The organism is Saccharopolyspora mangrovi, from assembly GCF_035320975.1.
GTDB lineage: Bacteria > Actinomycetota > Actinomycetes > Mycobacteriales > Pseudonocardiaceae > Saccharopolyspora > Saccharopolyspora mangrovi.
In genome coordinates, this window is the sequence record NZ_JAWLNX010000014.1 from 57,189 (window position 1) to 113,773 (window position 56,585).

The window sequence follows — 56,585 nt, forward strand, 5'->3', positions numbered from 1 at the left end:
CCGGACACGCAGTACGAAGACCTGCTCCGCCACGTGCTGGACACGGGCGCTCGCAAAGCGGACCGCACCGGAACGGGCACGCGGTCGATCTTCGGGCACCAGCTGCGCTACCCGCTGTCCGAGGGATTCCCGCTGATCACGACCAAGAAGGTGCACTTCCGCTCGATCGCCTACGAGCTGCTGTGGTTCCTGCGCGGTGACTCGAACGTCACGTGGCTGCAGGAGAACGGCGTGACGATCTGGGACGAGTGGGCGGCACCGGACGGCGACCTCGGCCCGATCTACGGCGTGCAGTGGCGGTCGTGGCCGACCCCGGACGGCGGGCACGTCGACCAGCTCAGCGAGGTGCTGCGCACGCTGCGGGAGAACCCGGACTCGCGGCGGATCATCGTCTCCGCCTGGAACGTGGCCGACATCCCGCGGATGGCCCTGCCACCGTGCCACGCGTTCTTCCAGTTCCACGTCGCCGACGGCAAGCTCTCCTGCCAGCTCTACCAGCGCAGCGCGGACCTGTTCCTCGGCGTGCCGTTCAACATCGCCAGCTACGCGCTGCTGACGCACATGATCGCCGAGCAGGTGGGCCTCGGCGTCGGTGACTTCATCTGGACCGGCGGTGACTGCCACATCTACGACAACCACGAGGAGCAGGTCCGCACGCAGCTGGCCCGCGACGCCCGGCTGTTCCCGGCGCTGAACCTCAAGCCCGCGGAGAGCCTGTTCGACTACACCTACGAGCACTTCGAGATCGACGGTTACGACCCGCACCCCGGCATCAAGGCCCCGGTGGCGGTGTGATCGGGCTCGTCTGGGCCCAGTCGGCCAACGGTGTGATCGGCCGCGACGGCACCATGCCGTGGCACCTGCCGGAGGACCTGAAGCACTTCCGCTCCGTGACCGCGGGCGCGACGGTGCTGATGGGCCGGCGCACCTGGGAATCGCTGCCGCCCCGCTTCCGGCCTCTGCCGGGCAGGCGCAACGTCGTGCTGTCCCGGACGCCGCAGGAGGGCGCGGAGACCTTCCCCGACCTGCAGCAGGCGCTGGCGGCGGTGTCCGGGGACGTGTGGGTGATCGGTGGCGCGGCGGTGTACCGGGCGGCTCTGCCGCTGGCCGACCGGATCGTGGTCACCGAGATCCAGGAGTCCTTCGACGGCGACACCTACGCGCCGCAGGTGGAGCGCCCGCCGGACTCGGTCGGGCCGTGGCAGGAGTCGTCGACCGGGCTGCACTACCGGTTCATGACCTGGGGCTGAGATCGCGCCCGCCGTCGGCGACGTCGGCCCGGGTGATGTCGACCTCCTTGGTCTCCTTCGAGTACAGGAACGCCACCAGCGAGATCACCGCGGTGACGACCATGAACAGCGCGATCAGCCAGGGCTGGCCGCCGGAGGCCGCCAGCAGCGCTGCCGCGATGGTCGGTGAGAAGCCCGCGATCGCCGCGCCGATCTCGCGCGAGGCGGCGAAGCCGGTGTAGCGCACGCGCGCTCCGAACAGCTCCGAGTAGAACACCGGTTGGACGGCGATCATCGGTGCGAGCCCCAGAGCGGTGGCGACGATCAGCGCGAGCCAGATCAGCACCGGGACACCGGTGTTGAGCAGCGCGAAGAACGGGTAGGCGAACAGGGCCGTGAACACCACGCTGAAGAGGTTCAGCGGGCGACGGCCGATGCGGTCCGACAGGGCTCCGTAGACCGGCTGCAAGATGATCACGACCACGGCGAAGGCGATCACACCGGTCAGCGCGACCCATCTCGGGAGCTGCAGCTGCTGGGTCACGTAGGACACCGAGAACGTCGCGCAGAGGTAGACCAGCGCGGTGTCGCAGATGTGCGCTCCGATGCCGACGACGAAGTTGCGCGGGTAGTCCCGCAGGGCGTCGATGATCGGCATCTTCACGACCCGCTTGCCCCGGGTCATGCTCTCGAACACCGGGGACTCGGCGACCCGCAGCCGCACGTAGAGCGAGACCGCGATCAGCAGGAAGCTGACCAGGAACGGCACACGCCAGCCCCAGGTCTGCACCGCGTCGTCCGGCAGCAGCCCGACGAGCAGGAACACGACGGTGCCCATGACCAGCCCGATCTGGACTCCCATCTGCGCGAACGAGGTGAAGTAGCCGCGCCGCTCGGCAGGGGCGTGCTCGGCGAGCAGCGTCGAGGCGCCGCCGAACTCGGCACCGGCGCCCAGGCCCTGACAGATCCGCGCCAGCGTCAGCAGGATCGGCGCCGCGATGCCGATGCTGGAGTAGGTGGGCAGCAGGCCGATCGCGCCCGTCGACAGCCCCATGATCAGGGTGGTGATGACCAGGGTGGATCGGCGGCCGATGCGGTCTCCGAGGTGGCCGAACAGGAAGCCGCCCAGCGGCCGGAAGACGAACCCGACGCCGAAGGTCGCGAAGGCGATCAGGGTTCCGGCCGCGGCCTCCTGCTGCGGGAAGAAGAGCTTGTTGAAGACCAGCGCGGCAGCGGTGCCGTAGATGAAGAAGTCGTACCACTCCAGCGCGGTGCCGACGATGGACGCCCACACCACGCGCTTGAGCTCCGCACCGCTCGTCGGCGTGATGGCGGGGGATGTTTCAGACACCGCTGTCTCCTCGTCGAGTCAGGGGCGAGGGGAGACCGGAGGGGTCCACGACGTTGCCCACGCGCCATCCGTTCCGTCAGATGAAACGGTATTCCGCCTTTGATGCCAGACAGCGTGCCACGGCCCGGGCCGGATGTGAAGCCAGTCACGCGACAATTTCCGAGGCGCCCGCGAGAGCGCGCGGCTCGCCGAAGTCCGCGACGCCGGCGGCGGCGGTTAGATTGAGGAGCATGGACAGCAACTCCCGGCGCACGGCGGCCGACAAGACGCTCGACGTGCTGGAGGCGCTCGCCGAGCACTCCAGCGTCGCGGAGCTGGCGCAGGCGACCGGGTTGTCCAAGCCGACGGTCCACCGGATCCTGCAAACGCTGACCCAGCGCGGGTTCTCGCGCAACACCGGAAGTGGCTGCTACGTCAGCGGTCCCCGCATCCTGACGCTGGCCGGCCAGTTCTTGCAGCAGCTGGACCTGCCGGGCCAGGTGCGGCCCGCGCTGCAAGAGCTCCAGGAGCGCACCGGGTGGACCGTCCACTTCGCACTGCTGCACGGCGACGAAGCTGTCTACGCGGTCAAGGTCGAGGGCAGCAAGCCGTACCACTTGGCCTCGCGCGTGGGGATGAGCATGTGCCTGCACTCCACGTCGGCGGGCAAGTCGATGCTGGCCTGCATGACCGACGAAGCGGTGCGCGCGCTGCTCGGCCGCGCGGGCATGCCCGCCCGCACGCCGAAGACGCACACCGACGTGGAGTCGTTGCTGCGCGAACTCGACCACGTGCGCACCGCGGGCTACGCCGAGGACCACCAGGAGAACGAGGACGGCGTGATCGCCGTCGGTGCCCCGGTCTTCGACCACCTCGGCCAGGTGATCGGCGGCATCAGCGCCGCAGCGCTGGCGTACCCCGGCGGCGCGACCGGAGACTTCCCGGAGCACGGCGCGCTCGTCACCGACGCGGCCCGCCAGATCTCGCTCAGCTTCGGCGCACCGCCCCACCGCAGCGACCTCCGCAGCCGGAGTGCGCGGTCGTGAATCAGCCGAGCAGGTCCGGCCGGACCGCGGTCACCTGCTGGGTCAACCGCCGGACCACGTCGACGGGCAGCCGCAGCTGCACTTCCGGATCGGCCTTGGGCAGTTGATTCAGCAGCGCCTGATGGCGGGTGACGAAGCGGCGGTCCACGGGGGTGAACACCAGGGCCGACAGCACCGCCTTCGAGTTCGGGTCGCCCTGCACGGGTTGGCGTGGTTCTTGGCCGCGCACGGCCCGCAGCTCCTCCCACGCGATCAGGTCCGACTTGCGACCGGCTCGCCACCACAGCCCGCGTTCGTCCACGGAGAAGCGATGCGTGCGGGGGGCGGTGCCGAACATCAGCAGCAGCCCACCCAATGCCAGCGCGCTGAAGAGGAACACCGCGAAGGTCGGTGAGACGTTGGCTCGCGGCGACGACGAGGGGCTCCCGATGTCCGGGAAGAGCGCGGCGAACCCGAAGAAGACGAACATGGCGAGCCCGCCGAGGAACATCCAACGGCTCGACCGGTACTCGACCACCGCCGCCCCAGAACTGGGCGACCACGCTTGTTCCGACACGACGGGCAGCGTAGCCGAAGGATCCGCTGGCAGTGAGCCGACGGCTGGTCGCCGATCATCGAGTGTCGCTTCCGGCTCGGTGCGGGGTGATCGGCGGTGGCATCTCGGGAGTTGCTCTCGCGCGCAACGCGTTCGACCGGTCGGGTCTGCTTCCGAGTTCGGATCGCGGGTGTCCCTTGCCGTCTCAGCGATCCGTCCCTCGCCTTCGCTGTCCCGGATGCCGTGCGGCTGGAGGCTTCAGGCGCGGCGCCCGTTCTTTGGGGATGTCGGTCATCGCCAGGAATGCCGAGCGCACTCGGTCGGCGACCTCCTCGGGGGAGTCGGCCGGGAGCTTGCCGTCGAGGTGCAGGAAGGCGAGGCCGTGCGCCAGGCTCCAGCCCGCGCACGCCAGCGCGGTGGTGTCCGACTCGGGCACGACGTTCGCCAGTGCCTGCTCGAGGAGTTCGTGCAGCGCGTTGGCGGCCCTGACGCGCTCGTCGTCGGAGTTGTCGCAGGGGTTGCCGAACATCAGCCGGAACAGCGCCGGTCGGCGCATCGCGAAGTCGACGTAGGTGACGCCGAACTCCGCGAGGTCGGCGACCGAGGTGGGCAGGTCGCGGCCGTCGGTGAGGTCGTGCTCGAGGTCGCCGAAGCCCTGGACCGCGAGGGCGGACTCCAACGCGTTGCGGTCCGGGAAGTGGCGGTAGGGAGCGGTGGGGGAGACGCCGGCGTTGCGGGCGATGGCGCGCAGCGAGAAGGTCTCCCCGCTCTCGAGCATCCGCATGGCCGTGCTCAGCAGCGCCGCGCGCAGATCTCCGTGGTGGTAGCCGCCCTTCGCCGATGTTGACACTGCTCACTCCCCTCCCTACGGTACGCGTTAGCACTGTAAACATAGCGGACGCTGCCGGGCAGGGCGGTCATCGGCGAAGCCAGCCGGCCGGGCATCGACCCGATGCTCGCCCACCTCCGCGAAGCACCGCCCGGCGCGCTGCCCTGCGCCGCTACCGCACCGGACTCGCCTGACCCGCCGCCCGACCACCGGAGGAGACCATGCCCGACCGCCCGTACGACCTCGTCCTGTTCGGCGCCACCGGATTCGCCGGCGCCCTCACCGCGGACCACCTCGCCCGCCACCTCCCTCCCGAGGCGCGCTGGGCGCTGGCGGGCCGCAACCCGGCCAAGCTCCGAGCGGTCCGGGACCAGCTCGCCGAGGCCGGTGCGCACGTGGAACTGCTCGTGGCCGATGCGACCAACGCCGACTCGCTCCGCGAGGTCGCCGAGTCGGCCCGCGTCGTGATCACGACCGTCGGGCCCTACCTGGAACACGGCGAACCGCTCGTGGCCGCGTGCGCCGCCGCCGGCACCGACTACGTCGACCTCACCGGAGAACCCGAGTTCGTCGACCGGATGTACCTGGCCCACCACGCCACGGCCGCGCGCACCGGTGCCCGCATCGTGCACGCCTGCGGCTTCGACTCCGTCCCCCACGACCTGGGCGCCCTGTTCACCCGCAAGCACCTGCCCGAGGGCGCACCGGTGACCATCCACGGCGTCGTCCGCAGCAACGCCATGATCTCCGGCGGCACCTTCCACTCCGCGCTGGGGCAGTTCGCGCGGGCCGGGCAGATGCGTCAGGCGATGAAGCAGCGCCACAGCATCGAGCCCCGGCCCGAAGGCCGTCGCGCACGGGCGAAGTCGGGCAAGCCCCACCGCGACCAGAACCTCGGCCTCTGGCTGGTGCCCCTGCCGACCATCGACCCGTTCATCGTCCAGCGCTCCGCCGCGGCGCGCGACGACTACGGTCCGAACTTCACCTACACGCACTACGCGGGGGTCAAGAACCCGGTCACGATCGCCGGAGCGGTGCTGGGCATCGCGGCGCTGATGGCGGCCGCGCAGGTGCCGCCGCTGCGGCGGCTCATCGCCTCCCGCCTCCCGCGCGGGGAAGGCCCCTCGCCGCAGCGACGAGCCCGCTCGTGGTTCACCGTCGACTTCGTCGGACGCGCCGCCGGCCGCACGGTGCGCACGCGGATCAGCGGCGGCGACCCCGGCTACACCGAGACCGCGAAGATGCTCGCCGAGGCGGCCATGTGCCTGGCCTACGACGACAACCCGCGCACCGCGGGTCAGGTCACCACCGCGACCGCGATGGGCGAGAACCTCACCCGAAGGCTCATCGACGCCGGGATCTCGTTCTCCGTCCTCGATCCGGCCACCACCGAGGGCCAGCGGTAGTCCTCACCGAGCAGGCCCGGCGCTGATCACGGAGAAGTCGTCACCGCGCGCTCGAAGCGCTCGTGGTGCGCCTCCGCCCGGATCGGCGTCGGGCGCTGCGCGCCTCAGATCTGGGCGAAGCCTCCGTCCACGGCGAGTTCGGACCCGTTGACGTAGCTGGACGCGTCCGAGGCGAGGAAGACGGCTGCCGCGGCGATCTCCTCGGGCTCGGCCAACCGGCCGAGTGGAACCGACGCCCCAGCGGTGGCGACCGTTTCAGCCGAGAGCAGGTCGACCAAACCCTGCGTGCGGGTGCCGCCGGGGGAGAGCGCGTTGATCCGGTACTGACGTTCCCCGGCGTCGTGGGCGAACCCGCGAACCAGGTTGCGGATCGCGGCCTTGGTCGCCCCGTACGCGGCCAGGTGCGGCTCGGGCCGCGAGGCCGCCGTCGATCCGGTGAGGACGATCGACGCTCCCGGCGAGAGCAGCGGCAGCGCCTTCTGCACGGTGAACAGCGAGCCCTTGACGTTGGTGGTGAACATGGCGTCGAACTGCTCTTCAGTGATCTCGCCCAACGGCGCCACGATCCCGATCCCGGCGTTGGCGACGAGGACGTCGATCCGACCCGCTTGCTCGGCGACCGTCGCGAAGAGCGCGTCGAGGTCCTCGAGCCGGCCCACGTCGCAGCGGACCCCGGTCACCCCGGGGCCGAGTCCGGTCTCGACCTCGTCGAGCTGCGCCTGACGACGGCCCGCGACGAACACCCGGGCGCCCTCGTCGAGGTAAGCCCGCGCGATCGCCAGTCCGATACCCGCGTTGCCCCCGGTCACGACCGCGACCTTGCCCTCCAGAGCCTTCATGGCAGTCTCCCGACTCCTGTTCTTGACCGACCCGTCCATAACACAGGATGTGGACCGTCCGGTCAAGAACTTGGGCCGGAACGGTGGCTCGCACTGCTCCGGGAACGCTCAGGGCTTGGTCAGCAGACCGCTGATCAGGGTCTCGGCCATGACCAGCAAGGCGGCCGGGTCCTGACCGATCCGGCCGAGGACGATCAGTCCGAGCTGACCCGCCAGCACCGCGTGGGCGGTGCTGTCCGGGTCGACGTGGGGCGCGATGTCGCCCTCGCGCTGCGCTCTCTCTATCGCGTCGACCAGCACGGAAGTGGTCGCGGCGTAGCTGCGCCGGGCCTCGGCCGCCACCTCGGAGGCGTTCACGGAGAGCTCCATCGCGGTGTTGGCGAGCAGGCAACCCCGACGGGCCTGTTCGCCGCCGGGATCGCGCACGGGTCCGGTCACGAAGCCGCGGATCACGTCGACGGCGCGGTCGGCCTGCTCCAGCCACGTGCGCAGCGTCCGATCGTTGGCCTCGTCGTACTCGCGCAGCACGCGCAGGAACAAGCTCCGCTTGTCCCCGAACGCCCCGTACAGACTCCCCTTGCCCAGTCCGCTGGCCGCCAGGAGGTCTTCGAGCGATGTGCCCGCGTACCCGTTGTCCCAGAACACCGACTGCACGGCTGCCAGGACGCGCTCTTCATCGAACTGGCGTGGACGCGGCATGCGCCCAGGCTACCCGTACTGGACCGCCCGGTCCATCATCGCTCCGAGAGGTGGACCGCTGGTGATCGGTGGTCCCGGCGTCCAACAACGCGGGCAGCGCGCGAGCAGCGGATGCGGCACCGATCGCAGTGGTCCACTTCGGACTCGAGTCTTCGTCGTGAGATAGCGGAAACGGGTCCGCGGGCCAGGGTCACCTGCGCCGGTCAGGGGCTGTTCGAACGAGGCGACGTGTCGATTTCGGCGTCGAGACGATCAGGGCTCGTAGGGGGTCGGGACGTCCCATAGGCTTCGGTCTGGATCTTGCGTGTCTTCCCAGGGGCGCGGCCGGGACGAGTAGACTCGGGGGTGTACTGGCATGGTCGGATGCGTTGACCCAGACATCCGTTTCCGTACCCGGCTTCGAGCCGTGTTCAGACGGTTCAGGAGGGGCGGAAACCACAATGGTCATGGACCGAAGCCGTCTCGCAGACGGCCTCTTCGCCATCGTCGAGAGCACTCCCGACCTCGACGCGCTGCCGGAACGGTTGTGCGGTGCGTGTCTGGCCGCGCTGCCGGTGGATGGAGTTGGACTGTCGCTGATGGGTGGGAACTACCTCGCGGGGCGTGCCCTGCTGGGGGCGAGCGACTCGACCGGGGCTCGCCTCGAAGAGCTGCAGTTCGATCTCGGCGAGGGGCCGTGCGCGTCCGCGTTCGCAGACGGACAACCGGTGCTGGTCCCGGACCTCGGTGACCGTGACGCCAAGGCGCGGTGGCCGATGTTCGTCCACGAGGCGGAGACGACCCGGGCGCGAGCCCTGTTCGCTTTCCCGCTGCAGCTCGGCGCGATCAGCATCGGTGCGATGGACTGCTACCGGACGCAGCCCGGTCCGTTGCACGAGGTGACGGAGGCGCTCGTCGTTGCCGAGGCGGTGACGCTGGCGCTGCTGCACGCGCAGGCGCACGGGGACGGGCACGGGTTGGCCGACATGGCTGTCGGGCACCACGCGGCCGTGCACCAGGCCACCGGCATGGTCTCGGCGCAACTGGAGATCAGCATTGAGGAGGCGTTCGTGCGGCTGCGCGCGTACGCCTACCGGCACGGTCGGTCGCTGGACGAGGTCGGCGCGGATGTCGTCGCGCGCAGACTTCGTTTCTCCGACCTGCCGCAGTAAGAGCTCGTGCTCATCACGTTCGCATCGCATCAAGGAGAGTGGCCATGACTACCCGCCCCCCGCGGCGCGAGCAGGCGTTGACCGAGGCGCTCGTGGATATGGCAGACACGTTGGTGGATGACTACGACGTCGTCGACCTCACCCACCGGCTGGCTTCGCACTGCGTCGACCTGCTGCCCGTGTCGGCCGCAGGACTCATGCTCATCGATGAGCGCGGCGATCTGCGTCTGCTGGCTTCGTCCAACGAACAGGCCCGGATGCTGGAGCTGTTCCAACTCGAAACCGATCAACGGGGACCGTGTTTGGAAGCGTTCCACACGGGAAGTCCCGTTCTCGTCGATGATCTGGAGAGCAACGGCCGACGTTGGCCCGCGTTCGCCTTCGAGGCGCGGCGACAAGGAATCCGGGCCGTCCACGCGCTGCCGTTGCGGCTGAGGGACGAGACCGTCGGGGCGCTGAGCCTGTTCAGCATCGAAGCCACATCGCTGTCCGAGGACGACCAGAAGTTGGGGCAGGCCTTGGCTGATGTGGCCACGATCGGCATCCTGCAGCAGCGCGCGCTGGCGCGCAGCGAAACCGTGATCGAGCAGCTGCAAGGCGCCCTCAACAGCCGAGTGACGATCGAGCAGGCCAAGGGCGTGCTGGCGGAGCGAGGTGGCATCGACGTCGACGCCGCGTTCGTCCTGCTGCGTGACTACGCCCGGGATCACCGGGTCAGGCTCAGCGATCTCGCGCGCACCGTGGGGATCGACCGGAGCGTGGCGGGCGACGTCCTGCAACGCAAGTCTCGTTGAACGGGCAACCGTAAGCTGACGATCTCGGTGCCCGGCCGACACGGCCGGGCACCGAGCTCTGGATCCGCCGCATCCGCGTGAACTGGCGGTGTTCCGCAGCGGGAGCTCCACAGTGGAGGTTTCACGGGGCAGACCCGAGGCCTGGGCCCCCTCGACCCGGTCTTTTCGGGTCTGCCCCGCCCCCAGCGGCAGCGGTGCACGGTCCGGCCAGAGTGAACCGGTGTGGTCGTGCATACCGCATGCGAGTGCGCGTCAACGACGCGCGATCATGACGGCACCCCGGAAGTGAGTGCCGGTGCAGTGCGCCAAGGCCAGAGCAAGCACGAACCCCCGCCTTCGAGAACGAAGAGCGGGGGCTGGGCTCTGAGGTGCTGACGCTATGTCCAGGTGCAGCAGCGCGCAAGGTGTCAAAAGGGGTACGAGTGATGCGTGTGGTCTCTGAGAGAGCGTGTGTTCCGGGTGCTGCGGAGGGCGATCGCGGTTCACCCCGGGAAAAGCGAGTAGGTGCACATCCGGTGCGTTTGCTTGATTCCGAAAAGGTGTTGTCGCCCGTAGCGGTGATCGGGTGCGGGGCGTAGGGTTCGCGACGTGGCGGGGCGTGCCCCGGACCCTGGTATGTCGCTGATAGGCGCCGCGGACTCGTCGTGCTGCGTGGAAGGATGACATGCCATGTCTGTTCCTGGTTCGGGAACGGTTCGGGCGCCGGTGACCTTGTCCGACATGATCTTGTCGACGGATTCTTTGGAAGATTTCCTCGACGAGGTGATCTCGCGCGTCGCCGGCGTGGGGTCCGAAGCCTTGTCCTGCGGGCTGACCGTCCCCGGTGATGGGGGACAGGCACCGTTCACGTTCCGAGCCAGTGACGCCTTCGCCGCCGGCCTCGACGAGATGCAGCAGGTCATGGGTGACGGACCGGGTCCGCAGGCGTTGCGCACCGGCGAGATCGTCATGAGTGACAGCCTGGGGCGCGAGTCGCGCTGGCCGGAGTTCGTCCAACACGCCCTCGACGTCGGCGCTCGCTCGGTTCTGTCCGTGCCGCTGCTGGTTCGGGGCTCGGTGGTCGCATCGTTGAACGTGTACGACCGCAGTGAAGGCGGTATCAGTCCGGTTCTCCCACGGGTCGCCATGTTCGCCGAGGAAGCGGCGGGAGCGGTGGCCATCGCCGCGAAGCTCGATCAGCACCTGCGCACCAGCGCCGAGCTCCGCCTCGCTCGAACGCGCGAAGCCAGCGAGTGGCACCAGCAGGCCACGCACGACGAGTTGACCGGGTTGCCGAACCGCCGCGGTGTTCGGGAACTCCTCGACAGCTTGCTCGCCAACGGGATTCGCGCGAAGGTCGCGGTGCTGTACTGCGACCTGGACAACTTCAAGCGGGTCAACGGCGGGCTCGGTCACGAGGCGGGCGATGAACTGCTGCTGGCGTTGGCGCACCGGCTGAGCACCGGGCTGCCGGCCAGGTGCACACCTGCGCGCATCTCCGGGGACGAGTTCGTCATCGTCTGCTCCGATGTGGACGCAGTGGGGGGACTCGACGCGCTCACCGCCGAGGTCTCGGATCTCCTGCGCGCCGCGATCCCGGTCCGCGGCCACGTGGTGCTGGTTTCCGCCGCGGTCGGTGCGGCAGTGGACACCGGAACGGGCACCACCGGCGACGACCTGCTGCGCTTCGCCGACGCGGCGATGTTCGAGGCGAAGAACGCGGGGCCGGGGCAGGTGTCGCACGCCCACCCAGCCCTGATGACGACCGTCAACCGGCAGCTGCACCTCGAAACCGACCTCCGCGACGCGATCGCTCAGGGCGGCGTCGAACTGCACTACCAGCCCATCGTCGACAGCACCGGGACCGTCATCATGGCTGAGGCGTTGCTGCGCTGGAGCCATCCCGAACACGGCGTGCTGCCCCCGGACCTGGTCCTCGAAGTCGCGGAAGGTGGTGACCTCGTAGGCGACCTCGACCGCTACGTGCTGCGCCGTGCGCTGGCCGAAGCCGCGACCTGGCCGCCACCGCGCCCTGCCGGAGTCGCGATCAACCTCAGCGGTCTGCTCCCGGACACGGCGGGCTTCGCCGACGAGATCTCCGACGCGATCGACGAGAGCGGCCTGGACTGGCAACGCGTCGTCCTGGAGATCACGGAAACACCCCTCGCGGGCCTGACCGATCGTGCCTACGACTCGATGGGGCAGCTCGCCAAGAACGGGTTGCGGTTCGCCGTGGACGACTTCGGCACGGGCTACTCGTCGCTGAGCCGCCTGAAGGACGTACCGACCCAGCTCATCAAGATCGACCGCCACTTCGTCGCCGGCATGGCCACCAACCACACCGATCAGGTGCTCACCGAGGCGGTGATCGGCATGGCCAACGCCACGGGCCACACCTGCATCGCGGAAGGTGTCGAGACCGCGGCCCAGTTCCAGCACCTCGATCAGCTGGGCTGCCAGGCGTACCAAGGCTGGTACTTCTCCCGAGCTCTGCCCGCCGCCGAGTTCCGCGCCCTGCTGTCCCGGGGCGCCCTTGGCACCCTGCCGCAGTAGGAGCAGGACGCGGAAACCCAGGGAACGCAGTCGTTTCCGCACCGTCGGCCACGTCGTAGCCGGGCGAGGTGCGGTCAGGCCTTGGTGAGGTCTTCGGCGAACATGACGATGATGCCGCTGGGCCCGCGTACGTAGGTGAGCTTGTAGATGTCCTCGTAGTTCGCCACGCCGCGAAGCGGGTGGCAGCCGTGCCTCGCGGCGATCTCGAGGGCGTGGTCGATGTCGTCGACCGAGAAGGCGACGCGGTGCATGCCGATCTCGTTGGGACGAGTGGGTTCGGTTTCGATGGCGGCCGGGTGGAGGTACTCGAAGAGCTCGAGGTGACCGTGGCCGTCCGGCGTCTGGAGCATGGCGACGTGGGCGTGGTTGCCGTCGAGGCCGACGGCGGTGTCGGTCCACTCGCCGCTGACCGTGGTTCGACCGACGACCTCGAGCCCCAGGTCGGTGAAGAAGGCGATCGTCGCTTCGAGGTCGCGAACGGCGATCCCGACGTTCTCGATTCTGATGGCCATCTGCCGCAGTTTACCGAGCAGAGGTCCGATCGAGCCCGTTCCGAGCATCGGTGCGGCCGCTGGTGGAGAGGCTTTGCCCGTCCCGGGTGGCGGGCTCAGACTGGAGCGGTGAGCGGTAGGCCGTCGAGTCCGGCGTCGCATCGTGACGCCGGCGATCACCAGCCGAGACACCCAGCGGACGATCAACTTCCTGGGTGAGTGCTACCGCGTCCGGGTTTCGGGCCAGGACACCGCAGGCACGTTCGCGGTGTTGGACACCGAGGCCGAGCGGGGGCACGGCAGCCCGATGCACCTCCACCGCCACGACTGCGAGATCTTCCTGGTCCTCGAAGGCGCGCTGCGGGTCGTCGTGGACGGGCAGGAGCACGAGGCCGGTGCGGGCAGCGCCGCGGTGCTGCCCGCCGGGCTTGCGCACGGCTTCGTCGTCACCAGCGAGACCGCCCGCTACCTGACGATGCGTCAAGGGCCGACGTTCGAACAATTCGTGGCGGCCGCCGCCGACGAGGGCATCTCCGCCCCGGCGCAGCTGACCGAGATCGCCGCCGCGCACGGCATCGACATCGTCGGTCCACCGCTCGTGCCCTGAGAAAAGACCGACGAGCCGAACCCCGCGGTCCGCGTCGCGAACCCGGCGTGCACGCACTGCATCGACGTGGCGTCACTGCGTAGCACAACGCATCGCCGGAAACTTGCGGATTTCCACAACGAAGGCTCCTTCAAACGATACGGCTGCCCCATTAACGTTGCGCGCCAACACGAGGTGCGGCAGCTCACAAGGCCGCGCGCTCCCGGCGGGCGCGGCACCTCGCACTGGAGCCCTTTTCATCCACAACGGAGGAATTTCGTGGAGCATCCGCTGGGCGCGCAACTGCTGCGCCGCAAGCCGATCGCGGACATCGTCACCGACAGCGGCCAGGGCGAGGGCGGCGCGTTGCGTCGCACGCTGGGTCTCAGGCAGCTGACCATGCTCAGCGTCGGGGCCACCCTGGGCACCGGGATCTTCGTCGTGCTCGGCGAAGCCGTGCCGGTCGCCGGTCCCGCGGTGGTGCTGGCGTTCGTCCTCGCCGGTGTCACGGCGCTGCTGTCGGCCCTGTCCTACGCCGAGCTCGCGGGCATGATCCCGGTCGCCGGTTCGTCCTACTCCTACGCCTACGCCACGCTCGGTGAGCTCGTCGCGTGGGTGTGCGGGTGGTGCCTGCTGCTGGAGTACGGCGTGTCGGTCGCCGCGGTCGCCGTCGGCTGGGGCGAGTACGTCAACGAACTGCTGAACCTGACGCTCGGCGTCGCGCTGCCGGACGCGCTGAGCCAGCCGCCCGGGGACGGCGGACTGGTGAACCTGCCCGCCGCCGCGGTCGTGATCCTGGCGATGGTCGCGCTGCTCGGCGGCGCGAAGGAGAGCGCGCGGGCGAACACGATCATGGTCGTGATCAAGGTCGCGACGCTGGTGCTGTTCTGCGTGCTCGCGTTCGCGGCCGTGCAGGACCGCAACTTCAGCCCGTTCCTGCCGCTGGGCCTCGGCGGTGTGAGCGCAGCGGCGGCCAAGGTCTTCTTCTCCTACATCGGTTTCGACGCCGCGTCGACAGCGGGTGCTGAGGCCCGCGACCCGCAACGCGACCTGCCGCGCGCGATCATGCTGTCGCTGGGCATCGTCACGGTGCTGTACTGCCTCGTCGCCCTCGCCGCGGTCGGCGCGATGCACTGGTCGGCCTTCGAAGGCGCCGAGGCGGCGTTGAGCAAGGTGCTCGGCGGGACGGCGGGGTCCGTCCTGCTGTCGTTCGGCGCGGTCGTCGCGGTCGCCAGCGTCGTGCTGGCCGTCCTGTACGGGCAGACGCGGATCCTGTTCTCGATGTCCCGCGACGGCCTGGTGCCGAAGGTGTTCTCCCGGGTCAACCCGCGCACCGGGGTGCCGAGCGCGAACACCGTCCTGGTGTCGTCGTTCATCGCGGTGCTGGCGGCGGTCGTACCGCTGGGCGCGCTGGCGGACGCCACCAGCATCGGCACGCTGTTCGCCTTCGGGCTGGTCAACATCGCGGTGCTGGTCCTGCGGCGCACCCAGCCGGACCTGCCGCGCACCTTCCGGGCGCCGCTCGCACCGATCACTCCGATCCTCGGCGTCGTGACGTGCGGGTGGATGATGCTCAGCCTCGACTCGGCCACCTGGGTCGCCTTCGGGGCCTGGATGGCCGCCGGTCTCGTGGTGTACTTCGGGTACTCGCGCCGCCACTCGGCGCTTTCTTGCGCGGGACCCGCGTATCTGGACAACGATTCGTCGATTGGTCGCTGAAGTGTGCAACGAATGGACATCGGGAGCGCAATGCAACGGTGTTGTGTTGCGTTCCCGAGGTTCCTTAGTGTCGACGACGTGAGAAGCACAAGTCGTCCGCCGCTGACCGTCGCGCTGGACCAGGGTCCGCTCGTCTCGCGCGACGTCGACGCCACCCTGAACCAGCTCGCCACCACCGCCCGCGCCGCCGCCGATCGCGGCGCCGGGCTCCTGGTGTGCCCGGAGATGTCCACGACCGGGTACAACATCGCTGACGACATCCCGCGCCTGGCCGAACCGGCGAACGGGCGGATCGCCCGCGAAATCCGCGGCATCACAGCCGAATCCGGCATCGCGGTGCTCTACGGCTACCCCGAGCGGGACGGCGACCGGGTGCACAACACCGCGGCCCTGGTGTCGGCCGACGGCGAACCGCTCGCCGCCTACCGCAAGACCCACCTCTACGGCGACCTGGACCGCAAGTGGTTCGCCCCTGGACACCTCCCGGTCGTGCAGGCCGCGGTGGACGGTGTTCGGGTCGGCGTGCTCGTCTGCTACGACGTCGAATTCCCCGAGATGGTGCGGGCGCACGCGATCGCGGGCACCGAGCTGCTGCTGGTGCCGACCGCGCTGATGCGGCCCTACGACTTCGTCGCCGACACCCTCGTGCGCACCCGGGCCTACGAGAACCAGCTCCACGTCGCCTACGTCAACCGCTGCGGCCGCGAAGCGGACCTGGAGTACTGCGGCAAGAGCGTGCTGGTCGCCCCCGACGGCACCGAGCTAGTGCGGGCCTCCGACGGCGAGGAGCTGCTCTTCGGCACCGTCGACCCGGCCGCGGTGCTCGCCGAGCGGCTGGACAACACCCAGCTCGCCGACCGCCGCCCCGAGCTGTACCCCGGCCTGGCCCAAGCCCTGCGGGCCTGAACCCCACCCTCCCCGAAAAACCCTGAGACGTAGAGGAAATCGTGACCTCCGCACTGCCCACGCCTGCGCGGCACCGCGCCGCCACCGCCGGTGGTGACCTGCCGCCGGTCACCATGTTCGGCCCCGACTTCCCGTTCGCCTACGACGACTACCTCCAGCACCCCGCCGGGCTCGGCGCGGTCCCGCCGTCGCACCACGGCACCGAGGTCGCCGTGATCGGCGGCGGCCTGTCCGGAGTGATCACCTCCTACGAGCTCATGAAGATGGGGCTGCGGCCGGTCGTCTACGAGGCCGACCAGCTCGGCGGTCGCCTGCGCACCGTGCAGTTGGACGGCTGCGCCGACGACGTGGTCGCCGAGATGGGTGCGATGCGGTTCCCGCCGGCGTCCACCGCGCTGTTCCACTACATCGACGAGGTCGGCCTGGAGACCACGCCGTTCCCCAACCCGCTCGCCGAGTGCACGCCGAGCACCGTCGTCGACCTCAAGGGCGCGTCGCACTACGCGCGTGCGCTGGACGACCTCCCGCCGGTGTTCGCGGAGGTCTCGCGCGCCTGGGACCAGGCCCTGGAGCACGGCGCCCGGTTCGGCGACCTGCAGCAGGCGATCCGGGAGCGCGACACCGACCGGATCAAGGAGATCTGGAACGCGCTGGTGCCCGCGCTGGACGACCAGACCTTCTACGGGTTCCTCTGCGACGCGCCGTCCTTCGCGTCCTTCCGGCACCGCGAGATCTTCGGCCAGGTCGGCTTCGGCACCGGTGGCTGGGACACCGACTTCCCGAACTCCATCCTGGAGATCCTGCGCGTGGTGTGCACCGGCGCGGACGACGACCACGTCAGCATCGTCGGCGGCTGCCAGCAGCTGCCGCTGCGGTTGTGGCAGCGGGTTCCGGACAAGGTCGTGCACTGGTCCGGCGACACGAACCTCGACGCGCTGCACCCCGACGGCCCGCTTCCCGCGGTCACGGCGCTGCGCCGCACCGCGGACGGGGAGATCGCGGTCACCGACGCCTCCGGGGCGACCCGCGACTACCGCTCCGCGGTGTTCACCGCGCAGAGCTGGATGCTGCTCAGCAAGATCGACTGCGCCGAGGACCTGCTGCCGGCCGACCACTGGACATCGATCGAGCGCACCCACTACATGGAGTCGTCCAAGCTGTTCGTCCCGGTCGACCGGCCGTTCTGGCGCGACGTCGACCCGGTGACCGGCCGGGACCGGATGAGCATGACGCTGACCGACCGGATGACCCGCGGCACCTACCTGCTCGACCACGGCCCGGACCAGCCCGCCGCGATGTGCTTGTCCTACACCTGGTGCGACGACTCGCTGAAGTGGCTCCCGCTGTCGGCGCGGGAACGGCTCGACGTGATGCTGAAGTCGCTGCGCGCGATCTACCCGGACGTCGACGTGCGCAGCCACATCATCGGTGACCCGGTCACGGTGTCGTGGGAGGCCGAGCCGTACTTCATGGGCGCGTTCAAGGCGAACCTGCCCGGCCACTACCGCTACCAGCGGCGGCTGTTCACGCACTTCGCCCAGGACGACCTGGATCCCCGGCACACCGGGCTCTTCCTCGCCGGCGATGACATCTCGTGGACGGCCGGGTGGGCCGAGGGCGCGGTGCAGACGGCGCTGAACGCGGTCTGGGGCGTCATGACCCATTTCGGCGGCAGCACCGACCCGACCAACCCGGGCCCGGGCGACGTGTTCGACCGCATCGCACCGATCGACCTGCCGGACGCATGACCTGCTGAGCGCTTCGGGACGGAGCCGGGAGAGCAGTCCGGGGGCAACGCGCCCTCGGGCTCCACCGGCAATTCGAGGTGACGCCTACCGCTTCGTTCCCGTGCTGACCGGTGAGCCGGTCGAAAACCCACGAATTACGCTGAGTGTCTGGGTCAGGCTCACGAACTCACTCGAAAGGGTCAAAACTAGGTAGTGATTCAGGTAGAAACCGCGAGGCGTGGTCACGCTGGGTCGTGAAGTGTGGTCTCGTGATCCCCGAACATACGAACGAAATCGAGAACCCCGAACACGACGATCGATCCGTTGACAATGCACCGGCAGCGCGGCGCTTCCGGGAGAGGGTCGCGCCGTACCTGACCACGATCCGCGGAAGCCTCCCCGTACCGGCCACCCGCACTTCGCGGAAGCGTGCGGTGCGGGCCGGGGTGGCGGTCGCTGCGGTTGGCGCGATGGGGCTGCTCATCGGGTGCGGCAACTCCGGCGAATCGCAGTCCGACGTGCGCGACGCCGCGCTCGCAGCACCGATGCAAGCACCACCGGCCCCGCAGCAGCCGGCCGTCCCCGAGCCGCCGGCGACCACGTCGGGCGCGCCCGAGCAGCAACCGGCAAACGCTCCGGCGGAGACGCAGGCTGAGCCCGAAGCCCCGCCGGGCCCGCCGGTCGAGGGAATCGACGTGTCCAACCACAACGGCGACATCGACTGGAAGCAGGTCGCTGCCGCCGGCAAGAAGTTCACCTTCGTGCTGGCGACCGACGGCACCAGTTTCACCAACCCGCGCTACGCCGAGCAGTACAACGGGGCGAAGGATGCCGGTCTGATCGCCGGTGCGTACCACTTCGCCAGGCCCGGATCCTCCTCGGCCGCGGAGCAGGCCGAGCGCTTCTTGGACACGGCCGGGTACCAGGCTGACGGCAAGACCCTTCCGCCGGTGCTGGACTTGGAGGTCGATCCGAAGGTCGGCGGTTGTTACGGGCTGTCCGTCGAGGAGATGCACCAGTGGACCAAGACGTTCAACGAGAAGGTCGAGGAGCGCACCGGCAAGGAAGCGATCATCTACGCCAACCCGTCGTTCTGGCGGGAGTGCATGGGCAGCACCGACGCCTTCGGCGACCACGCGCTGTGGTTGGCCTCCTACGGGGTTGACAACCCGTCCGTGCCCAACGGTTTCGGCGACTGGGACTTCTGGCAGTACACCAGCAAGGGCAAGGTCGCCGGCATCAACACCAACACGGACCTCAACCTGTACAAGGAAGGGCTCGCTCGCCTGGAGCGCTTGGCGCGCTGAGACCCGAACACCTGAGAAGCGGAAGCGGGCCATCTGCGACCAGCAGGCGGCCCGCTCGTGAACTTCCGGCAGTTTTCCCGTGTTCGGTGCGGGTGGGTGCGATCGCTGAGGTGGAGCTCGTCCCTCGGCGGCCTCGGTCAGGCCGCCGAGGTGGCGGTCGGTTGGTCGATGAAGTCGAGGACTGCCGCGACTACGGTTTCGGGGCTGTCCTCGGGGAGGAGGTGGCTGGCCTCGGGCACGGTGTGGAAGGTCGCGTGCGGAATCCGGTCGGCGAGGTGGCGGCCCTTCTCGATGGGGATCCAGGCGTCGTGCTCGCCCCAGAGGATCGTCACGGGGCAGCGGATCTCGGCGTAGCGGTCTTGGATCTCGTCGGTGTGCCGGTCGTCCATCTGCGCGATTTGGCGGTAGAACGCGGACTGGCCCACCTCGCCGAGCCACGGCTGGACGTAGCGGTTCATCTCGTGCTCGGAGAGCGTGCGGTGCACAGCGCCCGCGATGTAGGCGCGCACGATCGCCTCGTGGATGTAGCCGGGCAGCTCGACGAACGCGTCGGAGTGCTGACGGGCGGTCTGCACCAGCGCGGAGCCGTGCGGGCTCAGCGCAACGGGGTCGATCAGCGTCAAGGTGCGGTAATCCCGGCCGTCGAGCAGGTGGGTGCGCAGAGCGGTGGTGCCGCCGAAGTCGTGGGCGACGACGTCGGGCCGGTCGAGTCCCCAGTGATCGAGCAGGGCGGTGAACAGCTGGTTCTGCACGCCCAGGGAGACGTCCTGGCCGTGCTGCTTGTGGGAGCGGCCGTAGCCGAGCAGATCGAAGTAGTGGACGCGGCGGCGAGTCGCCAGGAGCGGCGCGATGCGCCGCCACACGACCGAGGAGAACGGTGTGCCGTGCAGCAGGACCAACGGCTCGCCGGTGCCCATCGCGCCGTAGCGGACTTCCTGGTCCCGGAAGTCGAACGCCCCGGGCAGGTCCCAGCCGGTGGTGTCGGAAGCTTTCACCACAACTAACCCCTTTTTGTTTAAGTCTGGTTAGTTGATTAGGATTGGGGTCATGCGGCGCACTGTCAACCCGGTTGCCGATCCGAGGAGGGGACGATGACGGCGTGGCCCGACGCGTGCTTCGTCGGCGGCGATCCCGCGCTCGACTTCGTCAACACCGCTGGCGGTCGCACGAAAGCTCGCGACACCGAGCGCTTGAACCGGTTCGAGGACGCTCTGGAATGGGCGTACGCCAGCGGCGTGCTCGACCAGGCGGAGCGAGACGAGCTGGTGGCCCGAGCTGACCGGGACCCCGTCGAATCGGAGCGAGCGCTGGACGAGCTGCGCGAGCAGAGGGAGGCCCTGCACGCCTTCTTGCTCGCCGGTGTCGAGGGCTCGGAGTGCGACACCGCGGCCCGGCAGCGGGTCCACTCGGACATCGCCACGGCTTACCGCGAAGCCGCCCCGTCCGAGCACTTCCTCGCGCAACCGGCGTGGGCCGTCGACATCACCGCCGTCGGTGCGCGACTCCTCTCGCGACGGCTGGCCCTGTCCGCCGCGAGACTCCTGACCAGTGATCAGCGCGCACAGCTCAACGTCTGCGGCCGGTGCTCTTGGCTCTTCCTCGATCCGTCACCCACCCGCCGACGGCGCTGGTGCTCCATGGCGACCTGCGGCAACCGCGCCAAGGCTCAGCGCCACCAACAGCGCTGAGCGCCGGTGCGCGCAGGTCGCCCGGACCGACTGCCCTGCGGAAGCCGAACGCCCAGGCCGGTCGCAACTCCTGGCGGGATTGTTGGCGCCGAGCCCCTCCGCTGCGGGGCCGGCCTTGAACCCATGCGACGCGCGTTCCGGAATTTCGCCGGGAGTGGAACCTCTCTCACCTGCGGTGTAAGCGTGTAATTCTGTAAGTGGAGGTGGGAGAGATGTTCAACAGGTTCGAACGAGCGGCACGCGGTCGGGGCCGGGGCTGGGGCGGTGGTGGCCGCAGCGAGCCTCCCTCGGCGGAGGACGCGAAGGCGTGGTTCACGGGGCGACTGCCCGAGGGTTGGTTCGTTGCGGCACCGGAGGTCGCTGTCGACCGCGAGGAGATCATCGTGGTCGGCGAGATCCCCGCGGTCGAGGGCGAATTTGCCGACGATGCCGAGCGAGCCGCCGCCGAGAGCGGCCGGATCGACCGGTTTCGGGAGGAGACCCGCGAACAGCGGATCGAGATCGCACGCCAAGCCGAGCACCGGTACGGACGCAAGATCGCCTGGGGCGCGCGGCTCGGCAGTACCGAGGAACTGTTCACCACGCTGTCGGTCCCGGTCATGACCCGGCTGCGCCAGCCCGAACGGCGGGTGCTGGACACGCTCGTCGACGCCGGCGTCGCCCGGTCCCGTTCCGAAGCGCTGGCCTGGGCTGTGCGCCTGGTCGGTCAGCACACCGAGGACTGGCTCGGCGAGCTGCGAGAGGCCCTCGCCAAGGTCGACGAGCTCCGCAAGCAGGGCCCGGAAGAAGCCTGAAACCACACGACCTCAGCGGCGGACGGTGTCCGTCACCCGGCGGGTGAAGCGTCCGAGCCGGGCTGCGAAGGACGTTCGCGGGCTACTCGGCGTGCACGACCGCCTTCTCTTCCGGGGATTCGATGCGGTTGCGCATCGCCGCCCAGTAGAGGACGCCGGGCACCAGCAGACCCAGGAGCCAGGCGATGTCGGCGCCTCCGAGCATCGGCACCAGGAACCCGGTGAAGATGTCTTCGACGTGGGAGAACGGGATTTGCACGGCGATGCCGACGCCGTAGGCGACCAGCGCGGGCACGCACCAGCGCCCGTAGCGGCCGTCCGGGTCGTACATGTCCGCCAGGTCGTAGCGCTCCTTGCGCAGGAAGTAGAAGTCGACCAGGTTGATCGCGCTCCACGGCGTCAGGAAGTACAGCAGGAAGTGCAGGAAGAGCACGAAGTTCGACAGGAAGTCGCCGCGTCCCAGCACCGCGAGCACTCCGCCGATGATGCCGACGAGGGCGACGTAGGCGACGCGGGTGGCGGGCGAGAGCGCGATCGTGCGGGTGAAGGCGGTCATCGTGGTGGCCACCGTCATGTAGCCGCCGTAGATGTTGAGCACGTTGATCACGAACTTGCCGAGGGTGCGATGGCCAGCAGCAGCGGGATCAGCAGCGCCTCTCCACCGAGCCCCACCACGTACGGGACCTCGTTGCCCTTGAACGCGGATCCCGCCACCGAGTAGGCGAGCGCGCCGAACGACATCGCCCAGGTGGCGCCGAGGGTGGTCCCGCCGTAGGTCCACCAGAAGGTGGTGCGCACCCACGTGCTGGTCGGCAGGTAGCGGGAGGTGTCGGCGACGTACGGGCCGAACGTGAGCTGCCACGAGGCGGTCAGCGAGAGCGCGAGCAGGAAGGCCGGGCCGTCGAATTCGGGTGCGGCCAGCACCGCGCCCAGGTCGTGCGTGGTCACCAGCCGGAACGTCAGGTAGACGAACACCACCACCGACACCAGGGAAGCCAGTCAGCCGAACCGGTGGATCAGCCGGTAGCCCACGATCGCGATCGCGGCGGACAGCCCGGCGCAGAGCAGGATGCTGGCGTCCAGCGGAATCCCGGTGATCTTGGCGAGCGCCTGCCCGGCGAGCACGTTGCCGCTGGCGGAGTTGGTGGTGTCGGTTGAGGTCCTGCGCGAGGTCCTGCGCGAGGTCCTGATCAGGGCATTGGACAACCTGCGGGAGCAGGCGGGCGAGCGGGTGGAACTGAACGATGATCTCTTCTGGTCCGTGCCGCCCGAGCTCACCTACGACGTCTACGCGCAGCCGCAGCCTGACCAGTTGACCGTCGGACAGCTCTCTGATTGCTGGAGCAACCTCGTCCGGCTGAACCAGCCTGGCGGCGAGATCCCGCCGTATGCGTTGGTGTGGCTGGCCGACGTCCTCAGAGTTCTCGGCCGCCAGGCTCGTTAGTCGTGGCCGTTCCGCGTGAATGACAACGCCGCGAGCCGGTGCTCGATGCCGTGCTCGGCCGACATCGGATCTGTGGGCTCGGAGGGGCTCCGGGCGCGCGAGATTAACGTTGCTTAAGGCGAGAGGCCGTACTTAGCGTGCGTCACACGTCGCCGCTCGAAGTACCGGGCGGCCGACTCCGAACCGGTTGACGTTCGCCCGATGCCGAAGCTCGCCGGGACTCGAAGCGGGCACTGCGGCACGACCTACACGCCCACGCAACGAGGAAAGGGACAATGATGTCCTCCACTCCTGAGAGCTCGTCCGCGGTGCCCGCTGCCGAGGATCCGCGCCTGACGCGGTTGATCACCCGCAAGCTGATGCCGCTGCTGATGATCGCCTACGTCATCTCGTTCATCGACCGCACGAACATCGGGCTCGCGAAGACGCACCTCGAGGCCGATCTGGGCATCTCGGCGGCGGCCTTCGGACTGGGAGCGGGCCTGTTCTTCCTCGCGTACTCCTTGTGCGAGGTGCCCAGCAACTTCATGATGCACCGCTTCGGGGCGCGGTTCTGGATCACGCGGATCATGGTCACCTGGGGGCTGCTCTCGGCGGGCATGGCATTCGTGCAGGGGGAGACCTCGTTCTACGTGATGCGGGTGCTCCTGGGCATCGCGGAGGCCGGCTTCTTCCCGGGGGTCATGCTGTACCTGACCTACTGGTTCACCCGTCGCCAGCGTGCCGCTGCGATGGGCATGTTCCTCGCCGCGGTTCCGGTCGCCAACATCGTCGGCGCGCCGCTGGGCGGAGCGATCCTCGGACTCGACGGTGCCGCCGGTCTGCACGGCTGGCAGTGGATGTTCATCATCGAAGGGCTGCCCGCGGTGTTCCTCGCGGTGGTCGTGTGGAAGCTGCTGCCCGACGGTCCGCGCGATGCGAAGTGGCTCAGCGAGGAGCAGGCCGGTCGGCTCGAGGCGCACCTCAGGGCCGAGCAGGAGGCCGGGGCGGCGGAATCCGGCACGCACTCCTTCGCCGGGGTGTTCCGGGACAAGTTCATCGTGATGGCCATCGCGATCTACTTCTGCCACCAGATCGCGGTCTACAGCCTGACCTACTTCCTGCCCACGATCATCGATTCGTGGGGCGAGATGAGCAGCTTCACCATCGGCCTGATCACCGCTCTGCCGTGGGTGGCGTCGGCGGCCGGCGCACTACTGCTGCCGCGCTACGCGACCAACGCCGCGCGCTCCCGCAGCATCCTGGTTGGCGGCCTCACGGCGATGACGGTCGGCTTGCTGATCGCCGCGGTCGCTCCGGCCATCGTCGCGCTGCTGGGCTTCTGCTTGACCGCCGCGTGCTTCTTCGTCGTGCAGCCGATCATGTTCGCGGTGCCCTCCACCCGCTTGTCCGGTGCGACGCTGGCCGGTGGGATCGCGCTGATGAACACCCTCGGCATCCTCGGTGGGTTCGTCGGCCCCTACGTGATGGGCCTGCTGGAGGAAGCGACCGGCAGCGCGGTGTCCGGGCTGTGGTTCGTCGCCGCGCTCGTGGCGATCGGTGCTCTGCTCGGGCTCGGATTCCCCAAGCGCGACCCGCTCGTCCAGGACCACGCGGCGAAGGCGGGTCCGCAGACGGCGTACGGGGAATGATCCGCGCCGGAGGCCGCGTCCGCAGGGATTCGAGTTGAAATCGACTGTCCCTGCGGGCTTTCCGGGTCAGCGCCAGCGATGAGCGAGCGCGACCGTTCCAGGTTGCTTAACGTTGCTTAACCCCCTTCGCGGTTCCAGTCTTGACCGCACTGCTCGCGTTCCCTCGCCGGTCACCACACCGCGTCCGACCACTCCACCCGACATGAGAGGTAGCCATGCCCGCGGCCAGGAAAGTCATCATCACCAGCGCCGTCACCGGTGCGATCCACACGCCGTCGATGTCGAAGCACCTGCCGGTGTCGGCCGAGGAGATCGCCGAAGCCGCGATCGGCGCTGCTGAGGCCGGTGCTGCGGTCGTGCACATGCACGCCAGGCATCCGCAGGACGGCCGCCCGTCGCAGGACCCCGAGCACTTCGCGCCGATCCTGGACTCGCTCAAGCGCAACACCGACGCGGTCATCAACCTCACCACCGGCGGTTCCCCGCACATGACGGTCGCCGAGCGGATGCGGCCCGCGGTGGAGTTCAAACCCGAGCTGGCGTCGCTGAACATGGGCTCGATGAACTTCGGGCTGTACCCGATGCTCGACCGGTTCAAGGAGTTCGAGCACGACTGGGAGCGCGAGAACCTGGAGAACAGCCGCGATCTGGTCTTCAAGAACACCTTCGCCGACATCGAGACCATCCTCGAGCTCGGCCGCGCGAACGGCACGCGCTTCGAGTTCGAGTGCTACGACATCTCGCACCTGAACAACCTCGCGTACTTCCAGGGCCGCGGCCTCACCGACGGCCCGCTGTTCGTCCAGTCGGTCTTCGGCCTGCTGGGAGGAATCGGTGCGCACCCCGAGGACCTCATGCACATGCGCCGCACGGCCGACCGGCTCCTCGGTGCGGACTACCAGTGGTCGGTGCTGGGCGCCGGGCGCAACCAGATGCCGCTGGCCAGCATCGGCGCCGCGATGGGCTCGCACGTGCGCGTCGGCCTGGAGGACTCGCTGTGGATCGGGCCCGGGCAGCTCGCGGAGAGCAACGCCCAGCAGGTCACGCGCATCCGCACCATCCTCGAGGCGCTCAACCTCGAGGTCGCCACGCCCGATGAGGCCCGCGAGATGCTGCAGCTCATGGGCCGCTCGGCCGTGGGCTTCTGATGGCCGGGCAGATGGCGAACCAGGACGTGCGCGTCGCGGTGGTCGGCGCCGGGTACATGGGCGGCGGCATCGCCCAGTCCTTCGCGGCTCGCGGCATCGACTGCGTCGTCGTCGACGAGACGGCGCAGCGGTCGCGGGAGCGGGTGCGGCAGCTGCACGACGAGGCGGACGAGTTCGCCGCCGACGGGCTGATCCCGGCAGCGATGGCCGACGCCGTTCGGGCCCGCCTGCGCGCCGCCGAATCGCTCGAAGCGGCGCTGGTCGGCGTCGGCTACGTCGCCGAGGTCGTCCCGGAGCGGGTCGAGGTGAAAGGACCGGTCCTGGAACGGATCTCGTCGGTCGTCGGACCGGAGGTCGTGATCGGGACGAACACCTCGGCCATCCCGATCGGGGAGCTCGCGACGAGCGTCACCGCGCCCGAGCGGTTCCTCGGGGTGCACTGGATGAACCCCGCGCCCTTCGTGCCCAGCGTCGAGGTCATCCCGGCAGCCCGGACGAGCCCGTCGGTGGTCGAGGACGTCGTGGGCTTCCTGCGCGGCATCGGGAAGGTGCCGACCGTGGTCGGCGACTCCCCGGGGTTCGTCGCGAACCGGCTCCAGTACGCGCTGTTCCGGGAGGCCGCGCGCCTGGTGGAGGACGGCGTGGCCGCCCCGGAGCAGGTCGACGAGGTGGTCCGCAACTCCTTCGGCTTCCGGCTGCCGTTCTTCGGCCCGTTCGCCATCGCCGACATCGCCGGTCTCGACGTGTACCGCGACGGGTTCACGACGCTGGAAGCCGCCTACGGCGACCGCATCGGCACCCCGCGCATGCTCGTCGACCAGGTCGAACGGGGACGGCACGGGCTCAAGACCGGGCAGGGCTTCTACGAGTTCGCCGACGGCGTCGGCGCCGATGTGGCCCGCTACCGCGATCGCGCCTACGCCGGGCTCGACCGGCTGCGCGCAGAACTCGGGCAGGTCGCTCTCGTCGAGCCGCGCGACCAGCTGCGCTGACGGCCGTGAGAGCCCGGCCTGCGCTTCCCCCTGAGAAGGACCGAGAGGAGGCTACCGGCATGAAGTCGAGCAACCACGGGCGCAAAACGGGAGTCCGGGCCCTCCGGGTCTCCGCAGCGGACGTCGCCAGGGAAGCCGGGGTCACGCCGGCCACGGTCTCCTACGTCTTCAACGGCCGTGGCGGTGTGTCCGCCGAGATGCGCCAACGAGTGCTGCAGATCGCGCGGGAGATGGGCTACCCGCTCGAACGCCACCACGCCAAGCTCGAAGCCGACCGCACCCGCGTGCTCGGCCTGGTCCTGGCCCACATCGACAACCCCTTCTACGCCGACGTCGCGGCAGGCACCATCGACGCGGCGCGCGGCCAGGGCTACGAGGTCTTCCTCGCCCACACCCAGGAGAGCTCGGAGACGCTGGCGAGCGTCGTCGAGGCGATGATCGCCCGGCGCGTGGACGGCATCGTGCTCACGGTGCTGCACCCCGACGACGGCGGGATCGTCCGGCGGCTGCGCCGGGCCAGGATGCCGTTCGTGCAGTTGATCCGCCGGATCCCCGACCTGCACGCGGACTTCATCGGCATCGACGACGTCACGGCGGCCGAGGAGATCGTCCGCCACGTCGTCGAGCACGGGTACACCGACCTCGCGGTGGTCACCGGACCGCACAACTCGTCGTCGTCGGGCAGCAGGGCGGAGGCGTTCGTCGCCACGGCGAAGCAGCTCGGCGCCCCGGTGCCGCCGCACCGCAGGTTCACCACGAGCCTCACCGCCGAAGGCGGCAACCACGCGGCCCAGCACCTGATCGAAACCGGGGACTTGCCCCGCGCGATCGTCTGCGGATCGGACGCGATCGCCTCCGGCGTGATCGGAAGCCTGCGGGGAAACGGAATCAGGATTCCCGAGGACGTCGCCGTCACCGGCATCGACGGGGTCTTCCCGCCCGCCTCGATGCTGGCCGAGCTGACCACCATCTCCGTTCCCCGCCGGCACATGGCGGAGTTGGCCGTAGACCAGCTCATCCGCCGGATCGACGGCGCGGGAGGGCCCACCCGCGAATCCATCCGGCCCTACGAACTCCACATCGGCACCACCTGCGGTTGTCCGCCGCGTGCGGTTCCCCCGGCGGCCGGCGCGCTCGCCGGCACCACCTGAAACTCGAAGGAGCGAACATGGCAGAACGCATCATCGTCGTCGGAGGCGGCGCGATCGGCGGGGTCGCGGCCGCGCAGATGACCAACGCGGGCCACGACGTCACGGTGCTCGACGCCGACCACCGGCACGTCACCGCGCTTCGTGACCCGGGACTGCTGTTCGAGGAGGTCGACGGCCAGGTCTCGCGCCGCCGGCTGCAGGCCGTGTCGGACCCCGGCGAGCTGACCGGGCACTTCGATTTCGCGCTGCTGACCGTGAAGTCCCTCGCGCTGCGGCCGGCCGTCACACCGCTGGTCGAGGCGGGACTGGTGGACACCTACGTCGCGCTGGGCAACGGTCTGGTCCACGACCTCGTGCAGTCGCTGGTCGGCCGGGACCGCCTGATCGTCGGTCTGATCGAGTGGGGAGCGACCAACCTCGGTCCCGGGCACCTGCAGCAGACCACCGACGCCCCCACGGTCGTCGGTGAGCTCGACGGCAGCAGCACGCAACGGCTCGCCAGGCTGCAACGGGTCCTCGGGAGCATCGCCGAGGCGAAGACCACCGCGACCATCGCCAGCCAGGTGTGGACCAAGCTCCTGCTCAACAGCACCTTCTCCGGGCTCGGCGCCGCGGGCGGCTGCCTGTACCGGGACGTGGTGGCCGACCCGGTCGGGCGCGAGGTGGCCCTGCAGCTCTGGCGAGAGGGCTACGACACGGCCGGCGCCCTGGGCATGACGCTGGGGGAGGTGTTCGCGACCCCTGCCGATCAGCTGCTCACCCGCGACGCCACCGACCGCGCGGCCGCCGAGGACGCCCTCGATCGGCTCATGGTCCGGGCCGGGCCCACCAAGGCGTCGATGCTCCAGGACCTGCAGCGGTCCCGCCCGACCGAGGTCGACGTCATCAACGGCGGCGTCGTCGAAGCGGCCCGGAAGATCGGCCGCGAGGCACCGCTCAACGCGGAACTCACCCGGATCATCCACGAGATCGAATCAGGCGCCCACCGAGCGGGTCCTGAGGCCTTCCGCCGCCTGGCGAGGGTCAGCGGCGACGTCGGAGCCCGGTGACGACCCGAAAACGCCGCCCGTCAGCTCGTCCGCACTGGGCAGCTTACTGCGCAATGCCGCCGGGGTGGGGGGTGCGCGGCCTGCCGGGATCGAGGGCCACCTACGTAGGAAACTCAGTAGTTCTGCCCTGGTCGCGTGAGAGGCCGCGGGGGACTTTGGAGTGCGTCAGATCCGCCTCGCGTGAGAAAGCTCGACCATGTCCTCGCCTCGAACCACAAGTCATGCGCCGCACCAGACATCCCACGTGTACCGCAACCCGTGCACCGGCACCTGGATCTGCGACTCCGTGGGCACCCGCGCCCGGCCTGGGCCCGACAGCGCACGCACCGTCTGCCGGACCCACCTCGAGGCGGTCCGCGTGGCGGTGACCGCGGCTCCCGCGCGCCAGCTGCCCGCGGATGCTCGATTCCCCGTCCTCGACGACGTCCACCCCGCGGAGGGGTGACGATCAGCGGCTCACCGGGATTGAGCCGGACGAGAATCAGGGCTGAGGTCCGCGCGGACGTAGGCGGCGATCTGAGCCCGCGACGTGTAACCCAGCTTGCTCAGGATGTTCTCGACGTGCGATTCGGCGGTGCGCGGTGAGATGACCAGGTGCTCGGCGATCTCCCGGTTCGTCAGCCCCTCCGCCACGAGTCGTGCGACCTGCCCTTCCCTGCGGGTCAGCGGTGAGGAATCAGCCGTGCGGGTCTGTCGAGGTGTCCCGAGCGCGTAGGCGACGGTGGCGTCCGGTGAGAGGTGGGTGCCCGCGGTGTGCTCCGCTGCGAACTGCGCATCGCCCAGCGCTTCCCGCAGGGTGGCGGTGTAGCGCTCGTGGGCCTCCAGGTAGGTGACGAATCCGAACATGGGCTGGCCGATCGGCATCCAGAGCTCCTGGTTGGCGCCCATGAGCCGGGCTGCGCGCCGGTGCTGGCCGGATTCCGCCAGCATCCAGACCAGCACCTCCACGCAGCAGGGGATGCCGAGCCAGTCGCCGAGCTCCCGCTTGATCTCGATGGCCTCGCGCAGCGCCGCCGTGGCCAGGATCTCGTCGGAACGGGTCCAGCCGATGAGCCCCAGCACCCACAGCACCCAGGTCGCCGCCCAGCTTTCGCCGATGTTCCGGCTGAGCCGGCGGCACTCCTCGGCGATCCGTTCGGCCTCCCGGCTGTCGCCCTCGATCAGGCGCAGCCATCCGTGGGCGGCCAGCCCGATCAGCGACTCCGAGTCCACAACCCCGAGCGACCGATACATCGCCTGGGCACCGGACAGCAGCGCCTCCGCGTGGTCGAGGTGATCGCCGAGCAGCATGTTGACGCCGAGGAACTGCTCGGCTCGGGCGAGCGTCACCTGATCGCCCAGTCGCCGGGCGGCGTCGATGCACTCGGTCAAGATCGCCGTGGAACCGATCGGTTCCCCCTGGACCTGGCGGACCCATCCCGCCACCCAGAGCGCCTGGGCCCGCAGCGGCGTGTCGGCGTGGAGCGCGGCGAGAGCCTTGTCGATCCACTCCCGGCCCTCGCGGCTGGCGCCCATGACCCACAGGTGCCGCAGGTCCACCGCCGTCCGCACGGCCACGGACCGGTCCGCGTCGTTGTCGAAGCCGAAGCGGAGCGCTTCGCGGAAGTTGACCTGCTCGCGCCGCAACATCGACGACCACTCCCGCTGCCGCGGTCCCGACCAGTCGTGGCAGGCGCGAGCCGCCAAGTCGGCGAAGTGATGCATGTGCCGCCGGCCTACGTCGAGCTCGGCGTCGGTGCCGCGGAGGATCTCCCGGCCGAACTGCCTGATGGTCTCCAGCACGTGGTACCGGGCTCCGGTGCTGTGGGCCTGGCGGAGCACGACCGATTTGGTCACCAGGCCCGTCACCGCGTCGGTGGCCTCCTGCGCGGTCAGGGAGCCGTGCCCGATCACGGCGAGGGCTGCGTCGAGGTCGAACCCGCCCGGGAAGACCGACAGCCGCGCCCACGCGGTCTGCTCGGCGGGCGAGCACAGCGCGTAGCTCCACTCCACCGCGGCGCGCAGGGTCTGGTGGCGGGCCGGTGCGCCCCGGACCACGGTGGACAGCGCTTGGAACCGGTCTTCGAGGCGGTCCAGGATCTCGGTGACGCCCATCGCCTGCAGCCGCACCGCAGCGAGCTCGATGGCCAGCGGCATCCCCTCGAGCCGGGCGCACAACCTGGCCACGGCCTCGCGGTTCTCGGCATCGAGGGTGAACCCGGGCACCGCGGCGGCCGCCCGTTGGACGAACAGCTCGACCGCTTCGTGATCGAGGGGGTTCCCGTCCGCGCGACCTTCCTCGGAGCTGGTGAAGCTGAGCGGCGGGACGGAGACGACGTGCTCCCCAGGGACGTGCAGCGCTTCGCGGCTGGTCGCGATGATGCGCACCCCGGGAGCCGCGCGCAGCACGGCGGCGATCAGGTTCGCGCACGCGTCGAGCAGGTGCTCGCAGTTGTCGATGACCAAGAGCAGGGACTTGTCCTGCAGGTGCTCGATCAGCACCTCCTCGGAGGACTCCGCCGACCGGTCCGGGACGCCGAGGGCGTCGATGATGGCGTGATCGGTCAGGGCCGGATCGCGGAGCTCGGCGAGCTCGACGAGCCAGACGCCGTCCGGGAAGGCCCGGTGCGCGGCCTCGGCGACGCGAACGGCCAACCGGGTCTTGCCCATCCCACCGGGGCCGAGCAGCGTCACCAGCCGGGCGGACCCCAGCAGCGTGCGGATCTCGCCGACCATCGCCCGTCGGCCGACGAAGCTGGTGACGGTCTCCGAGCGGGGGAGATTGCCCAGACGCCGGGTCATGCCACCCACCAGCTCACGGTCAGCGAGGAGATCAGTGACGCACATCACTGCCGCCTCGAGTGTAGACCTCGACCGCAGCCGGCCGGCGCCGCTGCTCAGCAGGCCGAGGGCACGCGGTCGAGGAACTGAACGAGCACGGTCTCGTGCGGCGCGAGGGGTGCGGCCGGGGACTCGAGGTGCAGGGCTTCCGAGCCGTCCTCGGCGGAGCGGGTCACCCGGAGTTCGACCGCGTGCTGGGCGATCAGGCCCGCGTAGCGGCCAGGGGGCGGAAGCGCGGCGCCTGGCGCGATGATGATCTGGTGTCCAGGCGCGAGGACGCCTTCGACCTCGTGCGGGCGGCCGAGCGCCCGGGTGGCGGCCTGGAGATCGCCGCGTCGCAGGCAGTCGCGGATGTGGGTCGAGGAGCAGCGGGACTCGCCCGTGGGCAGCAGGTGCACGCAGTGCGCGGTGAAGCCGTGGCGCACGCCGAGGCACCGGAGGTCTTCGACGTCGCCGGTGCCGCGGTGGCCGAAGGTGAAGTTGGCGCCGACGACGACGGCCGCGGCGTGCAGGGCGTCGACCAGCACGCGCTCGACGAACTCCTCGGGGCTCATCCGGGCCAGGTGGTGGGTGAACGGCAGGACGCACACCCGATCGACGCCGAGTTCGCGGACGAGGTCCGCTCGCCGTGCGACGCTGCTCAGCGCCGAGGTGTCGCGCGGCAGCCCCAGCACCCGAGCCGGATGCGGGTCGAAGGTGACCAGGACCGTGGGCAGACCGGTTTCGCGGGCGGTGCGGAGGGTGCTCTCGATCAGCCAGGCGTGCCCGCGGTGCACGCCGTCGAAGACGCCGATGGTGACGGCGCAGGCGGGCCAGTCCGGCGGTACCTCGCTGATCCCGCGCCACACGGCACTGTGCTGGCGCAGTTCGCGGATCACGGTTGCCCCCAACGGATTCCGGGATGTTCGTGGGCGGAACCGGTCGTTTCCCGGCGCGGGCAACGCCTCTCGGTTCCGAGGCCAAAACTAGGTCGCAGCGGAGCCCGCCGCGATCCGGATCGCGCAGCACCTGTCCGCATGCCGCAACGACCCGTCAGGAGCACTTCGATCCCGGGGAGCGGCCGGTCAGGGATCGAGCGGCCGGAAGATCGAGGATCGAAACCCATCACGCTGAACAGGTGATCATTCGCTCCTGGTTCAGATACGGTGGCGTCATGAACGACGGGGCCAGGGAAGTCGAGTTGGCGGCAGAGGTTTCGCACGCGGACCTCACCAGGCCGAACATCGCGCGCATGTACGACTACCTCCTCGGCGGGTCCGCCAACTTCGAGGTGGACCGCGAGGCGGCAGAACAAGCTCTCGAACTCGTACCGACCGAACGGGACTACAGCTACACCAACCGCTCCTTCCTCGGCCGCGCGGTGCGCTACCTGGCGACCGAGGCCGGTATCGACCAGTTCCTCGACCTGGGATCCGGGGTTCCCACCGTCGGCAACGTGCACGAGATCGCCCGCGCGCACTGCCCGCAGGCGAAAGTGGCCTACGTCGATTGGGAAGCGATCGCCTGCCACCACGCTCGCCACCTCCTGGGCGAGGACCCGCAGGTCTCGGTCACCGAGCTCGACGTCTGCAACGCCGAAGAGGTGCTGCGATCTCCGGGCGTGGCCGGGCTGCTGGACTTCTCCAAACCGGTCGCGGTCCTGGCGTTCGGGATCCTCGACCTCGTGCCGAGCCCCGACGGGGCGGCGCTGGTCGAGCGTTACCGCGACGCGTGCGCTCCGGGCAGCGCGCTGGCCGTGTCCAACAACGCGCAGATGTCGCGCACCGACGACGAGGTCGCCGCGCTGCGTTCCCTGCTGGCAGGAACATCGACCCCGCACCTGCACATCCGCACCGCCGACGAGGTCGCAGCGCTGTTCCCGGGATACGCGCTGGTCGACCCGGGAGTGGTGCCCGCAGCCCACTGGCGCCCGGACACCCCGGTCAGCGACGAGGAAGCCGCCCGGGGCAACGTGCTCGGCGGCGTCGGCATCCTCCGCAGCTGACCACAGCGGAAACACCGGCACCGAACCCGGAGCGCGGCGAGCGACCGCACCACATCACGCACGCGAAGTACGCGGAGGTGGGGCCGAATTGTTCCACGCCAGCCGGGAAGTCGGAGAGGCGCTGCAGCCGCTCATCGAAGCAGCACTAGCGGTCCTGGCCGGGGTGGACGATGAGGACCGGGGACTCCGCGTGCTGGAGGAGGGCCTGGCTGGTCGAGCCGAGGAGCATGCCGAGGAAGCCTCCTCGGCCTCGGCTCCCGACCACGACGAGCTGGGCGCGGGTGCTCCAGTCCAGCAGCGCGTCCCGGGGGTGGTTGTTGATCGTGGTGCGCTCGACCTGGACGTCGGGGTGCTTCTCCTGCATGCCCGCGAGGCTCTCGGCCAGGACGCGCTCGGGCTCCTGCGGGTCCGGTGCTGGGCGACCGAGGCCGACCTCGCGGATCGAGAGCTCCGCATCTCGCGAGGCGTGCACGGCCACGAGCTTCACCCGCCGCCACGAGGCCTCGACGAAGGCGGCCGACAGCGCGTCGACGCTGGTCTCGCTGCCGTCGACACCAGCGACGACCGGGCCGTCCGGGGCGCTCGGCGCGCGCACCACGGCCACCGGGCAGGCCGCGTGCGCTGTGGCGGACGCGGCCGTCGAACCGAGCAGCATGCCGCTGAAGCCACCGCGCCCGGAGGCGCCGAGCGCGAGCAACCGGGCGCTCTGGGACAAGCGCAGCAACAGCGAGATCGGCTGCTCCTGCACGTACTCGGTGGTCGCGGTCAACGTCGGGGCTGCCGCGGTCGCGCGGCCGTTGGCTTCGCGCAGCCGCGTGCGGGCCAGTTCGTCGATCTCGCTGAACGCTTCCGGCGGCACCGGCATGCTCGCGCCGTAGAAGGCGCGGAAGTACGGTTCGGTCGACGAGACCAGGTGCAGTGACAGGCCGCGGGCCGCGGCCACCTTCGCGGCCCAGGTCACCGCGCTGAGCGCCGGGCCGGAACCGTCGATCCCGACGACGATCGCGTTGCTCAGGTCGGACATCCTCGTTCCCCCTGTTTCGGCGCCGACTGCATCACCCGGAACTGACCGCCACATCGACGATGCCGGAACAACTCTGCGCGCGCTCGCCGAGCCAGGACCCGGTCCTCGCGGACCGCACGGGCTGCGCGGCGGCGGACGCGCAGTGGGCGTGCTGGGACGTCCTGGTTGCTGCAACAACCACTACACGCGTCCGCGCGGAACAGCAGTGATGTGCGGTGCAGAAACGGGCCTTAGCACGTGTGGCGAGCGCCGATACCGCGCGACCGGGCGCCGGGTGGTTATGTCGGAGATTATTGACATGTCGGGTATCGCCGACACATACTCTCTCCATGTCCGAAGACGTCTTCCTCGCTCTGGCCAGCCCATACCGGCGCCGCCTGCTGGAGCTGCTGGCGGACGGACCTAGGACAGCCGGGGACCTGGCCGCTCAGTTCGATCTGAGTCGTCCCGCGGTCGCCGAACACTTGCAAGTTCTACGCCGTGCAGCGCTCGTCCGGGACGAGCCGGTCGGTCGCCAGCGTCTCTATCACCTGGAAGCCGCACCCCTGGAGCAGATCAACGAGTGGCTGCATCCGTTCGAGCAGTTCTGGCGTGACCGCCTGCGCAGCATGGCCGAGGTCTTGGAGAACGAGGAGGATCCACCATGACCTACGCCCGCACCGGGACGATCTCGGTCGACCAGTTCATCGATGCCCCTCCGGCGAAGGTCTGGCGCGCCCTGACCGAACCAGAGCTGCACGCGAAGTGGTGGGCGCCCGGCGATATCGCCGAGCACGTCGGCCACGAGTTCCACCTGGAGATGCCCGGGTTCGGGTCCATTCCGTGCAAGGTCGTGGAATCCGAGCCTCATGAACGTTTCGCGTACCGGTTCAACGGTGACTGGACGCTGACCTGGCGACTGGTCGCTGAGGGGCGCGGAACACGACTTCTGCTCGAGCACTCCGGGTTCGATCTCGACGACAAGCGCGCCCGCGACGCGTGCGAGCGGATGGGTCCTGGGTGGCGCGACACAGTTCTGCCCGGGCTCGCGAAACTCGCCCCAGAGATCAACTGACGCACGCCGCCAGCAGGGGCTCCCGCACGTGGTGGTGTTCGAGTAGTGTCCGGCATCCCAGCCGTTGCACGAGGTTGAAAACGCGTGGGAGGGAATCGAGTTGGTCGACGAGGGGTACGCGGAGATGGAGTACGGGGAGGTTTCCGTGCTCGTCGGGGCCAAGCGCGGTGCCTACCCGTTCGGCAATTCGCTTCTCGTGCGCGGCACCGAGGCAACGATGGTGGTCGATCCGTCGCTGTCGCTGGTCGAGGGAGCGCCGCCTGCGGATCTGGTCCTGGTCAGCCACGCGCACGAGGATCACATCGCGGGACTGGGCAGCTATGACGTTCCGGTCTACGTGCACGAAGCCGACAGCGCCGCGTTGCGCTCTCGAGAGGTCCTGGTCGCCGGATTCGGCCTGGCGCCCGACGCCGTTGCCAGCGCGGACCGCAACCTGCGGGATCACTTCCACGTGGCAGGGCGCCCGGATGCGATCGGGTTCGACGACGGTGCCGTGTTCGATCTCGGCGGGCGCACCGTCACCGCTGTGCACCTGCCCGGTCACACCGCGGGGCACAGCGGCTTCCTGATCGAGCCGGACGGTTTCCTGTTCATCGCGGACATCGACCTGACGTCGTTCGGGCCGTACTACGGCGATGTCGAGAGCAGCCTGGCGGACTTCGAGGCCTCCATGCAGCAGTGCCGGCAGATCGACGCGCGCTGGTACGGCACATCGCACCAGAAGGGCGTGATCGAGGGTGCTGCTGAGTTCCGCGAACGCCTCGACGCGTATGCCGACGTGGTGCGCAAGCGGGACGAAACGCTCCTGGGGCTGCTGGGCGAACCGCGGACCCTCGCGGAGATCGTCGAACACAGGCTGGTCTACCGACCCCATGTCGAAGGAGCGCACGTGGAGCCCGTCGAGCGCAGGACAGCGGAGCGGCACCTGGAGCGCTTGATGGCCGACGGCCTAGTCGCGGAGGTCGAGCCCGGGCGCTACCGCGCGACGTAACACGCGTGACCGGTCAGGAGCTGGGACAGGGGAGTCAAGATCCTCTGGTGCGCCACCCGTGGCCGGGGCTCTCCGCAGGCCGACGATGTCACGGTGACGAAATGGCGCGGGTTCTCCGCCGCTGGGGCTGACGTTGCGTCACTCCGGCCGGTCCTTCGGTGGGTTCTCCATGGGCACGCCGTCTTCGGAGAGCGGGGGAGTGGGCAGGTCCGCGCTCGAGGTGAGCGGTGCCGCTCCGGTCAGGGGTCTTCCAGCTGGTTCTTCGAGGAAGAGGGTGCTCGCCAGCCCGATCGCTCCTGCTCCGATGAGGTAGTAGCCGGGCCAGTCGAGGTTCCCCGTCGTGGTGACCGCGACTCCGATGACCGTGGGTGCCGTCCCGGCGAATGCTGACACGAAGACGTTGAAGATGATGGCGAGGCTGCCGTAGCGGATGAACGTCGGAAAGAGCGTGGGCAGGGTGGACGGGGTCACCGCGGCGAAGCAGAGCAGCGCGAAACCCATGATCATCAAGCCTGCGACCTGACCGGGGAGGCCTGTCCGCAGCAGCCACACCGAAGGAAGGCCGAGCAGGATCAGCGACGCGCTGCCGGTGAGCAGGATGGGTTTCCTGCCTATCCGGTCGCTGAGCTTGCCGACGAAGACGATGACGATCAGCATCGCGAGCATGACGGCAACCTGCAGCGTGGCCGACACGGCCCCGCTGGTCCCGCTCTCGCCGTGTCCGGGCAGGGTGGTCGTCAAGTAGGTCGGCACGTAGTTCGTCAGCACGTAGTTGGTGACGTTCCAGGCGACGATCAGTCCGCCTGCGATCAGAACCGCAGAGCGGTAGTGCTTGGCCAAGATCTGGAACACCCGCCGAAGTGCCATGGTGGCCATCGCCGGCGAGCGCTCCATCTGCTGCCGGAACGCCGGGGTCTCCTCGAGGTCCCTCCGGAGGTAGAGCCCGGTGACGCCCAGCGGGAGGGCGAGCATGAAGGGAAGCCGCCAGCCCCACGTGAGCAGATCGTCTTCCGGCAGTGCGGCCACCAGGATCGAGGTGATACCTGCGCCGAGCATGTACCCGATGAGCGTGCCGAATTCCAGCAGGCTCCCGAGGGAGCCGCGCCGCCGGTCCGGGGCGTACTCGGCGACGAGGGTGAGGGTTCCGATGTACTCGCCGCCCACCGAAAAGCCTTGCAGCATGCGGATGAACAGCACGAGCAGCGGCGCTGCGATGCCGATCGCGCCGTAGCTGGGAACGAGTCCGAGCAGCGCAGTCGCGAACGTCATGAGGAAGATCGTGGCGGACAGAACTCTGGTTCGGCCGAAGCGGTCCCCCAGCGGTCCCAGGATGACTCCGCCGAGGGGGCGGACCAGGAACGCGGCGGCGAAGGTGCCCAGGGTGAACACCGGTGCCCACACGCCTGCGTCGGGGAAGAAGACCCGATCGAGGGCGAGGGCGATGTAGGAGTAGGTGCCGAAGTCGTACCACGTGGCGACGTTGCTCAAGGCCGCTGCCGTTGTCGCGCGACGAATCGTCTGCGCGTCCTCGATGGCCGGCTTGCCGCCCGTCCCCGGTGGCACGGGCGTGTCGTTCACCCTGCCGGTCCGTTCAGCGGGACGTCCGCTCGGGACGTACGAGGTCGACGCATGATCACCTTCGGCGCGCACAGCTGATATATCTATGCACGATAATAGATGTGTCTCAGAGGGTCAAGGCTTTCGGGTGCAGCTACGGGCCTGCGAGCTGCTGCAAGCGTTCGAGGATCTCCTCGGCTGCCTCGCCGAGAACTCGCGCCACGGCGGGGAAATCGGACGCGTGGAGGTGCTCGCTGTCGGCGGTGACGCTCAGCGCTCCGGCCACGCGCCCGCCGGGGCCCCGCACGGGGACGGCGACGGAGTGGAGCTCGGCGTCGAACTCCCCGACCGCGGTCGCCCAACCGCGGTCGCGCACCCGGTTGAGGTCTGCGGCCAGGGCGCCGCGCGAGACGATGGTGCGCTCGGTGAAGCGGGGCAGCGGTTGCCGCAGGAATTCGTCGAGCTTCTCGAAACCGAAGTTCGCCAGCAGCACCTTCCCGCTCGCGGTCGCGTGCAGCGGTAGTCGGAGCCCGATCCAGTTCCGCTCCGTGCTCGGCTCCTGGGTGACGGTGGTGGTGCCTCCGCCGTCGAGGACGCTGATGCTCACGGTCCCGCGCAGCTCGGCGGCCAATCGCGTGCAGGTGGATCTTCCCTCCCCCGCGATGTCCAGCTGCGCCGCGGTGGCGCCGGCGAGCCGGACGATGCCGAAGCCGAGCTGGAACTTGCCGCGAGAGCCCACTTGTTCGACGAACCGGAACTTCTCCATGGTCGTCATCAAGCGGGACGCGGTCGACTTGTGCACGCCCAGCTCGCGTGCCAGCTCGGTGACGCCGGAGGGGCCGCGCTGACCGAGGAGGACGAGCATGGACAGAGCTCGCTCCACGGCCTGGGTGGCGGTCCGGGGCTCAGCGGCCCCTGCGGCCTTGCTCTTGTTGTGCATCCTGCAACTCCGAAATCGGCGCGGGTTGATTTGGGATCGGTTAATTGACGGGAAACGATAAGTGTCGGATGCTCTGTTGCGAATCACACGTCGTGTTCCGCAATCAGCAACAGGAGCAACGATGATCTTAGTTGGCGCGGCGGCCGACATCCCGGTCGGAGAGTCTGTACGTGTGCAGGGCAGCGTGGCAATCGCGGTCTTCAACGCGGACGGGACCTTCTACGCGATCGACGACACGTGCACCCACCAGGACGCGTCGCTTTCGGACGGTTGGCTCGAGGACTGCGCGGTCGAGTGCCCCTTGCACGCCGCCTGCTTCGACCTCCGCACCGGAAAGCCCAGCGGGCCGCCCGCGCGGAAACCCGTGCGAACGCATGAGGTGGTCGTCGACGACGGGCAGGTGTTCGTGAACGAGACGGTCGAAGTGGGCGCGGAGGTCGCCGGAGTGCTTGGCGAAGGGGTTCGTTGATGCAGACCATTGCCGTTGTCGGCGCGTCCCTCGCCGGGCTGACCGCAACCCGATCCCTGCGCGATCAGGGGTTCGAGGGGCGCATCGTCGTGGTCGGCGACGAGACCCACGCGCCGTACGATCGCCCGCCCCTGTCGAAGGAGTTCTTGGCGGGGGCGGTTTCGGAAGAGGACCTGAAGCTGGCGACGCCCGAGGACGACGAGCTGAGCGCGGAGTGGCGCCTCGGGAACCCGGCGACTGCTCTCGACACCGGTGATCGGGCGGTGGTGCTCGACGACGGCGAGCGGATCGTGGCCGACGGCGTGGTGCTGGCGACCGGCGCCCGGGCCAAGAACCTCCCCTGGAACCTGCCGAAGGGCGTCCACACCCTTCGCACGCTCGACGACGCACGGGCGCTGCGCGACGAGCTGGTCGTGGGAACCCGCCTGGTGGTGATCGGGGCGGGGTTCATCGGCTCCGAAATCGCCTCGACGGCAGTGGGCTTGGGCGTGGAAGTCGATGTCGTCGAAGCCGCGCCCGTGCCGCTGCTGAAGGCGCTCGGGACGGAGATGGGCGAGGTCTGCGCCGGGTTGCACGCCACGAAGGGCGTGCGGCTGCACACCGGTGCCACGCTCGCCGAACTGGTCGGTCGTGAGCAGGTGACGGCGGTCCGCTTGTCCGACGGTCGCGAACTGCCCGCCGACGTGGTGGTCGTCGGGATCGGCGCGGAACCGTGCGTGGAATGGCTGCACGGGTCTGGCGTCGACCTCGATGACGGTGTTGTGACCGACGCGCAGGGCCTGACGAACGTCCCCGGCGTCGTCGCGGTGGGGGACTGCGCCAACTCGCACCGCAACTTCCTCGGTGCGCCGCGCCGCATGGAGCACTGGACCAATGCCCTGCAGCAGCCCGCGGTCGCGGTGTCCGCCCTCCTCGGCGGGAGCTACGTACCGCCGGCGCACCACGAGGTGCCGTACTTCTGGTCGGACCAGTACGGTCACAAGATCCAGTTCGCCGGACGCCGCACTGAGAGCTCCACGGCCGAGGTAGTCGAGGGGAGCGTCGATTCACTCGACTTCCTCGTGCTCTACCGCGATCAAGAAGGGAACCCGGAAGGGGTTCTCGGGATCGACCGCGCCCGCTCGTTCGGGCGGTGGCGGCGCCAGCTGGCGGGACGCCTGCCGGCCGGGCGTTGATCGCAGTTCGCCCGTCCCGCAGGCGCTGTGGCTCCCGGGCGTGGAGCGGGCTCGCCTGCTCCACGAGCCCCTCGGGAATCGCGTCGGCTGCTCATGGCCGCGCTTGTGCGCCGAGGAAACCGGGTCCGTGGACGCGGGGCGGGGTGAGGAACGCGGGAGGCCGGGAGGCGCCGCAAAAAAGGTCGCACTGCGCTCTGGACTGATATACCAGTCGCATGTCACAGTGGGCGCCGGAATCGCGTTGTCGCCCTCAGTCGCGTCCTCGCAAACCGGAACACCGGTCTGGCGGCCGTCCATCGGCAGGTGCGCCCTGGCCGAGGAACCATCGTGGAGAAGGAGAAAGGCGTTATGCCACAAGAGGTCCGCGGAGTCGTCTCGCTCGCGCAGGGCAAACCCGTCACGGTCGAGACGATCGTGGTCCCCGACCCCGGTCCTGGTGAGGCCGTCGTGCGGGTGCAAGCGTGCGGGGTGTGCCACACGGACCTGCACTACCGGGAGGGCGGGATCAACGACGAGTTCCCGTTCCTGCTCGGGCACGAGGCCGCAGGCGTCGTGGAATCGGTCGGTGATGGTGTCGCCAACGTCGCCCCGGGCGATTACGTGATCCTGAACTGGCGCGCGGTCTGCGGGCAGTGCCGTGCCTGCAGCAAGGGCAAACCGCAGTACTGCTTCGACACGCACAACGCGACGCAGAAGATGACGCTGACGTCGGGGCAGGAGCTGAGCCCGGCACTGGGGATCGGAGCCTTCGCGGAGAAGACCCTCGTGGCCGCCGGGCAGTGCACCAAGGTCAACCCGCGGGTGGAGCCGCAAGTGGCGGGATTGCTCGGATGCGGCGTGATGGCCGGAATCGGCGCCGCGATCAACACCGGAGGCGTGGGCCGCGGTGATTCGGTCGCGGTCATCGGCTGCGGAGGTGTGGGCGATGCGGCCATCGCGGGTGCGGAGCTCGCCGGAGCCAGCACGATCGTGGCGGTGGACCGAGACCCGCGGAAGCTCGACCAAGCCAGGGAGTTCGGTGCCACGCATCTCGTGGACGCTCGAGTGGCCGACGTCGTCGAGGCCATCCGGAGTCACACCGGGGGGTTCGGCGCCGACGTGGTGGTGGACGCCGTGGGACGCCCGGAGACCTGGAAGCAGGCGTTCGAGGCGCGCGACCTGGCCGGCACGGTCGTGCTCGTCGGGGTGCCGACGCCGGACATGATGGCACCGGAACTCCCGTTGATCGAGTACTTCGGCCGCGGCGGTGCGCTCAAGTCCTCGTGGTACGGCGATTGCCTGCCCTCGCGTGATTTCCCCGCGCTGGTCGACTTGCACCTGCAGGGTCGGTTGCCGCTGGAGAAGTTCGTCACCGAGGAGATCTCCCTCGACGCGGTCGAGGACGCCTTCGAGAAGATGCACCGCGGTGACGTGCTGCGTTCGGTGGTGGTCTTGTGAGCCCGATCGAGCACCTGGTCACCTCGGGCACCTTCTCCCTGGACGGGGGTACCTGGGAGGTCGACAACAACGTCTGGTTCATCGGTGACGAGCGCGAGGTCCTCGTCATCGACCCCGCGCACGACGCCGATGCGGTCGCGGAGCGGATCGGCGATCGCAGGTTGACGGCGATCGTGTGCACCCACGCGCACGATGACCACGTCAACCAGGCACCGGTTCTGTCGGACCGCTTCGATGCGCCGATCCTGCTCGACCCGGCCGAAGCTCCGCTGTGGAAGCTGGCGCACCCGGACCGGCAACCGGACCGGGAGTTGTCGGACGGTCAGGTCATCGCGGTGGCCGGTATCGAGTTGCGCGTCCTGTCGACGCCGGGGCACTCACCCGGCTCCGCCTGCCTCCACGTGCCGGAGCTGAAGACGATCTTCACCGGGGACACGCTGTTCCAGGGCGGGCCGGGGGCCACCGGGCGGTCCTACTCCAGCTTCGACACGATCATCAGCTCGATCAGCCGCGACTTGCTGGCCCTGCCGGGGGAGACGACCGTCCACACCGGACACGGAGGCTCCACCACCATCGGGGACGAGGCTCCGCACCTGGAGGAGTGGAGAGCTCGGGGGTACTGACCGCCCCGGCCCTCGCGAGAAGTCGTCGCCCTCGGGCTGTTGACCGAGGGCGCAACGACGCCTACCTTGACATGTAACTGATATATCAACCATCAAACACAGATACACCAGGAGGTGGCCGCATTGTCCGCAACGGTTGATCGTCAAGGGGCGGCGAGCGCCGAGAACGCGCTCGGTCTTCCCTTGGCGGAGACGGACCCGGAGGTCCATGCGGCCGTCAACCGGGAGTTGGCTCGGCAGCGCGACACGTTGGAGATGATCGCGAGCGAGAACTTCGCCCCGCTGAGCGTGATGCAGGCCCAGGGATCGGTGCTGACCAACAAGTACGCCGAGGGGTATCCGGGGCGCCGCTACTACGGTGGTTGCGAGAACGTCGACGAGATCGAGCAGCTGGCCATCGACCGGGTCAAGGAGCTCTTCGGCGCCGACTACGCGAACGTGCAGCCGCACTCCGGAGCTCAGGCGAACTCCGCGGTCATGGCCGCCCTGCTGGAGCCGGGCGACACCTTCCTCGGTCTCGACCTCGCGCACGGCGGTCACCTGACGCACGGGATGCGCTTGACCTTCTCGGGGAAGTACTTCGACGCCGCGGCGTACCACGTGCGCGAGAACGACCACCTCGTGGACATGGACGAGGTGAAGCGGCTGGCGAAGGAACGGCAGCCCAAGCTGATCATCGCCGGTTGGTCGGCCTATCCGCGGCACCTGGACTTCGCGGAGTTCCGGCGGATCGCCGACGAGGTCGGCGCCTACCTGATGGTGGACATGGCCCACTTCGCCGGGCTGGTCGCCGCCGGTCTGCACCCGTCGCCCGTGCCGCACGCGCACGTGGTCACCTCGACCACCCACAAGACGCTGGGAGGACCGCGCGGCGGTGTGGTGCTCGCCGAGGCGAGCTTGGCGAAGAAGCTGAACTCCAGCGTCTTCCCGGGGCTGCAGGGCGGTCCGCTCGAGCACGTGATCGCGGGCAAGGCGGTGGCGTTCAAGCTCGCCGGGGAGGACGCCTTCCGCCAGCGGCAGGAGCGCACCCTGGCCGGGGCGAGAATCCTGGCCGACCGGCTGCTGCTGGAGGAGAACGTCGGCGTGGTCTCCGGTGGAACCGACGTGCACCTGGTGCTGGTCGATCTCCGCAATTCCGAGATGGACGGCAAGCAAGCCGAGGATCGGCTGCACCAGGTCGGCATCACGGTGAACCGGAACGCGGTCCCGTTCGACCCGCGACCGCCGATGGTCTCCTCCGGCGTCCGCATCGGAACTCCCGCGCTGGCCGCGCGCGGCTTCGACGACGAGGACTTCCGCGAGGTCGCGGACATCATCGCGCTGGCGCTGCGTCCCGAGACGCCGCGAGCCGGCCTCGACGCCCTCGCCGAGCGCGTCGCGAAACTCGCCCAGAGCCGTCCTCTGTACCCGGAGCTGCAGGCATGAACGCGAACTCCACGCCGCCCGGCGCGGATCTGCCCGAACACCCTGACTTCCTCTGGCGCAACCCGGAGCCGAAGAAGTCCTACGACGTGGTCATCATCGGTGGCGGCGGGCACGGTCTGGCGACCGCGCACTACCTGGCGAAGAACCACGGCATCACCGACGTCGCCGTGCTGGAGAAGGGGTGGCTCGCGGGCGGGAACATGGCCCGCAACACCACGCTGATCCGGTCCAACTACCTGTGGGACGAATCGGCCGCGATCTACGAGCACGCCTTGAAGCTGTGGGAAGGGCTCGAGGACGAACTCGGTTACCCGATCCTGTTCTCCCAGCGCGGCGTGCTCAACCTCGCCCACACCGAGCAGGACGTTCGGGATTCGGTCCGGCGGGTGGAGGCCAACAAGCTCAACGGCATCGATGCGGAGTGGCTGAGCCCCGACGAGGTCAAGCAGGTCTGCCCGATCGTCAACGTCTCCGACGACATCCGCTACCCGGTGCAGGGTGCGACCTACCAGCCCCGGGCCGGGATCGCCAAGCACGATTACGTCGCTTGGGGTTTCGCTCGGAGCGCGGATGAGGCCGGGATCGACCTGATCCAGGACTGCGAGGTCACCGGGTTCACCGTGGACGGTGATCGGGTGACCGGCGTGCGCACCAGCCGCGGTGACATCGCCTGCGGGACCGTCGCGCTGTGCTCCTCCGGGCACACCTCCGTCCTGCTGGACGAGCTCGGCGTCCGCGCTCCCCTGCAATCGCACCCGTTGCAGGCGCTGGTCTCGGAGCTGCTGGAGCCGGTGCACCCGACCATCGTGATGTCCAACGCCGTGCACGTGTACGTCTCCCAGGCGCACAAGGGCGAGCTGGTGATGGGCGCGGGCGTGGACTCCTACAACGGTTACGGGCAGCGCGGCGCGTTCCACATCATCGAGCGGCAGATGGCCGCTGCCGTGGAGCTGTTCCCGGTCTTCGCCCGCGCGCACCTGCTGCGCAGCTGGGCGGGGATCGTCGACGTCACCCCGGACGCGAGCCCGATCGTCGGGCGCACACCGTTCGAGAACGTCTACGTCAACTCCGGCTGGGGGACCGGGGGGTTCAAGGTCACGCCGGGGCTCGGCTGGTGCTACGCGCACACCATCGCCCACGGCGAACCGCATCCGCACGTCGCACCGTTCAGCCTCGACCGCTTCACGACCGGAGCGCTCGTCGACGAGCACGGTGCCGCCGCCGTCGCCCACTGAAACCGAGGACTGCCAGCCATGCAATTGATCCACTGCCCTTGGTGCGGCCCCCGCGAGGAGGTCGAGTTCCACTACGGCGGCCAGGCCGACGTCGCCTACCCGGAGAGCCCCGCTGCTCTGTCGGACCAGGAATGGGCTGAGTTCGTGTTCTACCGCGACAACAACAAGGGGCCGTTCCCCGAGCGGTGGTGCCACAGCACGGGCTGCCGGCGCTGGTTCAACGCCGTCCGGGACACCCGCACCTACGAGTTCCTGGCCATCTACCGAGTCGGTGAACCGGTTCCCGGCGTTCCGGGCGTGGGATCGACGAAGCCGGAGGTGCGGGCATGAGCCGGGTCGACGGGTACGGCCGCATCGATCGCGGTCGCGCGCTCACCTTCACCTTCGACGGACGCACCTACACCGGCCACCCGGGCGACACCTTGGCTTCCGCCCTGCTGGCCAACGACGTTCACCTCATCGGCTCCAGCGTGAAGCTGGGGCGGCCGCGCGGGATCGGCGCAGCGTGGACCGAGGACGCCACGGGCCTGGTGCAGATCGAGCAGCCGTTCCCGGAACCGATGCTGCAGGCGGCCGCGGTCGAGCTGACCGACGGACTCGTGGCGCGAGGCGTCAACGGTCAGGGACGTCTCGCCGAGCACCCCGATCCGGCGCGCTACGACCGCAAGCACACGCACGTCGACACCGTCGTGATCGGGGCGGGCCCGGCTGGGCTGCTCGCCGCGCGCAGCGCCGCCCGCGCCGGGGAGAGCGTCGTCCTCCTCGACGACCGTGCCACCGCAGGTGGCAGCCTGACCGGCGCTGAGCGGATCGGTGGACGGCCGGCGCTGGAGTTCGTGGCGGAGGTCGTCGCCGAGCTGGCCGCGAACCCGGAAGTCCTGCACCTGCAGCGCACCACCGCGTTCGGCCAGTACGACGACGGGTTCGTGCTCGCCCTGGAGCGCCGCAGCGGCCACCCCGGTGCCGCGGTTTCGGCGAACCGCAGTCGTCAACGCGTGCACCGCATCCGCGCTCTGAAGGTCGTCGTCGCGGCCGGTGCCCACGAGCGTCCGATCGCGTTCGAGAACAACGACCTCCCCGGGATCATGCTCGCATCGGCGGCGCGGGACTTCCTGCACCGCTACGGCGTCCTCGCAGGGCAGCAGGTCGTCGTGTTCACCAGCGACGACGCCGCCTACTCCGCGGCGATCGACCTCTCCACCGCCGGTGCGGACGTGACGGTCCTCGACGCCAGGGACGATCTGCCGCCGGACTGGGCGGAGCGTGCGGCGGCGAGAGGCGTCGAGGTGTCCGCGTCCGCAGCGGTCATCCGCGCTGAAGGCGAGGAGCACGTCGGCGCGGTGATCGCGCGCAACCCAGGCGGAGAGGTGCGAATCCCCGCTGACCTGCTGCTCGTCTCGGGCGGCTGGAACCCGGCGGTGCACCTGTTCAGCCACGTCAAGGGTGCGCTGACCTACGACGCCTCGCTCGGTTCGTTCCGGCCGTCCGGGAGCCTGCCCGGCATCACGGTGATCGGCTCGGCCAACGGCACCCTCGACCTGGCCGGTGTCGTGCGGGACGGGGCCGGCGCGGAGGCGCCGGCGGTCGATGCGGAGCCCTCCCGCACACCGACGAAGGTGGTCTGGCGCACCGACGGGGACCCGTCCGAGCAGTTCGTCGACATCCAGCGCGACGCCACGGTGGCCGACATCCGCCGCGCGGTCGGCGCCGGGTTGCACTCGGTGGAGCACGTCAAGCGCTACACCACCATCGGCACCGCTCACGACCAGGGAAAGACCTCGGGCGTGATCGCTTCCGGCATCACCGCCGAGCTGCTGGGCCGCCCGATCGAGGACCTGGGCACCACGACCTTCCGGCCGCCGTACACACCGGTCGCCTTCGCAGCTCTGGCCGGGCGTGAACGCGGCAGCCTGTTCGACCCCGAGCGGATCACCGCGGTGCATCCCTGGCACGTCGACGCCGGTGCGGTGTTCGAGGACGTGGGCCAGTGGAAGCGAGCCCGCTACTACCCGGAGCCGGGCGAGGACATGGACACCGCTGTGCTGCGCGAGTGCGCGGCGACCCGGTCCGGTGTCGGCATCCTCGACGGCTCCACGTTGGGCAAGATCGATGTCCAAGGCCCGGACGCCGGTGTTCTTCTCGACCGGATCTACACGAACATGATGAGCACCCTCAAGGTCGGCCGGGTGCGTTACGGCGTCATGTGCGGCAACGACGGCATGATCATCGACGACGGCACGGTGCTGCGCATCGAGGAGAACCGCTTCCTGGTCACCACGACCACCGGCGGGGCGGCCACGGTCCTGGACTGGATGGAGGAGTGGCTCCAGACGGAATGGCCCGAGCTGCAGGTGCACCTCGCGTCGGTGACCGAGCAGTGGGCGGTCTTCCCGGTCGTCGGGCCGCGTTCGCGCGAGGTGGTCGGCGAGGTGTTCCGCGAGCTGGACGTGTCGAACGAGGCGTTCCCTTTCATGTCGTGGAAGGACACGCATCTCGACGGCGTTCCGGTCCGAGTCGCCCGGATCTCGTTCTCCGGCGAGCTGGCTTACGAGGTCAACATCAATTCCTGGTACGGGCTTTCGCTGTGGCAGCGGTTGCTGGAGGCCGGGAAGCGCTTCGGCATCACGCCGTACGGCACCGAGACGATGCACGTGCTGCGCGCCGAGAAGGGCTACCCGATCATCGGGCAGGACACCGATGGCACGGTCGCCCCGCACGACCTGGGCATGAACTGGGTGGTGTCGAAGAAGAAGGAAGACTTCATCGGCAAGCGCTCGTTCTCCCGCGCCGAGAACCTGAACCCGCTGCGGAAGCAACTCGTCTCGCTGCTCCCGACGGATCGGCGCACCAAGTTGCGCGAGGGGTCGCAGATCGTGGAATTCCGGGCGGACGGGGCTCTTCCCGAGCCACCGGTCCCGATGCTCGGGCACGTCACGTCCAGCTATCACAGCGCTGAGCTCGGCCGGCCGTTCGCGCTGGCGCTGGTGAAGAACGGCCGCGCCCGCGTCGGCGACCTGGTGCACGTCCCGGTGGACGGCGCGCTCGTCGAGGCGGAGATCGGCGAAACCGTGCTGGTCGACCCGGAAGGAGCACGCCGAGATGGCTAGAACGCTGCGCGCTGCGCACCCCCTGGAAGCCTGGAAGCACGCCCTGGCCGCGTTGACCTGGTCGATCGACGGCCTGGTGGTCAAGCCCGAGGAACTCGTGCCCGCCGCGGATCTGCGCATCGATCGCGCCGGTCCGGGTGCCGCGGCCGTGGAGCGCGCGTTGGGTTCGGCGCTCCCCGTCAAACCCAACACCTGGACCTCCACGCCGGAAGGCCAGATCGTCTGGCTGGGGCCGGATGAATGGCTCGTGACGAGCAAGGTCGCCCGCCCGCACGAGCTGGAGGGCTCGCTCGTCGAGGTCGTGTCCGCGCATGGTGGCGCGGCCGTGGACGTGTCGGCGCAGCGCACCGCGATCCGGGTGAGCGGCGGGCTGGCGCGCGAGCTGCTGTCGTTCGGGTGCTCGCTCGACCTGCGACCCGCTGCGTTCCCGAAGGGATCGAGCGCGCAGACCAGCATCGGGCAGGCCGGGGTGCTGATCCTCGCCCTGGGCGACGGTGACGACTTCCGGCTCTTCGTCCGGCCGTCGTTCGCGGGTTACCTCGCGGACTGGCTCCTCGACACGGCCGAGGAACTGCGCACCACCACCTAGCAGCAGGTCGGCCGTGACCGTGGGCACGGCCGACCTCCCACGAAGCATCCTCCGCGCGGTCACCCCAGACCGTTCAGTTAAGGAGCGCCCCCGCCATGAGCACCACCCCTCGTGTCGTCATCATCGGCGCCGGGATCGTCGGCGCCAATCTGGCCGACGAGCTCACCGAGCGCGGCTGGACCGAGGTCACCGTCCTCGACCAGGGACCGCTGCCCCTCACCGGTGGGTCGACCTCGCACGCACCCGGCGTCGTCTTCCAGACCAGCCCCTCCAAGACCATGACCGAGTTCGCGACCTACACGGTCGAGAAGTTCAGCAGCATCGAGGTGGACGGCGACCGGTGCTTCAACCAGGTCGGCGGGCTCGAAATCGCCACCACCCCGGAACGGCTCGCTGACCTGCACCGCAAGCACGGCTGGGCCACGTCCTGGGGTGTCCCCAGCGAGGTCGTCGGGCCGGAGCGGTGCGCGGAGCTGCACCCGCTGCTCGACCGCGAGCGCGTGCTCGGCGGTCTGCACACGCCCACCGACGGACTGGCCAAGTCGCCCCGAGCCGTCGCTGCCCTCATCCGCCGGGCTGAGGCGCGCGGAGCGGTGTTCCGCGGTTCGACCCGCGTGACGGAGGTCCTGCAGCACAACGGCCGCGTCGCCGGAGTGCGCGCGGACGGCGGTGAGGAGATCGCTGCGGACGTCGTGGTCTCCTGCGCCGGCTTCTGGGGCAAGGCCGTCGGCGAGCTGGTCGGCATGAAGGTGCCGCTGCTCCCGCTGGCCCACCAGTTCGTGCGCACCGGGCAGGTAGCGGAGCTGGTCGGGCGCAACGACGAGCAGACCGAGGCGAGCCTGCCGGCACTCCGCCACCAGGACCGCGATCTCTACTTCCGGGAGTACCACGACTGCCTCGGCATCGGCAGCTACGCCCACCGCCCGATGCCGGCGCAGCTGTCGGAGCTGCCCGAGGTCGACGGCGAGGACGTCAGCGAGGCGGCGATGCCCTCGATGCTGCCGTTCACCGAGGAGGACTTCGCCGCCTCGTGGGAGCACAGCAAGGAGCTCCTCCCGTCGTTGCGGAACGCGAAGATCGACTCCGGGTTCAACGGCGTCTTCTCCTTCACGCCCGACGGCGGTCCGCTGGTCGGCGAGTCGCCGGACGTCGCCGGGTTCTGGGTCGCCGAAGCCGTGTGGGTGACCCACTCCGCCGGTGTCGCTCGCGCCGTCGCCCAGCTGCTCGTGAACGGCCGCAGCGAGACCGAGCTCCACGGGTGCGACGTCAACCGGTTCGACGCGATTCAAACGACCGACGCCTACGTCGAGGAGACCTCGCAGCAGAACTTCGTGGAGATCTACGACGTCCGGCACCCGCTGCAGCCGAGGTTCTCACCCCGGGACCTGCGGGTGAGCCCGTTCCACGCGCGGCAGAAGCAACTCGGCGCGTTCTTCCTGGAATCGCACGCCTGGGAGCGGCCGCACTGGTACGAGGCCAACGCGCGCCTGGTGCAGGAGCTGCCGACCGAGTGGCAGCCGCCATCGCGCGACGCGTGGTCGGCGATGTTCCACTCGCCGATCGCGGCGGCCGAGGCGTGGAAGACCCGCACCGCGGTCGCCATGTACGACATGACCTCGCTCAAGCGCATCGAGGTCAGCGGGCCCGGGGCGGTGGCGTTCCTGCAGCGGCTGACCACCGGCAAGATGGACAAGTCGGTCGGCTCGGTGACCTATGCCCTGATGCTCGACGAGGCCGGCGGCGTTCGCTCCGACGTCACCGTGGCCAGGCTCGATGAGCAGCTGTTCCAGGTCGGGGCCAACAGCAATCTCGACGTGGACCACTTCCTGCGCGAGGCCCCGGACGACGGCAGCGTCCAGATCCGCGACATCACCGGCGGTACGTGCTGCATCGGCGTGTGGGGGCCGCTCGCCCGGGACCTGGTGCAGCCCTTGAGCGGTGACGACTTCTCCCACGAGGCGCTGAAGTACTTCCGCCTGAAGCGCGCGCACATCGCTGGTATCCCGGTCACCGCGATGCGGCTGTCCTACGTGGGTGAGCTCGGCTGGGAGATCTACACCAGCGCCGAGTTCGGGCAGCGGCTCTGGGACGCGCTGTGGGAAGCCGGACAGCCGCTGGGCGTCATCGCCGCAGGGCGTGCCGCGTTCAACAGCCTCCGCCTGGAGAAGGGCTACCGGTCGTGGGGCAGCGACATGACGACCGAGCACAACCCCTACGAGGCCGGCCTCGGGTTCGCCTTGAGCAAGAAGAAGACCGACTACGTGGGCTACGACGCGGTCGCCGACCTCAGCGCTGACACCGTCACCCGCCGCCTGGCGTGCCTGACCATCGACGACGGCCGCAGCGTCGTGCTGGGCAGCGAACCCGTCTTCGTCGACGGCGAGCCGGCCGGCTACGTGACGTCGGCGGCCTTCGGCCACACCATCGGCAAGCCGATCGCCTACGCGTGGCTCCCCGCACCGGCCACGCCGGGGACTTCGGTGGAGATCCAGTACTTCGACCGGAAGGTGCGCGCCACCGTCGCCGTCGAGCCGTTGGTCGACCCGGAGATGACCCGCATTCGCCGGTGACCCCCGAGCCGGGGTGCGCGGTCTGAAAAGGGGTCGGTGGCCGCGCACCCCACCCAAACCCTCGTCGGCCCCGGAGGCGTTGCGGGACCGACGCACGAGTCCTGCCATCACATTCCCAGCCCGCAGAGAAGAAGGACCGATGCCATGCGCATGGAAACCCTCGAACGTTTTCTGGGCTCGCTCTCAGACCGGGTAGCAGCCCCGGGAGGTGGGGCGAGCGCCGGGTTGCACGCCGCTCAAGCCGCCGCGCTGGTCGGGATGGTCGCCCGCTACAGCGACGGCGAGAAGTACTCCGAACACGCCGCGACGATCACGGCGGTGCGCAACGACACCGATCAGCTCCGCGAGCTCGCACTGACGTTGGCCGAAGACGATGCTTCCGCCTTCGGCGCGGTCGGGGCGGCCTACGCGCTCCCGCGCTCCACCGACGAGCAGAAGGAGGTCCGATCGCGTGCGATCGCGGCCGCCCTGATCGAGGCGGGCCGGGTGCCCGCGAGGGTGGTCGCCGTTGCCGAGCAGGTCGTCGGCTTGGCCGAACAGCTGCTCCCGATCGGGAATCGCAACGTCATCAGCGACATCGCCGCTGCTGCGGAAGCCGCCCGCGCCGCGGCGACCACCGCGCGCGTGAACGTGGAGGTCAACCTCAACGGGATCAGCGGTGCCGAGGAGCGGACCGAGCTGCTCGGCTCCATCGCCGAAGTCGACGACATCACCGCGCGTGCCGACAAGGTCACCGCCGCGGTGCGGGAGGTGGTCGGACGATGACAGGACAGCTCGTTTCCGACGAGCCGACCACGGCGGTGCTCAGCGGAGGGGCCCTCGCCAAGGAGATCCGGGCCGGGGTGACAGCGGCGGCGGAGACGCTCGCGGGAGCCGGCACACCGCCGCGCTTGGCGGTCGTCGTGGCCACGGACGACGAATCCACCGCCTGGTACGTCCGCTCGATCGCGAACGCCGCGTCCAAGACGGGAATCCGGTGCGACATCGTCGATCTCGGCCCTGAAGCGACGCCCGACCAGATCCGCGGCCGGCTCACCGAGCTGAGCGGGGACACGTCCGTGCACGGGATCATGCTGCAGACCCCGCTGCCCAGCGGGGCGTCCGTCGAAGACCTGGCGGCTTCGATCGCCCCGGAGAAGGACGTCGACGGTGCCAACCCGGAGTCGCTGGGGCGGCTCAGCGCCGGGATGCCCGCGTTCGTTCCGGCCACCGCAGCAGCGGTGCTGGAACTGCTGGACCACTACGAGGTTCCGCTCGCAGGTCGTCGGGCCGTTGTCGTCGGACGCTCCAACGTGGTCGGCAAACCAGCAGCCCAGCTGCTGCTGCAGCGCGATGCGACCGTGACCGTGTGCCACCGCCACACCCGTGATCTCGCCGCCCACACCCGCCCCGCTGAGGTCCTGGTGGTGGCCGTCGGCCGGGTCGGCTTGATCGGCGCTGAGCACGTCAACCCCGGTTGTGTCGTGATCGACGTGGGAACCAATCCGACGGCGGACGGCGGTTTGACCGGCGACGTCGACGAGGCGGAAGTGGCTGGTTCGGTGGCCGGTTTGACCCCGGTTCCCGGCGGCGTGGGGCCGGTGACGACGGCGCTGCTGCTCCGGCACACGATCGAGTCGGCTTCCCGGAGCCGAGCATGACAGGCCCGCTGCCCGCTGCCGTGGCACCGAGGGCTCCCGCAGCTGCTGTTGGCACACTGCTGGGACTGCTCCGCGGTCCGCGCAAGCTGGTGTGCGGAATCCTCAACGTCACACCGGATTCGTTCTCCGACGGCGGAGCCTACTGGCACAGCGGCGCTGCCGTGCGGCGTGGCCTCCGCTTGGTCGAGGAGGGCGCTGACATCCTCGACATCGGCGGTGAGTCCACTCGGCCGGGTTCGTGCCCGCCCAGCGTCGCTGAGGAGCTCGACCGCGTGGTGGGGGTCGTCGAGCAGCTGGCAGCGCAGACGGACGTCCCGCTGTCGATCGACACCTCGCGACCGGAGGTGATGCGGGAAGCCGTGGCCGCGGGCGCAACGTTGATCAACGACGTGCGCGCGCTGCGCCATCCCGGTGCGGTCGAGGTGGCGGCGGAGTTGGGCGTGCCCGTGTGCCTGTCGCACATGCTCAGGCCGCCGAGCCTCATGCAGCACGACCCGAGCTACGACGACGTGCTCGTCGAAGTGGCCGCGTTCCTCCGGGAGCGGATCGACGTGTGCCTGAGCGCGGGGATCCCGCGGGAGCACATCGTGATCGACCCGGGGTTCGGGTTCGGCAAGACCCTCGAGCACAACCTGACCTTGCTGCGATCGCTGAGCTCGTTCACCGAGCTCGGCGCACCTGTGATGGCTGGTCTGTCCCGCAAGACGATGCTCGGCCAGATCACCGGACGGCCGGTCGGTGACCGGGAGGCGGCTTCGGTCGCCGCCGCCGTGCTGGCGGCGCAGCGCGGGGCGAAGGTGCTCCGGGTGCACGACGTGGCGGCCACGGTCGACGTGCTCAGGGTGCTCGACGCCGTCGAGGGTTGAGGTGGCCGGGCGGTCACATGATCGCCCGGATCGCCTTCTCGAACCCGGCGACGTGCTCTCCGGCGATCTCCTCGGCTTTCCGGCTCTCGCCGTCTGCGACTGCTCGCAGCAGGCCGACGTGCTCGTCGACGTGCCGGTCGAAATGGGTGATCCGGTCCAAGAACACGCAGAAGATCCGAGTGGCGAGGTTGTTGTAGCGCACCAGGGTGTCTTCCAAGTGGGGATTGCCGGCGGCGCGGTAGATCGAGCGGTGCACCCGCAGATCCCACTGCATCAGCTCGTGGCGCGACTTGAGCATGACGTCGTCGTCCTGGATGGCGTCGGCCAGCTCGGTCAGCTCGGTGCGCATGATCTCCGGCGCGTTCTCGGAGGCGCGGCGGGCGGCCAGCGGCTCGAGGTGCACGCGGATGTCGGAGATGTAGGCGAGGTCGGTGATGTCGACGCCGGAGGCGAAGGTGCCGCGGCGCGGGTAGGAGACCACCAGCCGATCTACTTCGAGGCGCTTGAGCGCCTCGCGGACGGGCGTGCGGCCGATGCCGAGGGCTTCGCTCAGCGCCAGGTCGTCGATGGGTGACATCGGCGGGATGTCGAGCATGATCAGCTGGTCCTGGATGGCGGCGTACGCGCGTTCGGCCATCGAGGTGGGCGCTGGTTCGAGCTCGTGCGGGCCAGTGGTCACGGAGGTCATGTTAGGGGCTGAGATCGGCACGGACGTACACCACCACTTCATAGATGTATCTATTACGCAAGACTGATATATTAGCGGATCCCGCCGCGTACGAGGAGTCGCCGCTGACCATCTCCGCGTTCGACCTGGTCAAGGCCGGGATCGGGCCCTCGAGCTCGCACGCGGTCGGCCCGATGCGGGGCTTTCAAGATCCTGGGATGCTGAGGAGATCCGCATGAATCGCACCTTGAGCTGCCCGAACCGCACGGGCGTCGTCCGCGCCGTCAGCGGCTACCTGGATACGATCTCGAGGGTCTGGTCGTCGTGAGTGCTGCGTTCCGAGCGCTGGCGGCCCACGGCCGGGAAATCGGTGGCGCATGACTTCCGGAGCGGCTGGGACGGCGCGCGGAGGCGCTGCTCGTTTCGACGACCTCCGCGCGGGAACCGCGCTCCGGTTCCCGGCACCGTCCGGCGTGCTGATCGCGCACCAGCCGGAGGAGGTGGCACCGGTTCTCGATCAGGTGCACCGGGCCACGTCGAACGGTCGGTGGGCCTTCGGGTTCCTGGTGTACGAGGCCGCGGCAGGACTCGATCCCGAGTTCGCCGTCCACCCTCCGCAGGAAGGGTTGCCGCTGGCCTGGTTCGGAATCACGGACCCGCCCACGCAGGTCCCCGTCGTGAGCAGCCACCTCGAGACGGGTGACTTCGACGTCGGGTGGAAGCCGGATTGGTCGCCGCAGGAGCATCGGGCCCTGGTGGACCGAGTTCGGGAGAGGATCGCGGCGGGGGAGACGTACCAGACGAACCTCACCGTGCGGATGCGCGGGAGTTTCTCCGGTGACCCGGCTGGGCTGTACCGCGACCTGGCGACCGCCCAATGCGGAGCGCACAACGCCTACCTCGACCTCGGGCGGTTCGCGATCGCCAGTGCGAGTCCGGAGTTGTTCTTCGAGCTGCGGGGCGACGAGGTGTTGTTGCGGCCCATGAAAGGAACCGCGCCCCGTGGCCGCGATCAGCAGGAAGACCTGGACCTGGAACGCGCGCTGCGCGGGTGCGCGAAAGAACGGGCTGAGAACGTGATGATCGTTGACTTGATGCGCAACGACGTCGCGCGGGTCGCGGTGCCGGGCAGCGTGAGGGTCCCGTCGTTGTTGTCGGTGGAGCGGTATCCCACCGCACTTCAGCTGACCTCGGACGTGGTCGCGCGGCTGCGTCCCGGTACTGGTCTGCGCGAGCTCTTCCGGGCCCTCTTCCCCTGCGGTTCGGTCACCGGTGCGCCGAAGATCAGCACGATGCACCTGATCCGCGAACTCGAGGCCGACCCGCGTGGGGTGTACTGCGGCGCCGTCGGCTGGGTCGCACCGCCGTCGGCCTCGGTCAGAGCACGGT

55 protein-coding genes and 1 pseudogene (2 of these 56 cut by a window edge) are annotated in these 56,585 nt (G+C 69.5%); 40 read left to right on the top strand and 16 right to left on the bottom strand.

Features of this window, described 5'->3' with window-relative positions; genetic code table 11:
- Both R4I43_RS19980 and R4I43_RS19985 read left to right on the top strand, forming a co-directional pair.
- On the top strand, positions 1-795 hold the 3' portion of the coding sequence (locus tag R4I43_RS19980; protein WP_324267177.1) for a thymidylate synthase. The gene continues 3 nt to the left of window position 1, outside the view; 795 of the gene's 798 nt are visible here — the last part of the coding sequence; its start codon lies off the left edge, out of view; it ends in the stop codon at positions 793-795.
- Positions 792-1,250 (top strand): dihydrofolate reductase, encoded by a 459-nt coding sequence (locus tag R4I43_RS19985; protein ID WP_324267178.1) that lies wholly within the window; start codon positions 792-794, stop codon positions 1,248-1,250. The genes R4I43_RS19980 and R4I43_RS19985 overlap by 4 nt, the downstream gene beginning before the upstream one ends.
- Here R4I43_RS19985 and R4I43_RS19990 read toward each other — a convergent pair.
- Positions 1,234-2,580, bottom strand: a complete 1,347-nt coding sequence (locus tag R4I43_RS19990) for an MFS transporter (RefSeq protein WP_324267179.1) — start codon at positions 2,578-2,580, stop codon at positions 1,234-1,236. The two genes, R4I43_RS19985 and R4I43_RS19990, sit on opposite strands and share 17 nt — an antisense overlap.
- A gap of 230 nt (positions 2,581-2,810) precedes the next feature.
- Here R4I43_RS19990 and R4I43_RS19995 point away from each other — a divergent pair, with 230 nt between their 5' ends.
- Entirely contained in the window at positions 2,811-3,605 is a 795-nt protein-coding gene (locus R4I43_RS19995) for an IclR family transcriptional regulator (RefSeq protein ID WP_324267180.1), read from the top strand.
- Between the two features lies 1 nt (position 3,606).
- Here R4I43_RS19995 and R4I43_RS20000 read toward each other — a convergent pair whose 3' ends face one another.
- The gene (locus R4I43_RS20000; protein ID WP_324267181.1) at positions 3,607-4,161 is read right to left on the bottom strand and encodes a hypothetical protein; all 555 of its coding nucleotides are present in this window, start codon (positions 4,159-4,161) and stop codon (positions 3,607-3,609) included.
- A 184-nt stretch (positions 4,162-4,345) separates the two neighbouring features.
- The gene (locus R4I43_RS20005; protein ID WP_324267182.1) at positions 4,346-4,990 is read right to left on the bottom strand and encodes a TetR/AcrR family transcriptional regulator; all 645 of its coding nucleotides are present in this window, start codon (positions 4,988-4,990) and stop codon (positions 4,346-4,348) included.
- Positions 4,991-5,190: 200 nt separating this feature from the next.
- Between R4I43_RS20005 and R4I43_RS20010 the strand changes: the two genes are divergently transcribed.
- Complete coding sequence (locus tag R4I43_RS20010) at positions 5,191-6,375, top strand: saccharopine dehydrogenase family protein (RefSeq protein WP_324267183.1); 1,185 nt, start codon at positions 5,191-5,193, stop codon at positions 6,373-6,375.
- A 104-nt stretch (positions 6,376-6,479) separates the two neighbouring features.
- On the opposite strand, the gene R4I43_RS20015 is transcribed toward R4I43_RS20010, so the two are convergent.
- Together R4I43_RS20015 and R4I43_RS20020 are read right to left on the bottom strand one after the other, a co-directional pair.
- Positions 6,480-7,214, bottom strand: coding sequence for an SDR family NAD(P)-dependent oxidoreductase (locus tag R4I43_RS20015; RefSeq protein ID WP_324267184.1), 735 nt, complete (start codon positions 7,212-7,214; stop codon positions 6,480-6,482).
- Between the two features lie 108 nt (positions 7,215-7,322).
- The gene (locus tag R4I43_RS20020) at positions 7,323-7,913 is read right to left on the bottom strand and encodes a TetR/AcrR family transcriptional regulator (RefSeq protein WP_324267185.1); all 591 of its coding nucleotides are present in this window, start codon (positions 7,911-7,913) and stop codon (positions 7,323-7,325) included.
- Between the two features lie 446 nt (positions 7,914-8,359).
- On the opposite strand from R4I43_RS20020, the gene R4I43_RS20025 reads away from it, so the two are divergent.
- The 3 genes from R4I43_RS20025 to R4I43_RS20035 all read left to right on the top strand — a co-directional run bounded on the left by R4I43_RS20025 (position 8,360) and on the right by R4I43_RS20035 (position 12,390).
- Positions 8,360-9,064, top strand: coding sequence for a GAF and ANTAR domain-containing protein (locus tag R4I43_RS20025; protein WP_324267186.1), 705 nt, complete (start codon positions 8,360-8,362; stop codon positions 9,062-9,064).
- A gap of 77 nt (positions 9,065-9,141) precedes the next feature.
- Positions 9,142-9,858, top strand: coding sequence for a GAF and ANTAR domain-containing protein (locus R4I43_RS20030; protein ID WP_324267187.1), 717 nt, complete (start codon positions 9,142-9,144; stop codon positions 9,856-9,858).
- Between the two features lie 669 nt (positions 9,859-10,527).
- Positions 10,528-12,390, top strand: a complete 1,863-nt coding sequence (locus tag R4I43_RS20035; protein ID WP_324267188.1) for a putative bifunctional diguanylate cyclase/phosphodiesterase — start codon at positions 10,528-10,530, stop codon at positions 12,388-12,390.
- 74 nt (positions 12,391-12,464) lie between these two features.
- Here the strand turns inward: R4I43_RS20035 and R4I43_RS20040 are convergent, their stop codons facing one another.
- Positions 12,465-12,902 carry a VOC family protein gene (locus R4I43_RS20040; protein ID WP_324267189.1) on the bottom strand — a complete coding sequence of 146 codons (438 nt, stop codon included), beginning with the start codon at positions 12,900-12,902 and terminating at the stop codon, positions 12,465-12,467.
- A gap of 142 nt (positions 12,903-13,044) precedes the next feature.
- Here R4I43_RS20040 and R4I43_RS20045 point away from each other — a divergent pair, with 142 nt between their 5' ends.
- The 5 genes from R4I43_RS20045 (at position 13,045) to R4I43_RS20065 (ending at position 19,126) form a co-directional block, all read left to right on the top strand.
- Positions 13,045-13,488 carry a cupin domain-containing protein gene (locus R4I43_RS20045; RefSeq protein WP_324267190.1) on the top strand — a complete coding sequence of 148 codons (444 nt, stop codon included), beginning with the start codon at positions 13,045-13,047 and terminating at the stop codon, positions 13,486-13,488.
- 258 nt (positions 13,489-13,746) lie between these two features.
- Positions 13,747-15,186, top strand: coding sequence for an amino acid permease (locus R4I43_RS20050; protein ID WP_324267191.1), 1,440 nt, complete (start codon positions 13,747-13,749; stop codon positions 15,184-15,186).
- 102 nt (positions 15,187-15,288) lie between these two features.
- Positions 15,289-16,092 carry a carbon-nitrogen hydrolase family protein gene (locus tag R4I43_RS20055; RefSeq protein WP_407691280.1) on the top strand — a complete coding sequence of 268 codons (804 nt, stop codon included), beginning with the start codon at positions 15,289-15,291 and terminating at the stop codon, positions 16,090-16,092.
- A gap of 41 nt (positions 16,093-16,133) precedes the next feature.
- Entirely contained in the window at positions 16,134-17,840 is a 1,707-nt protein-coding gene (locus R4I43_RS20060) for a flavin monoamine oxidase family protein (protein ID WP_324267193.1), read from the top strand.
- Positions 17,841-18,289: 449 nt separating this feature from the next.
- Positions 18,290-19,126: a lysozyme gene (locus tag R4I43_RS20065; RefSeq protein WP_324267194.1), complete on the top strand. Its 837-nt coding sequence runs from the start codon at positions 18,290-18,292 to the stop codon at positions 19,124-19,126.
- A gap of 137 nt (positions 19,127-19,263) precedes the next feature.
- Here R4I43_RS20065 and R4I43_RS20070 read toward each other — a convergent pair whose 3' ends face one another.
- The gene (locus tag R4I43_RS20070) at positions 19,264-20,121 is read right to left on the bottom strand and encodes an alpha/beta fold hydrolase (RefSeq protein WP_324267195.1); all 858 of its coding nucleotides are present in this window, start codon (positions 20,119-20,121) and stop codon (positions 19,264-19,266) included.
- A gap of 96 nt (positions 20,122-20,217) precedes the next feature.
- Between R4I43_RS20070 and R4I43_RS20075 the strand changes: the two genes are divergently transcribed.
- Together R4I43_RS20075 and R4I43_RS20080 are read left to right on the top strand one after the other, a co-directional pair.
- Positions 20,218-20,814, top strand: a complete 597-nt coding sequence (locus R4I43_RS20075; protein WP_324267196.1) for a CGNR zinc finger domain-containing protein — start codon at positions 20,218-20,220, stop codon at positions 20,812-20,814.
- Positions 20,815-21,026: 212 nt separating this feature from the next.
- Positions 21,027-21,608, top strand: coding sequence for a hypothetical protein (locus tag R4I43_RS20080; RefSeq protein WP_324267197.1), 582 nt, complete (start codon positions 21,027-21,029; stop codon positions 21,606-21,608).
- Between the two features lie 82 nt (positions 21,609-21,690).
- On the opposite strand, the gene R4I43_RS20085 is transcribed toward R4I43_RS20080, so the two are convergent.
- From R4I43_RS20085 to R4I43_RS20095, 3 genes are read right to left on the bottom strand one after another with little or no spacing between them, the layout of a single operon-like run.
- Complete coding sequence (locus R4I43_RS20085) at positions 21,691-22,215, bottom strand: cytosine permease (protein ID WP_324267198.1); 525 nt, start codon at positions 22,213-22,215, stop codon at positions 21,691-21,693.
- Entirely contained in the window at positions 22,212-22,589 is a 378-nt protein-coding gene (locus tag R4I43_RS20090) for a hypothetical protein (RefSeq protein ID WP_324267199.1), read from the bottom strand. Before R4I43_RS20090 ends, R4I43_RS20085 begins: the two co-directional genes overlap by 4 nt.
- 18 nt (positions 22,590-22,607) lie before the next feature.
- Positions 22,608-22,733 carry a hypothetical protein gene (locus R4I43_RS20095; protein WP_324267200.1) on the bottom strand — a complete coding sequence of 42 codons (126 nt, stop codon included), beginning with the start codon at positions 22,731-22,733 and terminating at the stop codon, positions 22,608-22,610.
- Between the two features lie 22 nt (positions 22,734-22,755).
- On the opposite strand from R4I43_RS20095, the gene R4I43_RS20100 reads away from it, so the two are divergent.
- The 7 genes from R4I43_RS20100 to R4I43_RS20130 all read left to right on the top strand — a co-directional run bounded on the left by R4I43_RS20100 (position 22,756) and on the right by R4I43_RS20130 (position 29,468).
- Positions 22,756-23,052, top strand: a complete 297-nt coding sequence (locus R4I43_RS20100; protein WP_324267201.1) for a hypothetical protein — start codon at positions 22,756-22,758, stop codon at positions 23,050-23,052.
- A 278-nt stretch (positions 23,053-23,330) separates the two neighbouring features.
- Entirely contained in the window at positions 23,331-24,683 is a 1,353-nt protein-coding gene (locus tag R4I43_RS20105) for an MFS transporter (protein ID WP_324267202.1), read from the top strand.
- Between the two features lie 215 nt (positions 24,684-24,898).
- Entirely contained in the window at positions 24,899-25,831 is a 933-nt protein-coding gene (locus R4I43_RS20110) for a BKACE family enzyme (protein ID WP_324267203.1), read from the top strand.
- Positions 25,832-25,842: 11 nt separating this feature from the next.
- On the top strand, positions 25,843-26,823 hold the full coding sequence (locus R4I43_RS20115; RefSeq protein ID WP_324267204.1) for a 3-hydroxyacyl-CoA dehydrogenase family protein: 981 nt from the start codon (positions 25,843-25,845) through the stop codon (positions 26,821-26,823).
- A gap of 59 nt (positions 26,824-26,882) precedes the next feature.
- Entirely contained in the window at positions 26,883-27,974 is a 1,092-nt protein-coding gene (locus tag R4I43_RS20120; RefSeq protein ID WP_324267205.1) for a LacI family DNA-binding transcriptional regulator, read from the top strand.
- A gap of 17 nt (positions 27,975-27,991) precedes the next feature.
- Positions 27,992-29,023: a ketopantoate reductase family protein gene (locus R4I43_RS20125; protein WP_324267206.1), complete on the top strand. Its 1,032-nt coding sequence runs from the start codon at positions 27,992-27,994 to the stop codon at positions 29,021-29,023.
- 244 nt (positions 29,024-29,267) lie between these two features.
- Positions 29,268-29,468, top strand: coding sequence for a hypothetical protein (locus R4I43_RS20130; protein WP_324267207.1), 201 nt, complete (start codon positions 29,268-29,270; stop codon positions 29,466-29,468).
- 11 nt (positions 29,469-29,479) lie between these two features.
- Here the strand turns inward: R4I43_RS20130 and R4I43_RS20135 are convergent, their stop codons facing one another.
- Positions 29,480-31,804, bottom strand: a complete 2,325-nt coding sequence (locus tag R4I43_RS20135; RefSeq protein ID WP_324267208.1) for a LuxR C-terminal-related transcriptional regulator — start codon at positions 31,802-31,804, stop codon at positions 29,480-29,482.
- Positions 31,805-31,899: 95 nt separating this feature from the next.
- Entirely contained in the window at positions 31,900-32,733 is an 834-nt protein-coding gene (locus R4I43_RS20140; RefSeq protein WP_324267209.1) for a cytidyltransferase, read from the bottom strand.
- 263 nt (positions 32,734-32,996) lie between these two features.
- Here R4I43_RS20140 and R4I43_RS20145 point away from each other — a divergent pair, with 263 nt between their 5' ends.
- Entirely contained in the window at positions 32,997-33,827 is an 831-nt protein-coding gene (locus R4I43_RS20145) for an SAM-dependent methyltransferase (protein WP_324267210.1), read from the top strand.
- Between the two features lie 145 nt (positions 33,828-33,972).
- Here the strand turns inward: R4I43_RS20145 and R4I43_RS20150 are convergent, their stop codons facing one another.
- On the bottom strand, positions 33,973-34,851 hold the full coding sequence (locus tag R4I43_RS20150) for a universal stress protein (RefSeq protein ID WP_324267211.1): 879 nt from the start codon (positions 34,849-34,851) through the stop codon (positions 33,973-33,975).
- A 329-nt stretch (positions 34,852-35,180) separates the two neighbouring features.
- Here R4I43_RS20150 and R4I43_RS20155 point away from each other — a divergent pair, with 329 nt between their 5' ends.
- The 3 genes from R4I43_RS20155 (at position 35,181) to R4I43_RS20165 (ending at position 36,896) form a co-directional block, all read left to right on the top strand.
- Positions 35,181-35,498, top strand: coding sequence for an ArsR/SmtB family transcription factor (locus R4I43_RS20155; RefSeq protein ID WP_324267212.1), 318 nt, complete (start codon positions 35,181-35,183; stop codon positions 35,496-35,498).
- Positions 35,495-35,905: an SRPBCC family protein gene (locus tag R4I43_RS20160; RefSeq protein ID WP_324267213.1), complete on the top strand. Its 411-nt coding sequence runs from the start codon at positions 35,495-35,497 to the stop codon at positions 35,903-35,905. The genes R4I43_RS20155 and R4I43_RS20160 overlap by 4 nt, the downstream gene beginning before the upstream one ends.
- 100 nt (positions 35,906-36,005) lie before the next feature.
- Positions 36,006-36,896 (top strand): MBL fold metallo-hydrolase, encoded by an 891-nt coding sequence (locus tag R4I43_RS20165; protein ID WP_324267214.1) that lies wholly within the window; start codon positions 36,006-36,008, stop codon positions 36,894-36,896.
- 138 nt (positions 36,897-37,034) lie between these two features.
- On the opposite strand, the gene R4I43_RS20170 is transcribed toward R4I43_RS20165, so the two are convergent.
- Together R4I43_RS20170 and R4I43_RS20175 are read right to left on the bottom strand one after the other, a co-directional pair.
- Entirely contained in the window at positions 37,035-38,474 is a 1,440-nt protein-coding gene (locus tag R4I43_RS20170) for an MFS transporter (protein ID WP_324267215.1), read from the bottom strand.
- Positions 38,475-38,607: 133 nt separating this feature from the next.
- Positions 38,608-39,393: an IclR family transcriptional regulator gene (locus R4I43_RS20175; RefSeq protein WP_324267216.1), complete on the bottom strand. Its 786-nt coding sequence runs from the start codon at positions 39,391-39,393 to the stop codon at positions 38,608-38,610.
- A 121-nt stretch (positions 39,394-39,514) separates the two neighbouring features.
- Between R4I43_RS20175 and R4I43_RS20180 the strand changes: the two genes are divergently transcribed.
- The 13 genes from R4I43_RS20180 (at position 39,515) to folP (ending at position 54,529) form a co-directional block, all read left to right on the top strand.
- Complete coding sequence (locus tag R4I43_RS20180) at positions 39,515-39,862, top strand: bifunctional 3-phenylpropionate/cinnamic acid dioxygenase ferredoxin subunit (protein WP_324267303.1); 348 nt, start codon at positions 39,515-39,517, stop codon at positions 39,860-39,862.
- The gene (locus R4I43_RS20185) at positions 39,862-41,037 is read left to right on the top strand and encodes an NAD(P)/FAD-dependent oxidoreductase (RefSeq protein ID WP_324267217.1); all 1,176 of its coding nucleotides are present in this window, start codon (positions 39,862-39,864) and stop codon (positions 41,035-41,037) included. The genes R4I43_RS20180 and R4I43_RS20185 overlap by 1 nt, the downstream gene beginning before the upstream one ends.
- Positions 41,038-41,385: 348 nt before the next feature.
- Positions 41,386-42,474, top strand: a complete 1,089-nt coding sequence (locus tag R4I43_RS20190) for an S-(hydroxymethyl)mycothiol dehydrogenase (protein WP_324267218.1) — start codon at positions 41,386-41,388, stop codon at positions 42,472-42,474.
- A complete protein-coding gene (locus R4I43_RS20195) occupies positions 42,471-43,097 on the top strand; it encodes an MBL fold metallo-hydrolase (protein ID WP_324267219.1) in 627 nt (208 codons plus the stop codon). Before R4I43_RS20190 ends, R4I43_RS20195 begins: the two co-directional genes overlap by 4 nt.
- 183 nt (positions 43,098-43,280) lie before the next feature.
- Positions 43,281-44,522, top strand: a complete 1,242-nt coding sequence (gene glyA / locus R4I43_RS20200) for a serine hydroxymethyltransferase (RefSeq protein WP_324267220.1) — start codon at positions 43,281-43,283, stop codon at positions 44,520-44,522.
- Positions 44,519-45,757 (top strand): sarcosine oxidase subunit beta family protein, encoded by a 1,239-nt coding sequence (locus R4I43_RS20205; protein WP_324267221.1) that lies wholly within the window; start codon positions 44,519-44,521, stop codon positions 45,755-45,757. The genes glyA and R4I43_RS20205 overlap by 4 nt, the downstream gene beginning before the upstream one ends.
- Positions 45,758-45,775: 18 nt before the next feature.
- Positions 45,776-46,087 carry a sarcosine oxidase subunit delta gene (locus R4I43_RS20210; protein WP_324267222.1) on the top strand — a complete coding sequence of 104 codons (312 nt, stop codon included), beginning with the start codon at positions 45,776-45,778 and terminating at the stop codon, positions 46,085-46,087.
- A complete protein-coding gene (locus tag R4I43_RS20215) occupies positions 46,084-48,864 on the top strand; it encodes a 2Fe-2S iron-sulfur cluster-binding protein (RefSeq protein WP_324267223.1) in 2,781 nt (926 codons plus the stop codon). Before R4I43_RS20210 ends, R4I43_RS20215 begins: the two co-directional genes overlap by 4 nt.
- Entirely contained in the window at positions 48,857-49,453 is a 597-nt protein-coding gene (locus tag R4I43_RS20220; protein WP_324267224.1) for a sarcosine oxidase subunit gamma, read from the top strand. The genes R4I43_RS20215 and R4I43_RS20220 overlap by 8 nt, the downstream gene beginning before the upstream one ends.
- Positions 49,454-49,548: 95 nt before the next feature.
- Positions 49,549-52,023 (top strand): GcvT family protein, encoded by a 2,475-nt coding sequence (locus R4I43_RS20225; RefSeq protein ID WP_324267225.1) that lies wholly within the window; start codon positions 49,549-49,551, stop codon positions 52,021-52,023.
- Positions 52,024-52,167: 144 nt separating this feature from the next.
- Positions 52,168-52,788, top strand: a complete 621-nt coding sequence (locus tag R4I43_RS20230; protein WP_324267226.1) for a cyclodeaminase/cyclohydrolase family protein — start codon at positions 52,168-52,170, stop codon at positions 52,786-52,788.
- Positions 52,785-53,663, top strand: a complete 879-nt coding sequence (locus R4I43_RS20235) for a bifunctional 5,10-methylenetetrahydrofolate dehydrogenase/5,10-methenyltetrahydrofolate cyclohydrolase (RefSeq protein ID WP_324267227.1) — start codon at positions 52,785-52,787, stop codon at positions 53,661-53,663. The genes R4I43_RS20230 and R4I43_RS20235 overlap by 4 nt, the downstream gene beginning before the upstream one ends.
- A complete protein-coding gene (gene folP, locus R4I43_RS20240; protein ID WP_324267228.1) occupies positions 53,660-54,529 on the top strand; it encodes a dihydropteroate synthase in 870 nt (289 codons plus the stop codon). Before R4I43_RS20235 ends, folP begins: the two co-directional genes overlap by 4 nt.
- Before the next feature lie 13 nt (positions 54,530-54,542).
- On the opposite strand, the gene R4I43_RS20245 is transcribed toward folP, so the two are convergent.
- The gene (locus R4I43_RS20245; RefSeq protein ID WP_324267229.1) at positions 54,543-55,217 is read right to left on the bottom strand and encodes a GntR family transcriptional regulator; all 675 of its coding nucleotides are present in this window, start codon (positions 55,215-55,217) and stop codon (positions 54,543-54,545) included.
- Positions 55,218-55,321: 104 nt separating this feature from the next.
- Here R4I43_RS20245 and R4I43_RS34340 point away from each other — a divergent pair.
- Positions 55,322-55,432, top strand: a pseudogene (locus R4I43_RS34340) (serine dehydratase beta chain); the annotation flags it as partial.
- 141 nt (positions 55,433-55,573) lie between these two features.
- Positions 55,574-56,585 carry the 5' portion of an aminodeoxychorismate synthase component I gene (gene pabB / locus R4I43_RS20255; protein WP_324267231.1) on the top strand. It continues 155 nt past the right edge of the window, so only the first 1,012 of its 1,167 coding nucleotides appear in the window; its start codon is at positions 55,574-55,576; its stop codon lies off the right edge, out of view.

Coding starts and splice junctions, on each gene's coding strand:
- R4I43_RS20210 (WP_324267222.1), top strand. CDS start 45,776: ATGCAATTGATCCACTGCCCTTGGTGCGGCCCCCGCGAGGAGGTCGAG.
- R4I43_RS20175 (WP_324267216.1), bottom strand. CDS start 39,393: ATGCACAACAAGAGCAAGGCCGCAGGGGCCGCTGAGCCCCGGACCGCC.
- R4I43_RS20245 (WP_324267229.1), bottom strand. CDS start 55,217: ATGACCTCCGTGACCACTGGCCCGCACGAGCTCGAACCAGCGCCCACC.
- R4I43_RS20230 (WP_324267226.1), top strand. CDS start 52,168: ATGCGCATGGAAACCCTCGAACGTTTTCTGGGCTCGCTCTCAGACCGG.
- R4I43_RS20120 (WP_324267205.1), top strand. CDS start 26,883: ATGAAGTCGAGCAACCACGGGCGCAAAACGGGAGTCCGGGCCCTCCGG.
- R4I43_RS20205 (WP_324267221.1), top strand. CDS start 44,519: ATGAACGCGAACTCCACGCCGCCCGGCGCGGATCTGCCCGAACACCCT.
- R4I43_RS20035 (WP_324267188.1), top strand. CDS start 10,528: ATGTCTGTTCCTGGTTCGGGAACGGTTCGGGCGCCGGTGACCTTGTCC.
- R4I43_RS20180 (WP_324267303.1), top strand. CDS start 39,515: ATGATCTTAGTTGGCGCGGCGGCCGACATCCCGGTCGGAGAGTCTGTA.
- folP (WP_324267228.1), top strand. CDS start 53,660: ATGACAGGCCCGCTGCCCGCTGCCGTGGCACCGAGGGCTCCCGCAGCT.
- R4I43_RS20075 (WP_324267196.1), top strand. CDS start 20,218: ATGACGGCGTGGCCCGACGCGTGCTTCGTCGGCGGCGATCCCGCGCTC.
- R4I43_RS20065 (WP_324267194.1), top strand. CDS start 18,290: ATGGGGCTGCTCATCGGGTGCGGCAACTCCGGCGAATCGCAGTCCGAC.
- R4I43_RS20220 (WP_324267224.1), top strand. CDS start 48,857: ATGGCTAGAACGCTGCGCGCTGCGCACCCCCTGGAAGCCTGGAAGCAC.
- R4I43_RS19995 (WP_324267180.1), top strand. CDS start 2,811: ATGGACAGCAACTCCCGGCGCACGGCGGCCGACAAGACGCTCGACGTG.
- R4I43_RS20135 (WP_324267208.1), bottom strand. CDS start 31,804: ATGACCCGGCGTCTGGGCAATCTCCCCCGCTCGGAGACCGTCACCAGC.
- R4I43_RS20080 (WP_324267197.1), top strand. CDS start 21,027: ATGTTCAACAGGTTCGAACGAGCGGCACGCGGTCGGGGCCGGGGCTGG.
- R4I43_RS20025 (WP_324267186.1), top strand. CDS start 8,360: ATGGACCGAAGCCGTCTCGCAGACGGCCTCTTCGCCATCGTCGAGAGC.
- R4I43_RS20150 (WP_324267211.1), bottom strand. CDS start 34,851: ATGTCCGACCTGAGCAACGCGATCGTCGTCGGGATCGACGGTTCCGGC.
- R4I43_RS20105 (WP_324267202.1), top strand. CDS start 23,331: ATGTCCTCCACTCCTGAGAGCTCGTCCGCGGTGCCCGCTGCCGAGGAT.
- R4I43_RS20040 (WP_324267189.1), bottom strand. CDS start 12,902: ATGGCCATCAGAATCGAGAACGTCGGGATCGCCGTTCGCGACCTCGAA.
- R4I43_RS20215 (WP_324267223.1), top strand. CDS start 46,084: ATGAGCCGGGTCGACGGGTACGGCCGCATCGATCGCGGTCGCGCGCTC.
- R4I43_RS20015 (WP_324267184.1), bottom strand. CDS start 7,214: ATGAAGGCTCTGGAGGGCAAGGTCGCGGTCGTGACCGGGGGCAACGCG.
- R4I43_RS20155 (WP_324267212.1), top strand. CDS start 35,181: ATGTCCGAAGACGTCTTCCTCGCTCTGGCCAGCCCATACCGGCGCCGC.
- R4I43_RS20110 (WP_324267203.1), top strand. CDS start 24,899: ATGCCCGCGGCCAGGAAAGTCATCATCACCAGCGCCGTCACCGGTGCG.
- R4I43_RS20235 (WP_324267227.1), top strand. CDS start 52,785: ATGACAGGACAGCTCGTTTCCGACGAGCCGACCACGGCGGTGCTCAGC.
- R4I43_RS20010 (WP_324267183.1), top strand. CDS start 5,191: ATGCCCGACCGCCCGTACGACCTCGTCCTGTTCGGCGCCACCGGATTC.
- R4I43_RS20190 (WP_324267218.1), top strand. CDS start 41,386: ATGCCACAAGAGGTCCGCGGAGTCGTCTCGCTCGCGCAGGGCAAACCC.
- R4I43_RS20145 (WP_324267210.1), top strand. CDS start 32,997: ATGAACGACGGGGCCAGGGAAGTCGAGTTGGCGGCAGAGGTTTCGCAC.
- R4I43_RS20185 (WP_324267217.1), top strand. CDS start 39,862: ATGCAGACCATTGCCGTTGTCGGCGCGTCCCTCGCCGGGCTGACCGCA.
- R4I43_RS20160 (WP_324267213.1), top strand. CDS start 35,495: ATGACCTACGCCCGCACCGGGACGATCTCGGTCGACCAGTTCATCGAT.
- R4I43_RS20020 (WP_324267185.1), bottom strand. CDS start 7,913: ATGCCGCGTCCACGCCAGTTCGATGAAGAGCGCGTCCTGGCAGCCGTG.
- R4I43_RS20225 (WP_324267225.1), top strand. CDS start 49,549: ATGAGCACCACCCCTCGTGTCGTCATCATCGGCGCCGGGATCGTCGGC.
- R4I43_RS20125 (WP_324267206.1), top strand. CDS start 27,992: ATGGCAGAACGCATCATCGTCGTCGGAGGCGGCGCGATCGGCGGGGTC.
- R4I43_RS20115 (WP_324267204.1), top strand. CDS start 25,843: ATGGCGAACCAGGACGTGCGCGTCGCGGTGGTCGGCGCCGGGTACATG.